This is a genomic window from Leisingera sp. ANG59 (assembly GCF_013317235.1).
In the GTDB taxonomy this organism is placed as follows: Bacteria; Pseudomonadota; Alphaproteobacteria; order Rhodobacterales; family Rhodobacteraceae; genus Leisingera.
Genome location: NZ_WLCM01000033.1, coordinates 1 through 50,458 on the forward strand (window position 1 = coordinate 1; position 50,458 = coordinate 50,458).

Below are 50,458 nucleotides of genomic sequence, written 5' to 3' on the forward strand. Positions count from 1 at the left end.
CCCTTAACGGCGGCGGCAGAATGCCCCGCCCCCCTCCCCCTCCAGACGATTTTCACCCGATGCCCGGAGGAGCAGGCGCCTGTGCGCGGGCGCCTGCGTTCCCCGCAGGAGGCGCATCTGAACTTCGGCCCGCGCTGGCATGTGCTGGACCGCGCAGCGCTGGGGGATGGCGAGGGTATTGCTGCCCTGTCCCTGCCAGCCGCTGCCGCTGCGGACGGCTGCCTGCTGCACCCGGGCCTGCTGGACCTGGCCACCGGCTGGGCGATGCAGCTTATCCCGGGTTACGAGGGCACCGCGCTGTGGGTGCCGGTGTCCTACGGGACCATTCGGGTCTTTGCGCCGCTGACACGGCAAGTCTTCAGCCACATGCGCCTCTCCGGCGGCGATTCCAGCGGGTCGGCAGCCTTTGACGTGACCCTGACCGGCCCGGACGGCACCGTGCTGGTGGAAATCGAAGGTTTCCGGATGCAGCGTCTGGCGGGCGATTTCGACGCGGCAGCAGAACAGGGCAAGGCGGATGCGACAGCCGCCCAGCTGGGGCTGGAGCCCGCCAGCAGCCCGCAGCCGCTGTCCCCCGAGGAACGCCGCCTGCAGCTGAACATCTCAAACGGCATCAAGGCGGAGGAAGGCGGCGCGGCCCTGGCCCGCGCCGTGGCCTCCGGGCTGCCGCAGGTGGTGGTCTCCTCGCTCGACCTGCCAGCCCTGATTGCCCAGGCGGACCAAAGCACGCCGGCCGAGGCAGAGGCACAGACTTTCGACCGCCCCCAGTTCGACACCGACTATATCGCGCCGCGCAACCCGGTGGAGGAGCAACTGGCCGCGCTGTTTGCCTCACTCCTGGGGATCAGCCAGGTCGGGATCGAAGACAGTTTCTTTGACCTTGGCGGCCATTCCCTGATTGCAGTGCGGCTGTTTGCCCAGGTGAAACGCGCCTTTGATGTGGAATTTCCGCTGTCGGTGCTGTTCGAGGCGCCCAGCGTCGCCGCCCTGGCGGAGCGGATCATCGAACGCACCGGCGGCGGAGTTGCCGAGGAACCGGGCGGCAGCCCCCAAACTGCAGAAGAGAAACCGCAGTTCACCCATCTGGTGCAGCTGCACCCGGGCGACGGAACCGGGCGGCGCCCCTTCTTCCTGGTCGCGGGCATGTTTGGAAATGTTCTGAACCTACGGCATCTGGCACTCCTGGTGGGCAAGGACCGCCCGGTCTACGGGCTGCAGGCCAAGGGGCTGGTCGGTGGCGATGCACCGCACGACCGCATAAGCGACGCCGCCCGCAGCTGCCTGGGCGAGATCCGCCGGATCCAGCCCGAAGGTCCCTATCTGCTGGGTGGTTTCTCCGGCGGCGGCATCACCGCCTATGAGATGGCGCAGCAGCTGAAAGACCAGGGCCAGGACACCGCCGCGCTGATCCTTCTCGACACGCCGCTGCCGGTGCGCCCGGCCCTGTCGCGTCAGGACAAGGCGCTGATCAAGCTGGCAGAGCTGCGCAGCAAGGGCCTGGGCTACCTTGGTGAATGGGCCAGAAACCGCATCGCGTGGGAGTTCGAGAAACGCCGTGCCAAACCGGCAGAAAGCGGCGTCCGGCCGGAATTCAACAACCGCAAGATCGAACTGGCATTCCGCGCCGCCGTCGCAGCCTATGACCTGAAACCGTGGCCCGGCCCGCTGACCCTGTTCCGCCCGCCGCTGGACCGCAAATGGCAGGTCGCAGGCGGCAATTGGGTCAGCAGTGAACGCGAGTATGTGTTCCCCGACAACGACTGGACCCGCTGGGCGCCCGCAGTCGAGGTGGCCGAGGTTCCGGGCGACCATGACAGCATGGTGCTGGTGCCGAACGTCAGCGTGCTGGCCGCAGGCGTCAAGGCCCGGCTGGACGCAACAGACCGGGCGGCGGCCTCCAGCCCGCCCCGCTCCATCCGGGCAGCGGAGTGACCGGCATGGATCAGCAGCGCATCCTCGTCATCCTGTTGAATTTCCGCACCCCGGAGATGACCCTGCAATCCGCCGAGGCGGCGCTGCGCGAGCTGCAAGGCCTGCCGGGCGAACTGCTGATCATCGACAATGGCTCAGGCGACGGATCCTTTGATAAGATTCATGCCGCAGCTCAGGCCCGCGGCTGGCTGGACAGCAACCGGGTGCGGGTGATCGCCTCGCCGGTGAACGGCGGCTTTGGCGCGGGCATGAATATCGGCCTCAGCACCGGCCTCGCGGACGGCAGCGCGCCTGAATTCTACTATCTCCTGAACTCCGACGCCTTTGTGCAGGGCGACACCATCCGCACCCTGCGCGACTTTCTGCTGGAGCGCCCGGGTGCAGGACTTGCGGGCTCTTTCGTGCGCGGCACAGACGGGGAACCGCACCGCACCGCCTTCCGCTTCCCCTCCATCGCCGGCGAGTTTGAGGCCAGCGCCCGCACCGGCATCTTCACCCGGCTGCTGAAGCCCTGGGTCGTCGCCATGGAGATGCCGCAGGCCGAGGTACAGGTCGACTGGACCGCCGGCGCCAGCCTGATGATCCGCCGCGAGGCGATTGAAGCCGCTGGCGGTTTTGACGAGACTTTCTTCCTCTATTTCGAGGAAACCGACCTCTGCCGCCGCGCCGCCCGCGCGGGCTGGCGCACCCACTATGTGCCCGCCAGCGAGGTGGCGCATATCGGCTCTGCCTCCACCGGCAAGAAAGGCTGGCAGCGCACGCCGCAGTACTGGTTCGACTCGCGCCTGCACTACTTCGTCAAGAACCACGGCCGCGCCTATGCCGCCGCGGCCACATTGGCCCGCATCAGCGGCGGCCTGATCTATGGCGTGCGCCGTCTGATCCAGAACAAGCCGCAGGCTGATCCGCCGCATTTCCTGCGCGATCTCTGCCTGCACAGCCTGCGCGCTGTGTTGGCGCCGCGCCGCTTGCCGCCTTCGGAAACGCGCCTCCCTTCTCCGTTCGCAAAGGAGCAGAAATGACCGCCTTCACCTGTGCCCTGATCGGCAATGAATCCCTTCTGATCGGTTGTGCCGATGCGCTGCTGGCCCGCGGCCACCAGATCCGGGCGGTGGTGTCCCGGGACGCAGACATCCGCGCCTGGGCCGCAGACAAGGGGCTGGTCGTTCTGAACACACCCGCTGAGCTCAGCGGCGGTTTTGACTGGCTGCTGTCCATTGCCAACCTCACGGTTATTCCCGATGCGGTGCTGGCGCAGGCGGCAAAGGGCGCCGTCAATTTTCACGACGGCCCGCTGCCCCGCTACGCGGGCCTCAACACCCCGAACTGGGCGCTGATCAATGGCGAGGCGCAGCACGGTATCACCTGGCACCTGATTGAGGGCGGCGTGGATGAAGGCGATATCCTGGCCCAGCGGCTGTTTGATGTGGCGCCGGATGAAACCGCCTTCAGCCTCAACTCAAAATGCTATGCCGCCGCAATGGACAGTTTCGGCGAGATCGTCTCGCAGCTGGAAACCGGTGAACTGAACCGGCGGCCGCAGAACTTGAGCCAGCGCCGCTTGTTCAAAAAGTCAGACAGGCCTGCAGTCGGCGGGATGCTGGATTTCTCCCGCCCGGCAGCCGAGCTGGCCCGGCTGGTGCGGGCGCTGGACACCGGCGGCTACTGGAACCCGATGTGCGCCGCCAAGCTGCGGATCGGCGGGACCGTCCTGCTGGTCGGCGCCGCAGAGGTTGCCGAGGGCAGCAGCGCCCCCGGCACCGTACTGGAGAGTGCAAAGGACAGCCTGACCGTCGCCGCAGGTGACGGCGCCCTCACGCTCTCCCGTCTGACCACTCCCGCCGGACAGCCGCTGGACATCTCCAAACTGGCCGGACCCGGCGACACGTTTCCCTCCCTGACCGCAGCAGAGACCGGGGCACTCACCGCCCGTCTTGCTGCGGTCCAAGGGGGCGAAGACCACTGGCGCCGGCGGCTTGCCGCGATGCAGCCGGTGCAGGTGCCACTGGTTTCAGGCACCTGCAGCAGTGAATACAACCGCCGGGACATCACCCTGCCTGGCGGTCTCAGCGAAGAACAGGCTGCTGCCGGCACCCTTGCCTTCGCTCTGCTCAGCAGCGGCGCGGAAACCGGCGATGTTGCGCTTTCCGTCGAAGGCGTGGAGGGCCTGCCCGGCCTGATCTCCTCCTGGGTACCACTGCAGGCCCAGCGGCAAGATAGTGTTGCGTCCCTGGTGGAGCGCACCGCGCAAGACATTGCAATGGCCCGGAAATCCGGCGGCTTTGCCGAGGATCTGGTGGCCCGCGCACCGGAGATTGCAGCGAAGGCGCAGCCGGGCATCGGCCTGATGCTGGGGGAAGATGCGGCGATTGAGGGCTGCGTTGCAACGGTTTCTCTGAATGGTGGTGTCCTAGCGATGCATTTCGACGCGGCCGCCCTTTCGGCCAAAGCCGCGGATCTGCTGGCCGCGCGGCTGGAACTAGTTCTGAACACCATCGCAGAAGACAGCAGCCGAACCGTTGCGGAGCTACCCGCCCTGCCCGAGGCGGAACGCAAAATGCTGATGGAGGACTGGAACCGGACCGCAACGGAATTCCGCGCGGACCTCACCATCCACGCGGCAATTGAGGCCCAGGCCGCAAAGGCCCCGGGCGCCACGGCGCTGGTGTTCGAGGACCGGAGTTTCACTTACGCCGAGGTAAACGCCCGCGCCAATGCGGTCGCCGCGCGGCTGCGTGAAATGGGCGTGAAACCGGGTGTGCATGTCGGGATCCACATCCGCCGCGCCCCGGAACTGGTGATTGCAGCGCTTGGGGTCATGAAAGCCGGCGGTGCCTATGTGCCGCTGGATCCCGCCTATCCCGCTGACCGGATCGCGCATTACATCATCGATTCCCAAGCGCAGGTGATCATCACGCAAAGGGAGCTCGCCGCCAGCCTGCCTGCGTCGGATGCGCAGGTGCTGGCGATCGAAACAGTTCCTGCGGCAACAGAGGCTGGAAGCATTGACGGCGGTGCCACCGGCAGCGATCTGGCCTATCTGATCTACACCTCCGGCTCAACCGGGCTGCCCAAGGGGGTAATGGTCACCCACGCCAATGTGTCGAACTTCTTTGCCGGCATGGATCAGCGCATCCCGCACCAGCCCGGCGATACATGGCTGGCAGTGACCAGCCTCAGCTTTGACATCTCGGTGCTGGAGCTGTTCTGGACCCTCTCGCGCGGGTTCAAACTGGTGCTGTCGAGCGATGAAAGCAGGCTTGAGCTGTCCAAGGGACCGGTGGCGCGCAGCACCCGCAAGATAGACTTCAACCTGTTCTACTGGGGCAACGACGACGGGCCAGGGCCGCAGAAATACCGCCTGCTGCTGGAGGGCGCCAAGTTCGCCGACCAGCACGGGTTCAACGCCGTCTGGACGCCGGAGCGGCACTTCCATGCCTTTGGCGGCCCCTATCCGAACCCGTCCGTCACCGGAGCCGCGGTTGCGGCAGTGACGCAGAACATCGGCGTGCGCTCCGGCTCCTGCGTGGCGCCCTTGCACCACCCGGCGCGGATCGCGGAGGAATGGGCAGTGATCGACAACCTGACCGCGGGGCGCGCCGGGATCGGATTTGCCTCTGGCTGGCAGCCAGATGACTTCATCCTGCGGCCCGAGAACACGCCGCCCGCCAACAAACCCGCGCTGTTTGAAACCATCGAGACCGTGCGCAGGCTGTGGCGCGGCGAGGAAGCGGCCTTTCCCCGCAAGGACGGCGGTGAGCATCACGTCCTTACCCAGCCCCGCCCGGTATCCAAGGAGCTGCCGGTCTGGGTCACCACCGCGGGCAATCCGGAGACCTGGCGCGAGGCCGGATCGATCGGGGCAAACGTGCTGACCCACCTGCTGGGCCAGAGCATTGATGAGGTCGCGGGCAAAATCCGCATCTACCATGACGCCCTGCGCGAGGCCGGCCATGATCCGGCGGACTTTAAGGTCACGCTGATGCTGCACAGCTATCTGGCCGGCACCCGCGAGGAGGCCCGCCGCATCGCGCGGGAGCCGATGAAGGACTACTTGCGCTCCGCTGCCGGGCTGATCAAGCAATACGCCTGGGCCTTCCCCGCCTTCAAAAAGCCCGAAGGCGTGAAGAACCCGTTTGAAATGGATCTGGAGATGCTGTCGGAGGAGGAGCTGGAAGCAATTCTCGACTTTGCCTTCGAGCGCTATTTCGAGGATTCCGGCCTGTTCGGCACCATCCAGGACGCCTGCCAGCGGGTGGAGCAGCTGAAGCGGATCGGCGTGGATGAAATCGCCTGCCTGATCGATTACGGCATCGCGCCGGAGGTGGTGCTGGAAGGGCTGAAGCCGCTGGCACAGGTGCTGCGGCTGTCGAACGCGCCGCAGGAGCTGGCGGCGGATGACTTCTCGCTGGCGGCACAGATCTTGCGCCACGGCGTCAGCCACATGCAATGCACCCCATCGATGGCGCGGATAATTGCGGCGGATGCAGACGCCAGCGCCTGCCTGGGCCAGCTGCAGCATCTGCTGGTGGGCGGCGAGGCGCTGCCCGGTGATCTGGTGCAGGCGCTGCGCGAGACCACACGGGCGGAGATCCACAACATGTACGGGCCGACCGAGACGACGATCTGGTCGACGATTGAGAAAATCAGCGCCGTGCCTGCGGGGACAGCCGGAATCGGCACGCCGGTTGCCAATACGCATGTTTACGTACTGGACGAGAAACATTCGCCTGTCCCGGCCGGAGTTCCCGGTGAATTGTATATCGGCGGCACGGGCGTCACTGCCGGTTACTGGCAGCGGCCGGAGCTGACCTCTGAACGCTTCATAGAGACACCGTTCGCTGCAACATCCCTCTACCGCACCGGCGATCTGGTGCGCTGGACCGAAGCGGGCAGCCTCGCCTTCCTGGGCCGAACCGATCATCAGGTGAAGATCCGCGGCCAGCGGATTGAGCTGGGTGAGATCGAGGCCGCGCTGACCACGCAGCCGGGCGTGACCGGCGCCGTGGTGGCGCCGCGCGGTGAAGCTGGCGCAGAGCAGCTGATTGCCTACATCACCGCCTCCGCGCCGGTGTCCGGAGAAGCCCTGAAACAGGCGCTGGCGGCCCGGCTGGCTGAGGTCATGGTGCCGGCGCATGTCGTCACCCTGGACGCTTTCCCACTGACTCCGAACAAGAAAATCGACCGACAAGCACTGCCGGACCCGCAGCCGGTACGGGCTGAACCCACCCCGGCGGTGGCGCTGGACGCGGGTGCGCAGGCCCGGATTGCCACGGTCTGGAGCCGCATTCTGGGGGTCAGCGGCATCGGCGCGCAGGACAATTTCTTTGCCCTTGGCGGCCATTCGCTGTTGGCGGTGCAGGCGCACCGGGAACTGCGCGAGGAACTGGGCACCACCGCCCTGTCGATCACCGACATCTTCCGCTTTCCCACCCTGGCCGGGCTGGCCGCCCACATCGAAGGGCTTGCAGGCACCCCTGCAAATACGGAACAACAGCCTGAAGCAACCGCAGCCCCGGACCGCAGCGACATGATGTCGAAACGGCGGGCGATGCGGGCAAACCGCAGGGCAAGGACCGGATGACGGAAAGAAACAGCAGACTGGCGGAGCGGCTGGCCCTGGTCCGGCCGCTTTTTGCCGCCGATGTGGCGCTGGCCGGGGCGGACCCTCTGGCCGCGCCGCCGGCACCGTTGGCAGAGGAAGCTGCGGGGCTGTCGCCGAATGCGGTCGCGAAGCGGCGCAACGAGTTTGCTGCCGGCCGCGACGCCGTGCACCAGGCGATGCGGCAGCTCGGCATGCCTCCTGTTCCGGTGCAGGTTGGCAGCGACCGGGCTCCGGTCTGGCCTGCCCGGGTGGTCGGTTCGATCACCCACACCAAAAGCTGCGCCATGGCGGTGCTGGCCCGTAAGGGTGCAGTGCAGGCGTTGGGGATCGACGTGGAGGAAGATGAGCCCCTGAAAGACGAGCTGCTTCCCGCGATCTGCTCGGACAGGGAACAGGCCTGGCTGAAACGGCAGGACAACCCGGGGCAGATGGCCAAGGTGATCTTTTCCGCCAAGGAGGCGGCCTATAAGGCCCAGTATACCCTGAGCCGGGCGTTTTACGGATTTGACGGGATGGAGCTGGAGTTTGATCTGGCCGAGAGGGCCTATCAGGCATTTTTCACTGCCGACCGGCCGCCGTTTTCGCGCGGCGAGGCGGTCGGCGGGCGCTTTGCCATCGGCGCCGGGCTTATTATAACCACGGCGGAAATCCGGGGGCGCGGATGATGGGGCGCCGGGGGGTTCTGGCAGCCGGAGCGGCGGCCGCGACGTTGGGTCTGATGGTGTTTGCGACCCGCAGCCGCAGCGTGCCCGTGCCGCCGCCGCTGGCCCCGCTTGTAGAGCCGTTGAAGGTGTTTCATCTCGGCCATTCGCTGGTTGGGCCGGACATGCCGCATATGCTGACGCAATTGGCGCCCGAAGGGCACAGCTACAACAGCCAGCTTGGATCGGGCACCTCGCTCAGAGCGCATTGGGAGCCTGATGAAGACATCCTCGATTTTGAGACTGCCAACCAGCCCCCCGCTTACCGGGATGCGAGAGAGGCAATCGGTTCGGGTGAATACAGCGCGGTGGTGCTGACCGAGATGGTCGAGCTGCGCGATGCGCTGAAGTATTTCGATGCGGCCAGGTATCTGGGGAAGTGGGCGGATCTGGTGCGGCAGTCCTCGCCGGAGACGCGCCTGTATCTTTATGAAACCTGGCACAGGCTGGATGACCCGGATGGCTGGCTGCAGCGGGTTGAGCGGGACCTGGAGGCGCTGTGGACACGCCAGCTGCTGGGGGCCGACAACCGCTGCAATCCGCAGCGGCCGGTCTATCTGATCCCTGGCGGGCAGGCACTGGCAGCCGTTGCGCGCGCGGCAGAAGCCGGGGAAATCCCGGGGCTGGCTTCCCGAGAAGCGCTGTTTGCCCGCACGCCAGAGGGCGGTCTGGACACGATCCACATCAATGATCTGGGCGCCTATGTTGTGGCCCTGACCCATTACGCCGTGCTGTATCAGCGCGCGCCCGCGGGTCTGCCGCATCAGCTGGCCCGGGCAGACGGCACCCCGGCGGAGGCGTTCAGCCCGGAAGCCGCGGCAAGGGTACAGCAGATCGTCTGGAAGACCGTGCGCGCCTTGCCCCGAACCGGCCTGGCCGCGGCGGGAGCGCCGGCATGAAGCTGGCGGCGCTGATCACCTCGGCTGTGATGATCGGCCAATCGCTGTTCGGGCAGGGCGGTCCGCACCTGCCGGACGCCCGGTTGCAGGGTATTGCCCGGCCCGCCGTGCAAGCGGCGGCTGTGCACGGCGCTGACCTGCCTGAGGAACCCGGGGCGCTGCCGCAGGATCCCCCCCTGCCCGCGCTCAATGCGGCGGTGCCGCCAGCCCGCCAGCCCATCGCCATCAATCTGGCTGGCATTGCCGACTGGAGCACCCAAGCGCCGTTCCTGGATCATTTCAAGACCGCACGGCCCTGGATAGGCCATCTGCCCGGGCAATGGGGCGGCGTGGAACATGATGAACTGCAGGAGGCGGGTTATCTGGACGCCGCCGGCTGGCCAACGGCGATCCCGCCGGAGCTGAGCTCCATCGGCACGGTGATCCTGACCGACCTGCCGGAAGAGGCGGTTTCGCTCAGAGGCCGCTACGTGCTGCGCTTCGAGGGTGAGGGCATCGTCGAGGTTCTGGGGCGGGCAGAAGACGTCCGTTATGGCAAGGGCGAGGTGCGGTTCGATTTCACCCCCGGTCCCGGCCCGGTTGAGATCCGCATTCAGCGGATGAGCCGGGGCGGCCAATACGTGCGCAATATCACCGTCGTAAAAGAAGCGCATCTGGCGGCCTATGACGGCGGCGCCCTTTTCAACCCGCTGTGGCTGGACCGGCTGGACGGCTTTGCCGCGCTGCGGTTTATGGACTGGATGGCCACCAACGGCTCTGCCCAGACGGGATGGGAGGACCGGCCGCTGCTCTCTGACTACACCTGGGCGCTGAAGGGGGTTCCGGCGGAGGTGATGCTGGCGCTGGCCGGCAGGCTGGGAGCCGACCCCTGGTTCAACATGCCGCATATGGCCGACGACACCTATGTCCGGCATTTCGCGCGTCTGGTGCATCAGATGCTGGACGAAGACCTGCGCGCCTATGTGGAATATTCGAACGAAGTCTGGAACTGGCAGTTCCAGCAAGCCGCTTGGGCCGACGCGCAGGCACAGGCACGCTGGGGCGATGACGGGTTGTGGATGCAGTTCTACGGCGGCCGTGCGGCAGAGGTGTCGCAGATTTGGACCGAAGTGTTCGGCGAAGACAGCGAGCGGCTGGTGCGGGTGGTCTCCTCCCAGACCGGCTGGCTGGGACTGGAGGAGCAGGTGCTGACGGCCCCCCTGTGGAAGGCGGAACGCGCAAACCGCCAAGCGCCTGCCGCCTACTTCGACGCCTATGCGGTGACAGGCTATTTCGGCGGTATTCTGGGGCTGGAGGAACGGGCCGGGCAGGTCCGCGCCTGGATCGACGGCAGCCGTGAGCGGGCACTGGCGGAGGCTGCAGAACGCGGGCTGGCCGGCTCAGCAGCGGCTGCGTTTGCAACGCGGCATCGATATGACGCCGCCAGCGCCCGCGCCGGGGCTGAGTTACGCGACGGTCTGATCTCCGGCAATCCTGCAGACACACTGGCGGATCTGCTTGGCCGTGTGCTGCCTTATCACGCTGGGGTTGCGCAAAAACACGGGCTGGATCTGATTATGTATGAAGGCGGCAGCCATGTGGTTGGTATTGGCCCTACGGTAGAAGACGAAGTGCTGACCGGCTTCTTTACACATTTCAACTACACGGGTGAGATGGGCAGCCTGTACCGCGACCTGCTGGCCGGCTGGCAGGCGCTTGGCGGCAGCCTGTTCACCGCCTATGCCGATGTCGGCGCGCCCGGAAAATGGGGCAGCTGGGGCACATTGCGCACCCTGAGCGACCAGAACCCGCGCTGGGACGCGCTGGAGAGGGTAAAATGACCCCGCAGGTGTCTGTGCTGATCCCGGCCCACAACGAGGCGGAGTATATCGGGGCCTGCCTGCGCGCGGTTTTTGCTTCGGGCCCGCTGCCGACAGGCATGGCAGCGGAAGTGCTCGTGCTGGCCAACGGCTGCACCGACGGGACCGCGGCGCTGGCCCGGGCTGCCGTGACGGCCGAGGGCTGGCAATTGCAGGTGCTGGAATTGCCGGAGGGAGACAAGCTCGCAGCGCTGAACGCCGGTGATGCCGCCGCGCGCGGGGACATCCTGATCTATTTGGATGCCGATGTGCTGATCGCGCCGGATCTGATCGCGCAGGTCGCAGAGGCCTTGGATCTCGACGCACCGCGCTATGCCAGCGGCCGGCCCGAAGTTGCCGCGGCCCAAAGCGCGGTGACCCGCGCCTATGCACGGTTCTGGATGCGGCTGCCGTTCTTCTCCAGCGGTGCGCCGGGCTTCGGGATCTTCACGATGAACCGCGCCGGGCGGCAGCGGTGGGGGGACTGGCCGAACATCATTGCCGATGACATCTTTGCCCGGCTGAACTTTGCCCCGCAGGAACGCATGCAGGTGGCGGCATCCTATAGCTGGCCGATGGTGGAGGGGTTCCGCAACCTGGTGAAAGTGCGGCGGCGGCAGAATGCCGGAGTGGCGGAAGTGGCGCAGAAGTACCCGCTTTTGATGCAGAACGAGGACACCCCGCGCGTCCGCCCCGGCAAGGTTCTGCGCCTGCTGCTGAGCGATCCGGCCGGGTTCCTGGCCTATGCTGCGGTTGCGCTGGCGGTGAAAACGCCGCTGTTTGCCTCCCGCAACCGCTGGACCCGCGGCCGCTGACAGCCCGCCGCTTTTCGCAGCGCTCCCGCGCCCGCAGGTTGCCCTGGCTGCGCCAGCCCATCCTTGGCGGCCTTGGGCGTGGCCCGGCGCCCCGCGCCGGGCCACGCCCAACGGGAGCGGTGCATCTGCAGATGCACCGGCGACGGGCGGGAGCGCGCCGCTGTTATTTTCCGATGGCTTTGCGGAAATGTGCTGCCAGGCGGGCAGCCTCCCTAGCGCTGTCATGCCGCTCCAGCACCCGGGCAAGCCCGGTCTGCCCCATTGCGGAAAGCTTATCCTGAGACGTCTGCGACAGCTCCAGGATTGCCTGAGCCAGCGCCGTTTCATCGCCGGCAGGCACCAGCCAGCCAGTCTTCCCCGGCAGCACCAGCTCCGGTGTGCCCGCGATACAAGTGGCGATAACCGGGCGGGCGGCGGCCATTGCCTCCATCACCACCATCGGCAACCCCTCGGCGAAGGAGGGCATTACAAGCGCATGGGCGCGGCCCAGCTCCTGACGCACGCCGTCCTCTGGCAGCCAGCCCGTGAGGGTGATGTTCCGCTGCAGCCCTAGCCCGGTAATCGCCGCTTCCAGCTCCGGGCGCATTTCCCCGTCGCCGATCAGCGCCAGATGCACATCCGGGATATTCTCCACCAGCTGCGCCATGGCACGGACCAGCACCATCTGGCCTTTCTGCTCGACGAACCGTCCGATCGCAGCCAGCCGCAGCGGTGCCTCGGGCAGCGGCGCAGGATCGTCAAAGCGTTCCGGCTCGATGCCGCAATGCACTACCTTCAGGCTGTCCCATTTTTCAAAAGGCGCCCAGCGGCTCAGCTGGCTCTTTCCGAAACTGCTGACCCCAACGGTAAAGGCGGCGCGGTTGATTTTCTCCCCCAAGGACAGCGCATGGGGGGCGTCGAATTCCTCCGGTCCGTGCACGGTGAAACTGTAGGCCTGGCCGCCCAGTTCATATGCCAGCATCGCGACCGCGGCAGAATTGGTGCCAAAATGCGCGTGAATATGCTGCACGCCCGCCACGGCGCAGCGCTGTTTCACATGGGCCGCTTCGCCGAGGTAGATCAGGTGCCGCATTATTCCCTTGTCCGAGGCGCGCGCCAGTTTCACCGCCAGCGCCAGTGCCTGCGCAAAACGGCGCGGGGCTGCCAGCACCTCTTTTGCCAAGGCGGCCAGCAGGCGGCCAGCGCCAGCATGAAGCACGTACTCGGTGCGCTCAGCCTCGGCCTGGTCGCCGGGATCGGCCAGAGCCGCGCCGGAGGGGCGCATCGCCAGGCGCAGGACCTCCACGCCCTGCTGCTCCAACGCCTGCAGCTCGCGGCGGATGAAGCTGTGTGAGGGCTGCGGATAGGTGTTCAGGACATAAGCAATCTTCAACGCAGCGGCTTCCCGGAATATGCATGTATCCGCGGCAGGTTAGCGGCGGTTTGGCAGCTTGCCCAGCGTTGCATGCCGCTTGTCCCGGGGGCGTGGAGAATGCAGCACATGGGCTGGGATTGTCGCCCCATTTCAGCCGCTTGCACACCTCGCAGCCGCCGTTGCCGCCGCAAGATTGACGCCCCTGCCCCGCCCGCCTAGCCTGCACCGCAGGAGTTTTGGGGATTTGCGCCGGAATGCAGCGGGTTGCTTCGTTTTTTGCCGGCCAGGGGATGATGGCGCGGGTGCTGCGCTCGGCCTCCTGGCTGATGATCGGGTATGGCGGCAGCCAGGCTTTGCGGCTGGCCTCCAACCTGATCCTGACCCGCATCCTGTTCCCTGAAGCCTTCGGCCTGATGGCACTGGTCACAGTGGTAACGGTGGGGCTGTCGCTGTTCTCGGACGTGGGCATCGGGCCATCGATTGCCCAGAACAAGCGGGGCGACGATCCGGCGTTTCTGGACACTGCCTGGACCATCCAGGTGATCCGCGGCTTTGCCCTGTGGGCGCTGACGGCGCTCTTGGCCTGGCCTGCAGCCGCGTTCTATGGCGCGGCGGAGCTGCTGATCTACCTGCCTATCGCGGGTGCGGGCCTGGCCATTGCCGGCTTCAACCCGACGAGGATCGAGACCGCACACCGGCACCTGCTGGCGGGACGGGTCACGGCGCTGGACCTGACGGGCCAGGCCATCGGGCTGGCGGCGATGGTTCTCTTGGCGCTGGCCACGCAATCGGTGCTCGCACTGGTGCTGGGCGGGGTCATTCAGGCCGCGGCCAAGCTGGCCCTGTGCCACTACGGCCTGCCGGGGGCCGCCAACCGCTTCCGCTGGGAGAAGGCGGCGGCGCGGGAACTGATCCATTTCGGCAAGTGGATTTTCCTTTCCACAGCCTTCTGGTTCCTGACCTCGCAGGGGGACCGGGCGATCCTGGGCAAGTTCGTGCCGCTGGAGGTGCTGGGGATCTACAATATCGGCTATTTCCTGGCGAGCTTTCCGATGCTTCTGGGCCATGCGGTGAACCAGCGTCTGATGATCCCGGTCTACCGCGGCAAGCCAGCGCAGGCCGCACCCGAGAACCTGCGGCGGCAGCGGCAGCTGCGCTACGGGCTGACGGGCGGAATCCTCTGCCTGTTGCTGCTGATGGCCTGGGCCGGGCCGTGGCTGGTCCAGTTTCTGTATGATGACCGCTACCTGCAGGCCGGGCCGATGATTGTGCTGATTGCCCTCGCGTTGGCGCCTGCGGTGATAACCATGACTTATGACCAGGCGGCGCTGGCAGCGGGCGACAGCCGCGGTTTCTTTGTGTTTTCGGCCGCCCGCGCCTGCCTGCAAACACTTCTTTTCCTATGCGGCGTAGCCTGGTTCGGGCTGGCTGGCGGTATCGCGGCGCTGGGACTGGCAATGCTGGCGGCATACCCCGTACTGGTGCGGCTGGCGCGCAGGCATCACGTCTGGGACCCGCTGCATGACACCGTCTTTGCGCTGCTGAGCGGCGCAGCAGGCGGCGCTGCACTGACCTGGCATTGGGCTGCAGTCACTGAAATGGCGGCGGCGCTGAGAGCGCCTTAGCCACGGCCCAAGGGACCGGGAACGGCTTATTCGCTGCAAGCGGAGGCCGGCCGCGAGCGGCAGCACCGAGCCCTCCGAGCCGGCCGCCGGGCAGATATTCAATGATGCCTATGACTTGCGCCGGAACAGCCCGCGGCGCGGCGGGCAGGTGTCCATCACGGGAATGGAAACCACGGGCACCAGTCCGGTTTCCCGCTCCATCTGCGCGGCCGTGCGCAGCACCGGGTGGCGCAGTTCCTGAAGGAAGGCGGCGAGCAAGGCGAGAATGACACTGGCCGCTGCGCCCATCAGTGCCTTGGTTTTCCGGGCGCCGGTCACCGGGTAATCCGGCAGCGGCGCGGGTTCGATCACCGTCAGGCGCTCTGACTGATGGCTGGTCTCCAGCCGGAAACCGACCTCCGCCTCGTTGCGGCGGGCGGTCATCTGTGCCAGTTCGCCCTGCAATTGCTCCAGCCGGCGGTCATATGCTCCAAGCTGACGCTCGACCTCCGGGGTGGTCTGCAAGGAAGCCTCGAGCCCGGCCTTGCGCTGGGTCAGCAGTGCCTCTTGCGCGTCCAGCGTCGCCAGCTGCTGTTCGGCCTCTTCCTGCAGGCGGCGGGCAGTTGCGGCACGTTCCGTCGCCCGGGCCCGGTCGGCGGCGCGGCGGATCTCGATTCGCTCGCGGGCGATTTCCAGAAGACCCTCGTTCATCGCCGCAATTTCAGCCCGGCGGAATTCGATAGTTCCGGGCAGGGTCACGTCATTTGCGTTGCGGTAGGCGGCGATTTCATCCTCCAGCGCAGCAACCTGTTCCGCCAGGGCAGCCTCTTTTTCCGCAAAGAAGCTTAGGGTCTCGCGGGCCTGGTCGATGCGGGTAGCGATGCTGAGCTCGATCGTGCGGCGGCCGAATTCACTGGCGACCTGCTGCGCCTGCTCCGCTGTGGGCATCCGGGCGGTGATAGTCAGCACCGATATGGTGCCGTCATCAGCAAAACCCTCGCGGGCGGCGGCAACACCAGTGATCTGCACAGCTGTCCGCAACTGCACCACCTTCTGCAAATCGGTCAGAGACTTCTGATCAGCGTAAAGGCCGAATTTCTCGATTATTTCCAGCAATGTCCCGCGGGCCATCAGGCGCTGTTCGATCAGCTGCATGCGCCGTGCCGATGAGCCCTCGACAGTGGATTTGGCCAGCTCGCCGGCAATTTGCGGCTGGGTGATCTGCAGCACCTCTGCCGTTTCATATTCATGCTGCTGGCTGGCGGCAAACCACAGCGATAGCAGACAGCCGAAGACAAACACGCAGGCAATGGTGAACAGCCTGCGCCGCACCATGTCGAGAAAATCGCCCAGTGTGTAGATCGGCCCCATCTGTCTGCTCTCATGCTGCCGGACACCCCGGCCGTTCAAATTCTTTCAAGCCGCGCCCAAGACCGCCGCCTCCGGTTATACACCATGGCAACCGGGCGAAACTATGGCGTTTCAGTGCTCAGTTCAGCGGGCTGTCCGACTTGCGCGCGCGGTTCAGAACCACCCCCAGCAGCTCCGTGTGGCCAGCAAGCATCTTCTCGCAGGCAGCCAATTGAGCCGCGGTGGTGCTGGTGCCGTCGGAAATCAGCAGCACCCCGTCAACCTGCGGCAGAAAAGCGGCAGTGTCGTCATGCTCCAGCACCGGCGGCAGGTCGAACAGCGCGGTCTCCGCACCGCTGCGCAGCATCAGATCGTCCACCGCCGCGCTGCAGCTCCGGCTGTGCAGGATCTCGGCAGCATCCTGATCCTGAGCGCTGTTCAACCCGACAGCCAGCGACGGCAGGGGGCGCAGCAGCTGGTCTTCCATTTGAACTGCACCTGACAGCAAGGCGCCCATATCAGCAGCGGCCTGGATCCCCATGGCCTGTGCGATCCCCGGCTGCCGGAAGTTCAGATCCATCAGCACGGTGCGGCTGCCGGGAACCCGCGCTAGGCTGAGCGCGAGATTGACCGCGGAGAAGGTGCTGCCGCAGCCCGTTGCAGGAGCTGTCACCGCAACCCGCTTCCAGCCGCGCGCCTTGAGAGTATGCGAAAGCCGGGTGCGAAGCAGATCAAACGATTTGGCGGCAGGTGCGGTGCGGAACTGACTGACCAGCGGCAGCCGCACCTTTCGCTCCGCTGCATCCTGGAATGGAACCTGCCGGATCCGCTCCCAAGGTTCCGGCAAAGTGGCAGGCAGCTGAGCAGAAACAGCTGAGGCAGGCGCTTCCAAAGGGCTCAGCCGCGACTCCTCGGAAGCCGCGGGCGCAGTCTCCGCCGGGGCACGGCGGCGGCGGAACCGCTTGAACCCTTGCTCGCTCATGCCGTCCTCTTCATCCTTTTCCAACTGCTGGGAGCCACGCACCGGGCTGGCGGTGACGGCCCCTGTTACAGCAAAATGCTTCACAACCACGCTCCCTGCAATGGCCGGAAAGTCTGATGCCGGCGCAGCGGGCGCCGCAACAGCAGACCAGAAAGGCGTTAATATCCCGTCCCCTTCAGCACAACTCCGGCTGTTCGCCAGATCAGCGCCAGGTCACAACCCAGAGACAGGCCGTGCCGGTAATCCGCGTCCGCCCGGGCGCGGCTGGAGAAACTGCCTTCATTGCGGACGGACACTTGCCAGACACCGGTGATTCCCGGCCGCAGTGCGAAGTAGGCGCGCGCATCGCCATAGAGCGGCAGCTGGTCCGGCATCATCGGGCGCGGCCCGACCAGGCTCATGTCCCCCTTTGCAACGTTCCACAGCTGCGGCAGCTCGTCCAGCGAGGTGGCGCGCAGGAAGCGGCCGACACGGGTGATCCGCGGATCGTTCTTAAGCTTCTGGGTCTCATCCCATTCCCGGCGCAGCACCGGATCCGTCTCCAGGTATAGCTGCAGCAGCTGATCCGCATCACGCACCATGGTGCGCAGCTTCAAAATGCGGAACCTCTGTCCGCCACGGCCCAGCCGGGCCTGAGTGTAAAAGGGCCGCCCGCCCTCCAGCCACAGCGCCGCTGCACACACGGCAACCAGCGGCAGGACGACCGGCAGGCTCAGCAGCACCAGCAGCAGATCAAGGACCCGCTTGCCGCTTGCCGCATAGGCACCGCCGCCTGTGCGCCGCTCCCTGCTCAAGTCTGCCTGACCCGCCCGCCCAAGACTGTTCAGGGCAGAGTTCACATTGGCCGGTTGCATATGCAGCGGGCGGAGAAAAGCAACGGCCTTGGATGCCAGCCTTCCCTCAACCTCAACCCGCGCAAATGACAGCCCCGCCCCTTCGGAAGCCGCATCTCTCATTCCACTTTCCCTCACTCCAGCCGGTTCCCACGCCTGGGCCGCCGCCTGAATCGGCGGGCTGTCACAATTCACCCGGACAGTCCGCAGACCTGCGGCCGCGGATTGCCGTTACTGATTTTCAGGTTCGAAACGGGGCGCGCCCCCACGCGCCCGCGCCATTTTCATTCGGCCGCCTCAAATAACCGGCGGCGGTGCAATCCAGCACTCCGCCCTAATTAGGACATATTTATACAATTGCGTGTAAAATTTACATTTCCCGGCAAAATGCAACGCAATCATGCAATTCACCCGGAATTCCGGTGAACGATGGCGGGGAAACCTCCGGATTGTTTCCCAAGGACGCAGGCGCATCCCGGAATCAAAGCGCTGACGCTGCAGATTTGGTTCACAAAACGGCTCCGGAAGGCCAGGCAAATGGCAACGCCTTGCAGCCGCAGGTTCGGAGAAATGCTTTTCCATCTCATAGACAATTGCCCGTGCGGCCCGCAGCTGCCGAAAGCTGGCACACAGCGGCCGGCCGTTCACCGGCGTAATAGCAGCACTTCGCGCTGGCGGAGCCGTTGGGGCAAAGGCAGCCCGCAGGCCTTTGCATGCCTGCAGCAGGTCTCTGCCAGGCGGCGCACTTGCCGGATCCCGGGATCGCGGCCATAAGCCACGGTACCGAAATGAAGGAGGACGTAAGGGCATGATGCAGGCTACTGGCAGCAGCTCCAGCTGGCTGGCCGCCAATCTGGAGGGAACAACACTGACCGCTTGGCCTGTAGCCAACGGAACCGCGGGTCCGGCCCAGGTCCAGAAACTGCAGGACAGCAGTCCTGCGGCGCTGGCCGCCGGACTACGGCAGCTGCTGTCCGGCGAGGCCCAGCCCCTGGTTCTCGGCGGCAGTCCACTGCTGCCGCCGCAGAACGTGCCGGCTGAACCTGCCGCAGCGCGCTTGGCAGCGGTAAAACTGGAAGAGCTGACTGTCCACGCCCTGCCGGGGCTGAGCCAGCCTGCGCCGAGCGGGCTGATCAAAGGGGCTGCAGCCCGGCTCCGCGGATTTTTGCAGCTCAATCCGGATTGGGACGGGGTGGTGTGCCTGCCTGGCAGCGCTGTCACCCATTGGGTTCAGGTCAGTGCCAGGGAGGCGGTCAGCTTCCAAAGCGCGCTGACCGGGCAGCTGGCGGCTGCGGTGATGCAGCCAGAGGTGCTGGGCGCCAACGCCGAATGCAACATGACGGCGCTCACCGCCGCGGCGGCGGATGGCATCGCCAAGCCGGAACTTCTGGCGGCGCGGCTGGCGGCACTCCAGACGGAGTCCACGCTGGGGCTTGTGCAGGCAGAGGAAGCATGCGGCAGGCTCTGGGGGCTGCTGCTGGGGGCGGAACTGGCTGCCTCCCGGCCCTATTGGCTGGGTCAGAATGTGGCGTTGCTTGCCGAGGCACCGCTGCAGCCCTTCTATCAAGCGGCGCTGGAAGCCCAAGGGCTGCCGGTTACAAAGGCTGACGCACAGCGTATGACGCTGGAAGGGCTGACCCGGGCCTGGGCCGCTGGCTAAGGTCAGCTTATCCGTTGCTGCAGCACATTGCGATCGGGACGCTCAGCGGCATTCTTCCGCGTCTCCTGGCACCCCGGCTGTGCCGGTCAGCCTCGGCAGCCTTGGGTGTGGCGCCTTCCATCAGGAAGGGCGAAGCCGGGCGGAAGCCCCCTGCCTGCGGGTCCGCTGCCCTTCCGGCCTATGACTTTGCCGGGCCGGCCCTGTATCGCGCTCCCTTCCGCGGCGGATGCTCTGGCGGGCCGGCAAAGCACTGGGCGATTTTCATCCAGATTTCGGCGGCGGTGCCGGAGACCCGTAAACCAGTGTCAGCAATGCTGCGCACCTGGGTGACAACCTGGGCAAACTCCACAGCAGAGCCTTTGACATAAACCGCATCCTGCGGGGTATTCCATTCCCAAACCGCGCCCGACGGCCCGGTCAGCTGCACAAAAGGCGCAGGCTCCGGCACGTCCAGCGCACGGTTGCGGAAGCTCCAGCCATAAGTTGCCACCCCCAGATGCGCGATGTTGCGGATGCGGTCGTGCTCCTGCCGCTCCAGCCCTAGGAGGTCGAACACCTCCTGCCCATGCGCCCAGGTTTCCATCTGCCGGGCTGTGACGGAACTGAGCGCGCTCATCTCAGGCCCGATCCATTTTAGCCGCGCCTTAGGGTCTGCCGCGGCGAAAGCATCGGCGCAACGCTCCGCCCCCTCCTGCCAGGCCGCAAACAGCGCCCGGCCGCTGAGGCCATCCAGCCAGGGGAACTGGCACTCGAGGATCGAACGGCCTGCCTGCATATCCTGCAGCACCGGCGCGATGAAGGCTGCAAAGGCGTCCTCGCCCTGCAGCGAGGCCTCTGCCGCTGCGTTGAACAGGTGCAGGTGCCCCAGCACGTGATCGATGGTCCAGGCCTTGAACTGGGTTTCGCGATGAAACTCCGTTTCCGGCAAATTCTCAAGGATGGCCGCCAGGGCGCGGCTTTCAGCGCGGAAATCTTCGGCCTGCTGCATGACCTCTCCCCTTTTCGTTTCGCGCGGCAGAATAGCCGGGCGGGATGCGGGACCGAAACAGGGACCATGCGTCACACTAGGGGGTGCTGAAGCGGCGGCGGCCTCAGGGCAGCGGATCAGTCTTGAAGAGCCGGATCTTGAGACCGCCGTGAGCCACAGGCGCGCCGAAGGGCAGAAACGGCAGGTTAGTGGCCTTGGCCAGGGAGGTTTCCGAGGTGACGATACCCACCCGCCAGCCGGAGAAGCGCTCCTTCATCACCTGCCCCAAGGCGCCGTATAGGGCATAGAGCAATTTCTTGTTTCCGATCCGGGCGCCATAGGGCGGGTTGACGATGACCAGGCCCGGCGGGCCTTCAGGGCGCTGCAGGTCGCTGACCGCGGCCTGGGCAAAACGGGTGCAATCGGCCACGCCCGCCCGGTCCGCGTTGGCAGCGGCCATCTCCACGGCGCCCGCGTTGCGGTCGGAGCCGTGGAACTGCAAATCGGTCTCGCGCACCTCGCCCTGCTGCTTCATCTCTGCCCAGGCGTTCGCATCAAATGTTGCAAGCTGTTCAAAGGCAAAGCTGCGGCTGCGGCCGGGCAGCAGGCCCTTGGCGATCTCGGCCGCCTCGATCACAAAGGTGCCGGAGCCGCACATCGGATCCACCACCGGCTCGCTGCCGTCAAAACCGCATTCACGCAGGAACAGAGCGGCCAGGTTTTCCCGCATCGGCGCCTTGCCGACGGCCGATTTATGGCCGCGCTTGTGCAGCCCCTCGCCAGAGGTGTCGACGCTGAAGACGCAGAGGTTGTCCTCGATCCGCAGTTTCACGGTTAGTTCGGCGTCCTTGGTGACAGGGGCGCCGAGGGTCTCAGTAATCGCCTTTTCCACCCGCTGGGCGGCGGCGCCGGCGTGGTAGATCTTGGATTTCTTGTTGGTGGCGACCTCCACCTTCACCGGCACATCCGAACACAGTACCTCGCTCCAGGGAAACTTGCGCGCCCGTTTGTCGAGCTGCGCGAGGTGGAAGGCGCGGAATTCGCCGATCCTTGCCAGCACCCGTGCGGCGCCGCGCAAGGAAAGGTTGGCGCGCCAGACCTCACTCCAGTTGCCCTGCACGGTGACCCCGCCCGGCACGGCCTTGGGCGCGGCAAAACCCAACTCCTTGGCCTCAGCCAACAGCGCCTGTTCCAGCCCCGGCGCTGCGGTCAGAAAGATCTCGAAAGTTGTGTCTTGCGTCATGCTGACCTCCATAGACGCAAAGCCGATCCGCGGCGACAGTTTTTTCAGATCCCGCCATTGGGGAAACTGCCGTAGCGCTACAACCGCAAATGCTGCGCCGCGGCGTAGCGCAGTTGTGCAAAAGGAGCGATATTTATATAACAAATTCAACATGATATTCATTACTAAAAAATTAGTTTGACAACATAATCCAACCTATGAAAGCTCTATGCCAGTCAGGTGCAGCCAAAGCGCAGCTGGCCTCAAGAGACTTTCAGGGAGGAAGAGATGCGTAAGTATCTTCTCTCCGCAGCAGCCGTTTGTGCGGTGGTTGCGGGATCAATTGGCTATGCCGACGAAATGGCGGCCAAAAAATGGATTGATGAAGAGTTCCAACCTTCGGCTTTGTCCAAGGATGAACAGCTGTCAGAGATGCAGTGGTTCATCAAGGCCGCGGAACCTTACAAAGGCATGGAGATCAACGTGCTGTCGGAAGGCATTCCGACGCATAGCTATGAATCCGAAGTGCTGACCAAAGCGTTTGAGGAAATCACCGGCATCAAGGTGAACCACCAGATCCTGGGTGAAGGCGAGGTCGTTCAGGCCGTGCAGACCCAGATGCAGACCAAGCGGAACCTCTATGACGGCTACGTCAATGACTCCGACCTGATCGGCACCCACTCGCGCCTGCAGCTCGCCTACAACCTGACCGACATGATGGAAGGCGACTTCAAGGACGTGACCAACCCTGGCCTCGATCTGGATGACTTCATGGGCACCCAGTTCACCACCGGCCCGGATGGCGATCTGTACCAGCTGCCCGACCAGCAGTTCGCGAACCTGTACTGGTTCCGCAAAGACTGGTTCGACCGCGAAGACCTGCAGGCCGCGTTCAAGGAAAAATACGGCTACGACCTGGGCGTCCCGGTCAACTGGTCGGCCTATGAGGACATCGCCGAGTTCTTCAGCGAGCACGTCAAGGAAATCGACGGCACCGCGATCTATGGCCACATGGATTACGGCAAGCGCGCGCCCGACCTCGGCTGGCGCATGACCGATGCCTGGCTGTCGATGGCAGGCGCCGGCTCCAAGGGTGAGCCGAACGGTGTGCCGATCGACGAATGGGGCATCCGGATGGAGGAAGGCTCCTGTAACCCGGCTGGCGCCAGCGTCACCCGCGGCGGTGCCGCCAACGGCCCGGCGGCGGTCTACGCGATCCGCAAGTGGGACGAATGGCTGCGCAAGTATGCGCCTCCGGGCGCTGCGTCCTATGACTTCTACCAGTCGCTGCCGGCACTGGCACAGGGCAACGTGGCACAGCAGATCTTCTGGTACACCGCTTTCACCGCCGACATGGTGAAGCCGCAGTCCGAAGGTAACAACACCGTCGACGCCGAGGGCAACCCGCTGTGGCGGATGGCGCCCAGCCCGCACGGCCCCTACTGGGAAGAAGGCCAGAAGGTCGGTTATCAGGACGTGGGTTCCTGGACCTTCCTCAAGTCCACCCCGCTGGACCGCGCACAGGCTGCCTGGCTCTACGCCCAGTTCGTGGTGTCCAAGACCGTGGACGTGAAGAAATCGCACGTTGGCCTGACCTTCATCCGCGACTCTTCGGTGAACCACGAGAGCTTCACCGAGCGCGCACCGAAACTGGGCGGCCTGGTCGAGTTCTACCGCTCGCCTGACCGCGTGGCATGGTCGCCGACCGGCATCAACGTGCCGGACTATCCGAAGCTGGCCCAGATCTGGTGGCAGCAGATCGGTGACGTGAACTCCGGCGCCTTCACGCCGCAGGAAGCGATGGACCGCCTGGCCGAGGAAATGGACATCGTCATGGCCCGCATGCAGCGCGCAGACGAGCAGGCGAATGTCTATGGCGGCTGCGGCCCGCGCCTGAACGAAGAGAAAGACGCGGAGTGGTGGTACGCCAATGGCGGCGCCAAGCCGCCGCTGGAGAACGAGAAGCCGCAGGGCCAGACCGTCAACTATGACGAGCTGGTGGCCCGCTGGGCAACCAACTAAGGCCTCCTCCCGGCCCGGCCAGCGATCCCCATCATCTGGCCGGGCTATCCTGGCCCTGGAGACCCTCTTCCGTCATCCGGGGCCATCTTCCCCAAGATCAGAGCGCGCCCCTGCCCCGCGCGCGAACAGGCCGCCTGCCGGAAAGTCAAAGCAAGATGGCACTCGAACTCAAGGGTGTGACCAAGCGCGTCGGCGCCATTCAGCACATCAAGGAAACCTCCCTGCTGCTGGAGCCCGGTCACTTCAACGTCCTCCTCGGCGCCACTGGCTCCGGAAAGACCTCACTCATAAAACTGATGGCGGGCCTCGACCCGATGGCCAGCGGCCAAGTGCTGATGGATGGCGAGGATGTCAGCCGTCTCAGCACACAGAAGCGCAACATCAGCCTGGTGCATCAGTTCTTCATCAACTACCCGCACATGACGGTGTTTGAAAACATCGCCTCGCCGCTGAAAGTGGCTGGAATGGCGAAGTCGGAGATCGAAGGCCGCGTCGAAGAGGCCGCCGCGATCCTGCAGCTGAAGCCGATGCTGCACCGCCGCCCGCATGAGCTGTCCGGCGGCCAGCAGCAGCGCTGCGCACTGGCCCGCGCGATTGCCAAGGAAAGCCGCGCGGTGTTCCTGGATGAGCCGCTGGCCAACCTTGACTACAAGCTGCGCGAGGAGCTGCGCGACCAGCTGCCCGAACTGTTTGCAGGCCGCGGCGCGGTGGTGGTCTACGCGACCTCCGAACCCGAAGAGGCGCTGCTTCTGGGCGGCAAGACCGCGCTGATGCGTGACGGCCGGGTGACCCAGTTCGGCCCCACCGCCGAAATCTACCGCAACCCCGGCAATGTCGATGCGGCTCGGGTGTTCTCCGACCCGCCGATCAACACCGCCGAGATCACCAAGCAGGGCAGCATGGCCCGCCTGGGCGCCGGCGTCACCTGGGAGCTGAGCGGCGCTGCCGTTGGGCTGGCAGATGGCACCTACACCATCGCCATCCGCCCGCACCACGTGCTGCCTGTCGCGAAAAACGGCGCCCATGTGCAGCTGTCAGGCCAGGTGCAGGTGACGGAACTCTCCGGCTCCGAAAGCTCCGCCCATTTCGACATGGGTTCCGGCAGCTGGGTCTCGCTGGCCCACGGCGTCCACCCCTATCAGGTGGGCGAGCTGCACGACTTCTACATGGACCCCGCGCAGGCATATTTCTTTGCCCCCGACGGCAGCCGCGCGGCGTGAGGCATCAATGGCTAAAATAACTCTCTCCAAACTGCGCCACAGCTATCTTTCGACGCCGAAGTCCGACTCGGATTACGCGCTTAAGGAAATCGACCTCGACTGGACCGACGGCGGCGCTTATGCGCTGCTCGGCCCCTCGGGCTGCGGCAAATCCACCCTGCTCAACATCATCTCGGGACTACTGGTCCCGTCCGAGGGCCAGATCCTGTTCGACGGCAAGGACGTGACCGCCCTGCCCCCGGATCAGCGCAACATCGCTCAGGTGTTCCAGTTCCCGGTGATATACGATACCATGACGGTCTACGACAACCTGGCGTTTCCCCTGCGCAACCGCGGCCGGGACGAGGCCACCGTGCACGAGCGGGTGATGGCGATTGCCGAAATGCTCGAAGTCACCGAGATGCTGGAGCAGAAGGCGGCAGGCCTGTCACCGGACAATAAACAGAAGATCTCCATGGGCCGCGGCTTGGTGCGCGAGGACGTCAACGTGGTGATGTTCGACGAACCGCTGACCGTGATCGACCCGCACCTGAAGTGGAAACTGCGCTCCAAGCTGAAAGAGCTGCACCAGCGGGTCAAGGCGACGATGATCTACGTCACCCACGACCAGACCGAAGCGCTGACCTTTGCCGATCAGGTGGTGGTGATGCAGCTGGGCGAGGTTGTGCAAATCGGCACCCCGGTGGAGCTGTTCGAGCGCCCCGCGCACACTTTCGTCGGCCACTTCATCGGCTCGCCGGGGATGAACATCCTGCCTTGCGAACTGCACCAGGGGTCTTCTGTCTTTGCAGGCCAGTCCGTTGCCCTGGAAGGCCCCGTACAGGGCGCCGCAAACGGCCGGACCGAGATCGGTATCCGCCCGGAGTTCGTCTCGCTGGCGGATCACGGCCTGCCCGCGGCCGTCACCAAGGTCTCTGACATCGGCCGCCACACGGTGGTGGAATGCGAGGCCGGCGGCTGCCGCATCAACGCGATCACCGATGGCGCCGCCCCCGAAAAAGGCAGCGCCGTGCGCCTCGCCTTCCGCCAGGACATGACCCGGCTTTACGTGGATGGCTGGCTTGCCACCTCCCCCGCTGCAGACGAACAAGGAGCGGCCTGATGAAAACCGAAAACCAGAAAGCCTGGTTCTTTGTGCTGCCGGTGCTGGCGCTGGTCGCCTTCAACGCGCTGATCCCGATGATGACGGTGGTCAACTACTCGGTGCAGGAGACCTTTGGCGACAACGTGTTCTTCTGGCAGGGCCTGGACTGGTTCCAGCAGATCCTGCGCTCTGACCGCTTCCACGCGGCGCTTGGCCGCCAGTTCCTGTTCACTTTCCTGATCCTGATCATCGAGGTGCCGCTGGGCATCGCCATTGCGCTGTCGATGCCGCGCAAGGGGTTCTGGGTGCCGGTGTGCCTGGTGCTGATGGCGCTGCCGATGCTGATCCCGTGGAACGTGGTCGGCGCCATGTGGAACATCTTCACCCTGCCCGACATTGGCCTCTTGGGCTATTTCCTGAACCATGTGCTGGGCATCTCCTATGACATGACGCAGGATCCGGTTGCAGCCTGGGTGACCATCGTCACCATGGATGTCTGGCACTGGACCTCGCTGGTGGTGCTGCTGAGCTATGCGGGCCTGGTGTCGATCCCCGACGCCTATTACCAGGCGGCCAAGATCGACGGCGCCTCCAACTGGGCGGTGTTCCGGTTCATTCAGCTGCCGAAGATGAAGACGGTGCTGACCATCGCCATCCTGCTGCGCTTCATGGACAGCTTCAACATCTACACCGAACCGTTCGTTCTGACCGGCGGCGGTCCCGGCAACTCCACCACGCTGTTGTCGATCGACCTGGTAAAAATCGCGCTTGGCCAATTCGACCTCGGCCCCGCTGCCGCCATGTCGCTCATCTATTTCGCAATCACTCTTCTGGTCAGCTGGCTGTTCTACACGCTGATGACCAAAGACGACCTGAATTAAGGAGGCGGACCGGTGCAAAAACGATCCATCGTCCCCGTGGTCTATATCCTGTTCCTCATGCTGCCGATCTACTGGCTGGTGGCAATGAGCTTCAAGACGACCAATGAAATCCTCTCGGGCTTCTCGCTGTTCCCGCAGACTTTCACGCTCGACAACTACATCGCGATCTTCACCGATCCGACCTGGTACTGGGGCTACATCAACTCGATCCTCTACGTGACGATCAACACGCTGATCTCAGTTGCCGTGGCGCTGCCCGCCGCCTATGCCTTCAGCCGCTACCGCTTCCTTGGCGACAAGCAGCTGTTCTTCTGGCTGCTGACCAACCGGATGGCGCCGGCCGCCGTGTTTGCGCTGCCGTTCTTCCAGCTCTATTCTGCGTCCGGGCTGTTCGACACCCATATCGCGGTGGCGCTGGCGCACTGCCTGTTCAACATCCCGCTGGCGGTCTGGATCCTCGAAGGCTTCATGGGCGGCGTGCCGAAAGAGCTGGATGAAACCGCCTATGTCGACGGCTATTCCTTCCCGCGCTTCTTCGCCACGGTCTTCATCCCGTCGATCAAGGCAGGCGTCGGCGTGGCCGCCTTCTTCTGCTTCATGTTCTCCTGGGTGGAACTGCTGCTGGCCAAGACCCTGACTGCGGTCGAGGCAAAGCCGATCGCCGCTACCATGACCCGCACCGCGTCCAGCGCGGGCTATGAACTGGGCCTGCTGGCGGCAGCGGGAACTTTGACAATCATTCCGGGCGCCATCGTGATCTGGTTTGTCCGCAACTACATCGCGAAGGGTTTCGCGATGGGGAGGGTGTAATGCTTTCATGGATGGCCTGGACCTGGCCCACTGCCCTGTTGTTCATCGGTATCTTCAGCGCCATCGGCGTGCTGATCATCGCTGAAATCCGTCACCCCGGCGGCGATGCCCGCAAGGGCGTGCTCGGCCTCACCACCACCCGCGGCGACCGGCTGTTCATCAGCCTGCTGGGCACCTCCTACATCTTCCTGGCCTGGCTTGGCCTGGTGGGGATGCCGCTGTGGTGGCCGTTGGGGCTGTCGATCGCCTGGGGCATCTTCTGCTTCTGGAAGGTCTGAATGCGCTGCGGGTCAAGGGGGCCGAAGGTTCCACCGCAGGCGGCTTGCCCTTGACCCGCGAACCCCAAACGCAATCAGGGCAGGCCATGAAGGCAAACTTGCATTTCAAGGTCTTCACAGCCCAAACCTGCAACGGCTGCGCTGGATGCCGCCCCAACGTCCGGCCCGCCCCCTGCTGAAAAGAGCGCGCGGCAGCGCAGATTTTGACAATAGAACCCCGCCCGCCGCGCATCTTCTAAAAAAATAGTTTTCACGGAAGCCTGCTTCCCCTAGCATGACTGGAACGACCATATGAGCCGGACTGCCGAGGCGATGCGCAAGAAACACGACACTTCCCTGCTGACCGAGGTTGAGCTGGAATTCATGACCGTGGTCTGGGACATGGGCGGCGGCACCGTGCGCGATATCCTTGCCGAGCTGAACAAGATGCAGGAACGCGCCTACACCTCGGTGGCCACGGTTCTCAAGATAATGGAGCAGAAGGGCTTCCTCACCAGCGAGCGCAAGGACCGCTCCCTGGTCTACCGCCCCGCCGTTCCCAAGGCAGAGTATCAGAAAACATCTCTGAAAAACCTTTCGAGCAAGCTTTTCAACGGCGCGCCCGCCGCATTGGTGGCGCGGCTGGTCGATGATGAGGATGTGACCGATGAGATGCTCGAGGAGATGCGGGCGCTCTTGGAGGAAAGGCTGGGGGATAATGAACGCTGATGTTCTGCTGAATGCCTATATTGACCTGAATATCCTGCTGCTCGCGGGCACCTTGTTGTGGTTCGCAGCCCGCAAGGCGCTGGCGCGCAGCCCGCTGGGGCGCGCCTACCGGCCGCAGCTGCGGCTTTTGAATAGCATGACGGTGCTGCTGGCGGCCTCCCCCCTGCTGATCCTGGCCTTCACCCGGTTCGTCATCGCCCATCCGCCGAATTTCTCCGACATGCTGGTTTCGCAGTACCTGCAGGGCAACGTCAGTATGAGCGCCGGCACGTTCGAGGCCACCCTCGGCCTGCGCGAGGACGCGGTGCGCGGCCTCACCAGCCTGCAGCCGGCTTGGGCGCAAGCCATTGCCGCAGCCTTTGCCGCCGGGGCGCTGATCTGCCTGGCGCATGTGGCGGTTTCCGTATTCCGGCTGCGCCAAAATCTGCGCGGCGCCTTTACCTGGAAACGCATCGGCCGGATACAGCTGATGGTGTCCGATGATATCCGCGTGGCCTATTCCACCCGCGGGCCGTTTTGCCGCTATGTGGTGCTGCCTTCATCGCTGCTGAACGACCCGCGCGATCTGCGCCTGACTGTCGCGCATGAGCTGCAGCACTTCCGCCAGCGCGATATCGAATGCGAATTCCTGCTGGAGCTGCTGCGCCCCGCCCTGTTCTGGAACCCCGCCTTTTATATGTGGCGGCGCGAAGTGCGGCTGCTGCGGGAGTTTGCCTGCGACCAGGCGCTAATGGCGCGGCCCGGTTTCGATGTGCGCGCCTATTGCGAATGCCTGATCCGCGCCTGCGCCCATGCCGCCCGCGGCCCCGCCCTGTTCACCCGCCGCAGCCCGGCGGTGGCGCTGGTCGACCGCCGCGAAACCCGCCGCGGGGCGTCCCTGCAGCGCCGCATTATCGCGGTGACGGCGGTTCAGCCGCAAGGCCCGAACTCGCTGGGCTGGGGGCTGGTGTCCTTGGCAATGGCCGGGGTGGTGCTGGCAACCGCGATGCTGCTGCAGCGGCCCAGCGACTGGAGCCATGACCGGATCATGCTTTCGACCATCGTCAATCTGGAACGCATGGCAACCCGCAACAGCGCACCCGAGCTGGCTGTCAGCGCCTTGAACGGTGGCTTTGCCGTCCCGTCTCAATAAACCAGCCGCCTTGTTGATTCTGCCGTGCCGCTGGTCCACGGCGCCAGGCCCGCTCAGCATGTGGCCACTTTCAATTCTGCCCGTTCTCTGGGCTGCTGCCAGTCAGCCGCCGCCGGCCCGCCGCTTCAGCCGCTCGATATGGCGGGCAAAGGCATACGTTGCAGGCACCCCCAGCAGCAGCCCCCAGGCTACTGATTCATAAGGGCTCAGCACCCGCCAGCCGATCCAGCTGGCAATCAGCGAGGCAAAGAAGATGTTGACCGCTGCGGCCCCGGCTCCGAACGGGTATAGCGCCACCAGCAACCGCCAGGAAGGCTGCGCTGTCATCGCCGGCTCACCAGGAATTGGACGAACCCCAAGCTGACGATCAGGGCGATGGAACCCATCAGAAACCAGAACTCCGCAGTTTCAGTCTGCGGCTGCGGGATCGGCCGCTCGAAGGTGGCGGCAAAGGCGCTGGAGGGCACCAGCAGGGCCAGAGAAAAAATGCGTTTCATCTCAGTGCTCCATGGTCAGGGATTGATAGATTTCCGGCAGTGCGCGCGGCAGTCTGTCCGGGTCGGGCAAGAGGGTGAAACCCGCGCGCCCGAAGATGCGGGCAAACCAGTCCTGCCCGTCGGCGTCGATCACCACACCATGCACCGACTGGCCCAGGGCGCGCGCCTCGCGCACCGCCATGCGGCTGTCCTCGATTCCATGCACGCCTTCGTAGTGGTCCAAATCGTTGGGCTTGCCATCGGTCAGAACCAGCAGCAGGCGGCGTTCGGATCCTTCCTCGGCCAGCTGGGCGGAAGCATGGCGGATCGCGGCGCCCAGACGGGTATAGTGGCCGGGCTTGAAGCCGCCGATGCGGGCGGTGACCGCCTGGGACATCGGATCCTCGAACCCTTTGGCGCGGGTCAGAAACACCCGGTCGCGTCGCAGGGAGGAGAACCCCCAGATGCCCAGCCGGTCGCCCGCCGTGGCGATGCCGCCAGCCAAGGCCGCGAGTGACTCGCGGGCGGTCTCAATGACCGGGCGGTCGCCGACGGTGGCCTCGGTGGAGCGGGAGCAGTCCATCAGCACCGCCACGCTCAGGTCGCGGGCCATCGGGCGGCTGGCCTGCCAGACCCGGTCGCTGCCCTGCTGGCCGCAGGCCAGATCGACATGGGATTTCACCACCGCTTCCAGATCCAGCTCTTCGCCGTCCAGCTGCCGCGGCAGCATCACCCGGCGCGGGTGCAGCGGCGCAAACTGCCGGCGCACCCGGGCGACCAGCCGCGGGTCGGGCTGGAAGCTGTCGGAGGGTTTGCCTTCGGCCTCCAGCACGCGGGCGTGCGCGGGCATGTGCTTGCCCAGCCGGTGGTTCCATTCCGGATAGGTGAACTGCCCCGCCAGGTGTTCATGCTCAGCATCCTGCGGCGACAGGTCCAGCGAGATCCGCAGCCGCGACGCCGCGCGTTTCATATGCTGCGAGAGGGTGAGGTTGTCCTGATCCTCTGCCGCTTTCTGGGCGTTCTCGTTGTCGTCGTCATCGACCATACGGTTGATGTTCAGGCTTTCGGCCCAGGACAGGATGGATTCGAACCGGTGAACGATGAAACTGTCCTTGCGGGTGGTCTGGTCCTGATCCTGGCGCTTGGCCGTCTTGCGGGTGGAGACGGCAAGGCCTGGGGTTTTCATTTCCTCTTCCGCTGCGGGGGCCGCGCCCCTGCCCGCCTGCGGCACAGGCAGGCGCAGCCAGAACGGCACCGGCTGATAGGTGCGGTAGCCGCGTGGCGCGGTGCAGGCGCAGGGTTCGGCAATGCGGCAATCAGAGCCGATTTGATCCAGCACCATCCGCTCGATCCGTGCCTCGAACCGCGGCAGGCCGTTGCGTTTGCGGGTCTCAGCAACATGAGCGCAGAAGGCACCGTAAGCAGACCGCAGCCCCGGACAGGCAGCGAACACCTTGTCCGCGGCACGGGCATTAGCGGCGATTTCCAGCTGGTCGGCCTGATAACAGTCCTCGTTGCGGTCCGGCAGGTCTATCACGGCGGCCATTGCGGCCAGCCACAGATAGGCCTTGCGGTTCAGCTCGGGGCTGGAAAAAACCGACATTTCCGGCGGCAAGCGCAAGCGCTCACCATCGAAACTGGCCATATGCACCATCTCGCGCGGGGTGCCGATGCGGCGCAGCCGGTCCGGACGGTGATCCGACAGCACCGCGGGCGCCACCTGGATTTCCACGCCCCCGGCCCCGCCCAGCGCCCGGAACAAGGCCGCCACGCTGGCGCGCATGTCCTCGAACCGGACGGTGTGTTCGGTCCCATCTTCTGCGGCGCCGATCCGTGTGGCCATGCCGTGCCACAGGTTGCCAACCGTTTCTTCGGGTTCCAGAAGGTCGAGAGCGTGGATCATGGCATCACCCGTAGACGCTGGCGGCAAGGTCGCGCAGCGCCTGCTGCACATCAGCCTCGTCGCTGAGGGGTTCGATGATAGCGGCCTCCACCGCGCGCTCCACACCCATGCCTTTGGCAATCAGCGTGGCGGCGTAGATCAGGAGACGGGTGGAGACACCTTCCTCCAGATCCATGCCCGAGAGCTTGCGGATATGGCCCGCCAGCCGCACCAGCGCGGCGGAGCGGTCCTTGTCCAGCCCGCTCTCGGAAGCGACGACCGCAGTTTCGGCGGAGGCTTCCGGGAAGTCAAAGCCGATCGACAGGAAGCGCTGACGGGTCGAGGGCTTCAGCTTCTTCAGGATATTCTGGTAGCCGGGGTTGTAGCTCGCAACCAGCATGAAGGGCTTGGGCGCGGCGAGCTCCTCGCCGGTGCGGTCGATGACCAGGCGGCGGCGGTCGTCGGTCAGCGGGTGCAGCACCACGGCCACATCCTTGCGAGCCTCAACCACTTCATCCAGGTAGCAGATGCCACCCTCGCGCACCGCGCGGGTCAGCGGACCGTCGACCCAGACCGTCTCGCCGCCTTTCAGCAGGTAGCGGCCGATCAGGTCGGCGGCCGACAGGTCGTCGTGGCAGGCAACGGTGTGGAGGGGCAGCCCGAGCCGGGCTGCCATATGTTCCACGAACCGCGTCTTGCCGCAGCCGGTGGGCCCCTTCAGAAGAAGGGGCAGACCGTTGGCTTGGGCCATCTCGAAGACGGTGCATTCATCGCCTGCGGGACGGTAGAAAGGAACGGAAGGCGTGTTCATCGCGTTCATGGCTTACTCTCCCGGTACGGCCGCGGGGCCAGGTTTGATAACCTCGCGGCGGATCACCACCATCGAGTAGATGAAAAGCAGCGCACCGATCACAACCGCCACACCAGAGCCGAGGCGCATCAGGTAGAAGACACCCAGCTGGTCCTGAACATCCATGTAGTAGTCGCCGACAATGCGCTGCATGTGGGTCTGGATGGTGCCGGCAAAGGTCAGTACGAAGGTCATGAAGGCCATGCCGCCGGTCATCAGCCAGAAGGACGCCATGTTCAGCACCTGGTTATAGGGGTCGCGGTTCCTGAGCTGCGGCATCGCATAGGTGAACATGGCCAGGTTCAGGGCCACATAGGCGCCAAAGAACGCGAGGTGGCCGTGGGCAGCGGTGATCTGGGTGCCGTGGGTGTAGAAGTTCACCCCATGCAGCGTGTGCAGGAAGCCCCAGACGCCGGCCCCGAAGAAGGCCACGGTGGAGGAGCCGAGCGACCACAAGAGCGCCGCCTTGTTCGGGTGGTTCTTGCGGCCCTTCCAGACCATGATGAAGGCAAAGCTCATCATCGCGAAGAAGGGGATCACTTCCAGGGTTGAGAAAATCGAGCCGATCCACTGCCAGTAACCGGGGGTGCCGATCCAGAAGAAGTGGTGGCCGGTGCCGAGGATGCCGGAGAACAGCGCCAGCGCCACGATGACATAGAGCCATTTCTCCACCACCTCGCGGTCAACGCCGGTCAGCTTCAGCATCAGGTAGCCGAGGATCGCGGCCATCACCAATTCCCAGGTGGCTTCCACCCACAGGTGGACAACGAACCACCAGTACATCTTGTCGAGCGACAGGTTGTCCGGGTTGATGAAGGCGAAGATCCACAAGAGCGACAGCAGCCAAAGGCCCATCAAGAGGATGTTGGTGATCGCGGTCTTGCGGCCTGCCAGCACGGTCAGCGAGATATTCACGAGGAAGATCACCGCCGCAACCAGGATGCCGAACTTGACCCACAGGGGCTGTTCCAGGAACTCCCGCCCGCCGTGGATGCCGGCGAGGTAGGAGACCACTGCGCCCAGTGTTCCGACCACCAGAATCGCCAGCTGGATATAGGCCAGCTTGACCGAGAAAATCTCGCGCTCGGATTCCTCGGGGATCAGGTAATAGGCAGCGCCGAAGAAGCCCAGCAACAGCCAGACCACCAGTGCGTTGGTGTGCAGCATCCGCACGATGTTGAACGGCAGCAGCTCGCTCAGCGTGTTGGGCCAGACATAGATCCAGCCGGCCAGCAGGCCGCCCAGAACCTGGATGGCAAACAGGCCCATTGCCACCATGAAGTAGGCATAGGCCACTTTTTGAGATTGATATTTCATTGTTTCTCTCCCTCAGCCCGCGTCGTTCGGCGGCCAGTTCTGGGTATCGGTCTGATCCGCCCAGCGCAGGAATTCGGACAAGGCCTTGGTCTCTTCCTCCGTCAGGTCGAAGAACGGCATCTGGCGGCGCCCCTCAACGCCGGAGGGCTGCGATTTCATCCAGCCATCAAGCATTTCATAGGCGCCTTCCGGATCGTCCAGCACGCCCCAGCGGGTCATCACATTGCCCACTTCCGGTGCGAAATAGGCACCCTCGCCGTGCAGCGTGTGGCAGTTGATGCAGGAGTGGCGCTCCCACACATGCTTGCCCTGGCGCACCTCGTCGGTCAGCTCCATGCCAGCGGTGGACGTGTTTACGATGAAGCGGTGGCTGTGCGCGGTCATGGCCACGAACACGACGACGAAGAACAAGGAGCCCCCGTAGAACACGTTCCTGGCCCGCGACTTGGTAAGTATCTCTGACATATCGCGGTCCTGAGTACAGTTGCGGATGGGACCTGCCTAAACCCGCGCACCGCCGCGGATATTGTTGAAGCGCAAAGACCGGGCGCATTGCTGCACGCAAGATGCAGGAAAAGGAGGACACGCCATGCGCCGCCCCGATTTCGACAATCCAGACCTGCCGCTCTCGGACCTGTTCCACCACTGGCCCGCCTGCGCAGGCGAGTTCATGCGCCGCAAGATGCTCTGCCCCGGCTGCCCGATCGCGCCGTTCCACACAGTTATTGATGCCTGCGAGGAATACGGGCTGGAGGAGATGGCGTTCAGGGAACAGCTGAAGAGTGCCGCGATGGCTTGAAGCGGATCATGACTTGATTAGGGTCCGCGAAGTTTCCACCCGTCTCAGAATGTATCTTCAGCTTGACCCGGATTTTCAGTGACCCGTGATTGAGGCCGGTCCACTGCCCGGAATGACCCGGGGCAATCCCAATTCAGTCCGTGCTGACGGCGCCGAGGCGCGTTAACTCTTTTGCTTTAGTTTTACGGTACGACTCGTTGTCCAGAGGAGTGAGGCCCAGCAATCCTTGGAGTAAAGCTAGTGTTTTTTACCAGAGCAAAGCCGAAAACGGCTGAGGAAGATGATACCACTGCAATCATCGCAGGAATGGTCGACCGCACACAGGCAACCATTCAATTCCACCCGGATGGCACAATCATCACCGCAAACCAGAACTTTCTGAACGCATTGGGTTACGCCCTGGAGGAAATCCAGGGGAAACACCATTCCATGTTTGTCGCCCCGGAACTGGTCGCATCCAGTGACTACAAAACATTCTGGTCGGACCTTGCCAGCGGCAAAGTGTTCTCGGATCAGTTTCCACGTGTGACGAAGTCAGGCGAAACAATCTGGATCCAAGCGACCTATGCCCCGGTGGAGGGAGACGATGGAAAGGTTGTGAGGGTGGTGAAAGTGGCCTCTGACATCACTGAGCGCCGCCGCGCTTTGGATGAGATCGGAGCAGGGCTTCATGAACTCAGCGGCGGCAATCTGACTCATCGGGTTGCGGTTTCCAGTCTTCCGGACGTCGGTGCTCTTGGGAAGACATTCAATCATTCCCTTGAACAACTCAGTTCATCCGTGAAGACCGTCAAGCAAGTGTCATCCGCCGTTGGCCGCACCGCAGAGGAAATTTCGCAATCAGCCGGCGATCTTTCTCAGCGCACGGAAAGCCAGGCGGCGACCCTGGAGGAAACGGCTGCTGCAATCGAAGAATTGACCGCGACGGTCAAGGCCTCTGCCGAAGGCGCCCAGAAAGTCGAAGGAATCGTCGCTGAGGCCAAAACTTCGGCAGAACGCAGCGGCGAGGTCGTGAGCAGCGCAATCGACGCGATGGCACAAATCGAAAGCTCTTCTGAGCAGATCTCGAAAATCATTGGTGTGATTGACGACATTGCCTTCCAAACCAACCTCCTGGCACTGAACGCCGGCGTAGAGGCGGCCCGGGCCGGCGAGGCCGGACGCGGGTTCGCGGTTGTCGCTTCCGAGGTCAGGGCGCTGGCGCAGCGGTCCGCCGACGCGGCAGGGGAAATCAAGCAGTTGATCGGCGAGAGCAACCGGCAAGTCGCCACAGGCGTGGACCTCGTTGGAAAGTCCGGCGAAGAACTGCAGCAGATTATCAGAAGCGTGGCCACGATCTCCGAACATATCCAAGATATAGCGAAAGGCGCTTCCGAGCAGTCGACGGCATTGCTGGAGATCAATCAGGGTGTTTCGCAGCTTGACCGGGTCACTCAGCAGAATGCAGCCATGGTCGAACAGACCTCAGCGGCAAGCCAGATGCTGACCAATGACGCCGGCCACCTCACCCAGGAGGTTTCCAAGTTCAAAGAAGGCAGCGAAGGCGCCGAACCGGCGGCTACGGCAAGAAAGCCCGCTCCGCCTGCCTCCCAGCCGGACACAGTCATCGCAGAGGAAGATCTGCCTATGGCCCAGGGTTGGAACAACTTCTGACAACATCAGGCGCCGCTGCCGCGGCAAACGATGCGAAGGGCCAGCCCCTAGCCCTGTGCCCCGCTCAGGATCACCAGCCTGTGCGGGGCCGTAACCACAATGTGCTTGCGGGTCGAGTGCACGATGCCGTCCTTCTCCCAGGCCGACAACAAACGGCTGACAGTGTGCAGCGTGGTGCCGGTCATCTCGGAGATGTTGCGGCGGGTCACCGGGAAGGCGATCTCGATCCCCTCCTCCACCTTGCGGCCCGACTGATTCACCATCCGCAACAGCGCCGCCGCCACCCGTTGCTCCACCGCCTGCGTCGCCAGTTCTGTGATCCGCGTTTGCATCTCTCCCAGCCGCTGGCCGAGGGTGGTGTAGCTCTCGGTGGCGAAACCCGCGTACTTGGCGGTGAACTCCCCCCACAGCCGCACTGGCCAGGACAGCGCCAGCGATTCCGAGGCTGCCACTGCGGTCGCCGGATAGGTGTCGCGGTTCAGCGCCGGCGCGATGCCGAACAGCTGCCCGGGGGAAATGTGCAGCGCGATAATCTGTTCGCCGCCCTCGGTGGTCTTCACCACCCGGATATAGCCGTCCAGCAGCAGGTGGAACCGCTCGGCATCATGGCCTTCGCGAAAGATTTCCGCCCCTTCGTCATAACGCTTGGGCAGCGCCTGATCGAGGATTTCGCGGATCTGGCTGCGCTCCAGGAGGCTGAAGGGCGGCAGCCCGGTCAGGAGGCTTTCGTCGAGCTTGGACAAGAATGCACCGCAAGTTTGCTGAAGGACAAAGAGGTCACCCCGCCGTTATCGCATAGTGGCGGCAGAGGAAACAACCGTGCGGGAAAAAACGGGAATCCGGAATTTGGGGGAGCCTCCCTCCTCCCTGCCCGCCGGCGCTGATCCACGTGGTCCGGCAAAAGATTGCGTCCCTTGCGCCGGACCGGCGGGCGGCACCTGACCAGTGCCGCCCGTCCTTCTTTGACCGGGCGCAAGGAGGCCGTGATGGCTGCGCGAACCGAATATACCGGACCTGTCTTGTTTTCCTTCGGCTTCAGGCCGTTCTTTCTGGGCGCCTGCCTGTTTGCCTTGCTGGCCATCCCCGCCTGGCTGCTGATCTGGCGCGGCGATCTGGAGTACTCTGGCCCGTTCCTTCCAACCGGCTGGCACATCCACGAGATGATCTTTGGCTATGGCGCTGCAGTGGTGGCGGGCTTCCTGTTCACTGCGGTGCCGAACTGGACCGGGCGGATACCTGCGCGCGGGCTGCCGCTTGCGCTGCTGTCCGGCCTGTGGCTGTTGGGGCGGCTGGCGGCGGCGGGCTGGCTGGGGCTGCCCGCGCTGGGGGTGATGGCCGTGGACTGCGCCTTCCTGATCGCGGTAATCGCAATGATCGCACGGGAAATCATCGCGGGCGAGAACTGGCGTAATCTCAAGGTCCTGGTGCCTGTCACCCTGCTGGGCGTGGCCAACGCCTGTTTCCACATCGAGGCAATGGCCGGGGGAGCGGCAGATGTCTCGCGCCGCCTGGGCATTGCGGTTCTGATCTTCCTGATCATGCTGATCGGCGGCCGGATAATCCCCAGTTTCACCCGCAACTGGCTGGCCAAACACGGTGCGGAAGAGATGCCGGTGCCCTTTGGCAAGTTCGACACCGTGACGCTGGTTTGCGGCGCGGCTGCCCTGCTGGCCTGGACCGCCGCGCCCTGGGCCGGCGTCAGCGGTGGACTGTTGCTGGCGGCCGGTTTGCTGCACGCAGTGCGGCTGGCGCGTTGGCGCAGCCTGGCGGCCCTGCCGAATCCGCTGCTGCTGATGCTGCACCTGGCCTATGCGCTGGTGCCCGCGGGGCTGATCGCGGCAGGCGGCGTGCCCTATGGCCTGCTGGAACCGGCCGTACCAGCGCATATTCTGGGCATCGGTGCCATAGGCGGCATGACGCTGGCGGTGATGATGCGGGCCACTATGGGCCACAGCGGCCGCCCACTGGCTGCCGGCCCCGCGCTGACCATCGCCTTCATGCTGCTGCTCGGCGCTGCTGCGGCGCGCGTTGCCGGCAGCACGGAAGTGGCCGCGGGTCTGGATGGGATCGCGCTATCGGCCATCCTGTGGACCGCCGGGTTCGCGCTGATGGTGCTGAAAGCCGGCCCCTGGCTTGTTACCCGGCGGCTTGGCCCCAAGAAGATCTCCGGCAAGCCCGCGCCGGCTGCGTCATAGCAGCAGCACACGATTTCTTAACCGCCTTCCCTGATGATGGCTTTCCGGTTAACAAGTTTGCGGGATACGTAGAGGAGGTCCTGAATGCGGTGGAACGCTGCTGCCCTGGCGCCGCTGCTTTTGTGGACTTTCCAGAGCCTGGCCCAGGCCGCCGGGCTCGAAGCGTTCCAGCGCCCTCAGACGGTGCCGTTTCCCGAAGACGCCCCCTTCAACCGCGAGATTGCCACCCTCGGCAAAATGCTGTTCTTTGATCCGCGCCTGTCCGGAGGACAGAACATCAGCTGCTCCAGCTGCCACAACCCCTCCTTCGGCTGGGAAGTTCCTGTTCGCAAGGCAATGGGCGCAGCCGGCACACCGGTCCGCCGCCACGCGCCGACGATTCTCAATGCCGCGTGGATCACACCGCTGTTCTGGGACGGGCGCGCAGCAAGCCTGGAAGAGCAGGCCGCCGGGCCAATCACAGCGCCGGATGAAATGAACGCCACATTTGAAGGAATCACCGAACGGCTGTCCGCGGTGCAGGACTACAGAATCTGGTTCGAGCGTCTGTTCCCTGGCCAGGGCATCCGCAAGGAAAGCGTGCTGACGGCACTGGCCACATATGAGCGGACGATCGTCAGCGGTGTCGCCAGCTTCGACCGCTGGGTGGAAGGTGATGAAACGGCCGTATCCGACGCCGCCAAACGCGGCTTTGCGCTGTTCACCGGAAAGGCGAACTGTGCGTCATGCCACACTGGCTGGATGTTCACCGACAACCAAATGCATGACATCGGGCTGCAAACCAGTGATCTTGGCGGTGGCGGCCTGGTGCCGCCCGATCCTGACCTGAACTTCCGCTTCAAGACACCGGGCCTGCGCAATATTGTCCTGCGGGCGCCTTACATGCATGACGGCTCGAAGGGCTCACTGGAAGAGGTGATCCGCCACTATGCCGCTGGCGGCAGCGCAGACATTGAAAGAACGGCAGAAGTCGAGGGTTTCAGCCTCAATGAAGGCGACACTGAAGATCTCATCGCATTCCTGGCAACGCTGACGGACACCGGGACCAATACGCCAACCCCAATCCTGCCGGCCAATTGATGCGCGCGCCGGAGGGACACCACGCATGAACATCAAACGGTCCATCGTGCTGCCGGTACTGATTATCGCAGCAGCTGCCCTTTTTGCGGCGGTTCTGGTCGGTGGCATGGCCGTCTTTGCCTCCGCCCGCAAGGATGCCGCGCTGGAGGCATCGCTGGAAGTCACCCGGCGCATCAGCGGCGTCACGGCGGGCATTACCGCCGCCGAAGTTTATGCTCAGGATGTGCTGGCAATGACCCGGCTGATCCCGCAAGAGGAAGTGGCCCGGCAGTTTCACGGTTACCTGAACGCGATCAACCGAGAGCTGGCCGCGCTGGCAAAGCTGCCGCTGTCCGCGCCGCTGCGTGCGGAAGTCCGGGCGCTGGACACGGCCCTGTCGGTATGGTGCGTAAAGGCTGTTGTGCTCCTGGGCATCAAACCCGAACAGGAAATCCCCACACTCAGCGCACTGGTCATGAGCAGCGAGGCCGTAACCCGTCAGGCCGCAATCGTAACGTCGATGGCCGCGCAACATGCGGAACAGGCCGTAGCGGCAACCAACCAGATGCTGACCCGCATCCTGGTTCTGGGGCTGACCGGAACCACGTTGCTGATGGCCGCTGCCTTGATGATTTCTATGCGCAAGGCACGCAGCTTTTCGGCTTCGGTTCAGCTGGCCGCCCAGAAACTGCGGCGGCTCGCCAGCCGCGAACAGTCTGCGGCACCGGCCGGCGACAACGAGATTGCCGCCATGTTCACAGCACTCGACACCCTTGAAATCAGCCTGCAAGAAAAGAAACGGATCGCCGACAGGCTGATGCAGGAGAAAGCCCGGGCTGAAGCCGCCACTGAGACCAAGTCCCGCTTTCTGGCCACCATGAGCCATGAAATCCGCACCCCGATCAACGGAGTGCTTGGAATGGCAGAGGTGCTCAGCGAGACTAGCCTGACATCTGAACAACAGTCCTGCGCCAACACAATCCTGACCTCCTCCGAGGCTCTTCTGCGCATTGTCAATGACATCCTCGACTTCTCCAAGCTGGAGGCCGGCAAGACGCAGATGCTGGAGCAGCCCTTCAACCTGCGCGACGTGATCTATGATGTGGCCGCGCTGATGTCTCCCAGCGCCAACGCCAAGGGCATCGAAATCTGCATTGACATTCCGGAAGGCACCCCGGCGGAGTTCTGCGGTGACAGCGGCCGGGTTCGGCAGATCCTGATGAACCTGGTCGGCAACGCCATAAAGTTCACCATGAAGGGATTTGTCAGCATCACTCTCAATTACGATGCCTGCCACAGGATTCCCTTGTGCATAGACGTCCGGGATACCGGGGTCGGCATCCCTCAGGACAGCCTGGGCCAGATCTTTCACGCATTCGAGCAGGTTGAAAGCACCAACGCCCGGCGGTTCGAAGGAACCGGGCTCGGGCTGGCAATTTCCTCGCGGCTGACACAGGCAATGGGCGGCCGCATCGATGTCGTCTCGGAAGTCGGCAAAGGGTCCTGTTTTACCGTCTGCCTGACACTGCCTGTCGCAGTCCCGGCCACACCGCGGACGCAACCGCTGGCAGGAATCCGTGTAGCGGCGATTGCGGACCTGCCATTCTCCCGTGAAGTACGGAAGCGCCAGCTTGACTATTGGGGCGCGGAAACGCTTGCCTCCTCCAGCCTGCAAGACCTGCTGGCTGGGGTCACCGCGATGACGGCAGAGCAGCGGCGGCCGGATCTGGTGCTGGTGGAAACCAGCCTGACGCTAGAGCAGGCCAGAGCCTTCTGCCAGGAACTGCACGCGTTGCCGGACTGCCGGGAGCTGCCCATCGTGTATTGCACCGGCGGCCAGCTGCTGGCCGACTATCAGGAGCTCAGAAGCTGCAAGACCGTGCATGTGCTCTTGAAACCTGCCCGCGGCAAGCTTCTGCTAAGCACCCTGCTAAATGCCTTGAAAAGCCCGATCCTCCCCGCTGCCGATCAGCCGGCCGGCGCTGAGCGAACCGGGGACAGTTTCGGCCTTCTGCGGGTTCTTGCGGCAGAAGACAACCGGACCAATCAGCTGGTCCTGCAGAAGATGCTGGCTCCAACCGGCATCAGCCTGACCATCTGCAGCAACGGCCAGGAGGCGCTCAGCACCTTCGCCGCGCAAAGCTACGACCTGGTGCTGATGGATATGTCGATGCCGGTGATGGACGGGCTGGAGGCCACCCGCCGCCTGCGTGCCTGGGAGCAGGAAAACGGCCGCCCGCCCTGCCCTGTCCTGGCGCTCACGGCAAATGTGCTGAGCACGGACGAAGCGGCCTGCCGCGCCGCCGGAATGTCGGGTTTCCTGTCCAAGCCTGTGCGTAAAAGGGAGCTGCTGGAGCAGATCGCCCGCTGGACAAAGAACACATCGGAACTTCCAGCCAAACAAGCCTGAAGTTTCCGCTGCCACGGGCAGTGTTCAAACAATGCCCTCGCCGTCGCTCCGGCTCCGCACAGGCGCAGGACGCGGGCACCAGCCCGGAGTCGGATGTTCTGATCGCGATTCCGGGCTATCCAGGTTGTCCTGCGGAGGGCGTGTGCAAGTCTTTTTCCGCCCATTTCAGCCGGCGGCGGTATACATGCAGCCTCTGCCTGGAAACCACCGCCGCTAATCGGAAACTTCAGCGTCGCACCACCCCGCGCGATGTCGCAACTCCCCTGTCCGCTGACGCAATCAAAGGACAGCAGCGCTGCACCGCCCGCCTAACATGCCTGACCAGATTTCCGTGCGGCTGCAAAGCCCCCGCGGAGGGCAACCGGCATCGGGGAGGAAGCACCGCCATGAAAGACAAGACAACCACCACCGAACAGGCCATGGCGCTGATCCGTGACGGCGATGTCGTGACCACCACCGGCTTTGTGCAAAGCTGCATCCCGGAACTGCTGCACGCAGCGCTGGAAAAGCGGTTCCTGGCCGAAGGCGCCCCCCGCGACCTCACCCTGATCATGTGCGCAGGCGCCGGCGACAGCAAAGGCTTGGGCACCGGGCGGCTGCATCACGACGGCCTGCTGCGCCGGGTGATTGCCGGCAACTTCGGCCGCATGCCCAAGGTTGCCCAGGCCGCGCAAGAGAACAAGATCTGCGGCTACAACCTGCCCCAGGGGGTGATCTCGCAGCTCTACCGCGCCTGCGCTGCTGGCCAGCCGGGCCTGTTCTCCAAAGTCGGCCTGCACACCTATGTCGACCCGCGCCACGGCGGCGGCAAGGTCAACAAGGTGACCGAGGAGGACATCGTCCGCTACCACGAAGTCGACGGCGAGGAATGGCTGTTCTACAAAGCCACCAAGATTGACGTCGCCTTCATCCGCGGCACCAGCGCCGACCGCTCCGGCAACATCAGCATGGAGCGCGAGGCGCTGACGCTGGACTGCCTGGCCCAGGCGATGGCGGCCCACAACAACGGCGGCATCGTCATCGCCCAGGTGGAGCGCATCGTCGAGGACGGCTCGATCAAACCCAAGGACGTGAAAATCCCCGGCCTGCTGGTGGATTGCGTCTGCGTGGCAGAAGATCCTGAGATGCACAAGATGAACTACGGCGTGCAGCACAACCCGGCACTGTCTGGAGAAATCCGGGTGCCGGTGGAGGGCATCGCAAGGATGCCGCTTGACCAGCGCAAGATCATCGCCCGCCGCGCCGCCTTCGAACTGCCGCCCAACGGCGCCGTGAACCTGGGCGTCGGCGCGCCCGACGGTGTCGCGGCGGTGGCCAACGAGGAAAAGGCCACCCCCTACATCACCCTCACCACCGAGGCCGGCGCCGTCGGCGGGGTGCTGGCAGGCGGCTCCAGCTTCGGCTCTTCAGCCAATGCCGACGCCATCATCGACCAGAACCAGATGTTCGACTTCTATGACGGCGGCGGGCTGGACCTCACCTGTCTCGGCATGGCCGAATGCGATGCCGAGGGCAGCGTCAACGCCTCCCGCTTCGGCGGGCGCCTCAACGGTTGCGGCGGCTTCATCAACATCTCGCAGAACTCCCGCGCCGTGGTTTTTGCCGGCACCTTCACCGCGGGCGGCCTGAAGGTCGCGGTGGAAAACGGCGAGCTGCGCATCGTCCAGGAAGGCCGCAACAAGAAGTTCGTGCGCCTGATCGAACAGATCACCTTCTCAGGGCCTTACGCCTCTCAACGCTCGCAGCCGGTGCTGTATGTGACAGAGCGCTGCGTGCTGCAGCTGACCCCCAAGGGGCTGGAACTGATCGAAATCGCCCCCGGCATCGACCTGCAGCGCGACATCCTCGGCCAGATGGAGTTCAAGCCGATCATCGAAAACGTCGCCCTGATGGATGCGCGCATCTTCCGGGATGAGCCGATGGGGCTGATGAACGACCTGTTGAACCTCAACCTCTCCGAACGCGTCACCTACGACGCCGCCCGCCACATCATGTTCCTCAACCTAGAAGGCTGGAGCGTCCGCAAGAAGCAGGACGTCGAGGATCTGGACCGGGTGCTGCAGGACGCCTTCGCCAGAAGCGGCCGCGATGTGAACATGGTGATGAACCAGAACGGCTTCCGCATCGCTGAGGACCTGCAGGACGGCTACGCCGCGTCTGTGGGCCGGACGCTGGAGAAGCACTCGGCCTCGATCGCCCATTACACCACCAGCGCCTTCATGCGCCTGAAGATGCAGGGCGAACTCGCAAGCCGCGGTGTCCAGCCGCATATCTTCGAGAGCGGTGAGGAGGCGCACCAGCAGGCAATCTGGGGCTCCTGACCTTTGCTGCTGCAGGCGGTTTTCACATTTTGCCACCATGGCTGCCCCGCCCACAGGAGCAGCCAATTCCGTATCCCGGGCCTACTGTTTCCGGCTGGCGCTCCAAAGCCCGCGCAGCCGTAGGAACGGCCTGCCAGACCCCCGCAAATTCAGCCCTATACTGCTGAAAGAAATGCATTTTACGCTTCTGCAGCCAGCCGTTCCGGACACCCTGAAACCGGCTGCACGAGGATTTCCAAGCCGGCAGAAAAAAGAACTGCACTTTTTTTCAAAAACCCTCTTGCACCCCCCCCAAACAAACTTTAGACAGCGCCTCACCGATGGGGTGTAGCCAAGTGGTAAGGCAGCGGTTTTTGGTACCGTGTACCGTAGGTTCGAATCCTACCACCCCAGCCATCGGCCTTTCTCCCAACACTGCAAGCGGCTGACGAGCTCGAGAGAGCGGGATTGCACCCGTTTTCGGCCCCAGTGGTTCACGGATGAGTTGGCGTGTCGAGTTAGCTACCGGCAAAGCCCCAGCAACTGCGTCGGGTTTGATTGCGGGTCACCTTGACGAAGGATGCGTCAAGATCGGCAGCGGGGCTTGCCCTAGGATCTCGGAAAACGGGGCTCCAGACGGGCCATCTGCAAGCTGGTCAGACAGAAGAGTCCGCTCATATCACCGCTTGGAAATTTCGAACGGTGAACGGCGCAGCGCTCCGGAAATCAATGAAGCCTGATCCTAACGGGATCCGAATTCTATCAACCGTGTCGCCACGGTGTAATCGGATTCCACCAGCAGGATCACAAGCAGGCCGATCAGCGCCAGCGGCGGCAGCAGGATCGCATAGCTCAGGGCGAGGCGTTCCCAGGCAATATGCATGAATACGGCCACGATCAGGCCCGCCTTCAGCATCATGAAGGTGAGGATCAGCGTCCAGCGCAAGAGTCCCTGAAGCCCGGCATAGTCGACATAATACGATGCCGCGCTCAGCACGAACAGCAGCCCCCAGACCAGCAGATAGAGCCTGATCGGATGCTGCTGCCCGCCGTGCTCACCAACGGCAGCCTTGGCGTGCGTCCCGGCGGTCTGAGATGATTGTGCCATTCCGTCCCCCTACCACAAATAGAAGAATGCAAAGATGAAGACCCAGACCAAATCCACGAAGTGCCAGTACAGCCCCATGATCTCGACGCCTTCGTAGTCGCCGTTGCCGCGCGACATCCAGCTGCGCTCATCGCGGTCAAAATCGCCGCGCCAGACCTTTCTGGCGATAATCACCAGGAAAATGACCCCGATGGTGACATGGGTGCCGTGGAATCCGGTGATTATGAAGAAGCTGGCTCCGAACTGCTCGGCGCCCCAGGGGTTTTCCCAGGGCCGGACGCCTTCGGAAATCAGCTTGGTCCACTCGAAAGCCTGCATGCCCACAAAAGCCGCGCCAAGCGCCGCGGTTGCCAGCATCAGCAGCGCAGTGGGAACGCGGGCCTTGCGGTAGGCGTTGTTGACGGCCATCGCCATGGTGCCAGAAGAGGAGATCAGCACAAAGGTCATGATGGCGATCAGCAGCAGCGGAAAGTTGTGGCCGCCGATGTGCAGGGCGAACACTTCGCTTGCGTTCGGCCAGTCCACCGTCGTTGAACTGCGCGCGGTCATATAGGCGGCCAGGAAACAGGCAAAGACAAAGGTATCGCTGAGCAGCAGGATCCACATCATTGCCTTGCCCCAGGAGACCTTTTTGAACACCCGCTGATCGGACCCCCAGTCGGCGGCAAAGCCGCTGTGGCCCTGCTGCAGCAGCGTCTGGTCCTGGCCTTGGTACTTGCTTTCCATCTCTCCTCCCCCTTATCCCACGGCGGCGCGGCACAGCGCCAGAAAGGCGTTGCCCCAGCCTTGCAGCAGCGCAAACAGCATCAGCCAGAAGGCCAGCAGCCCGTGCCAGTAGAGCGCGCAGAGCCGCACCCCCGGCAGCAGCGCCTTCACATCCCCGGCCCCGGCGTGGCGCAGCGCGACTGCCGCCAGAGCGATGATGCCGCCCAGCACATGCAGCCCGTGCAGGCCGGTGATCAGATAGAAAAAGCTTGCCGCAGGGGTGCCGTCCAGCCGGTAGCCGCCCGCGGTCAGTTCCATCCAGACCTGCGCCTGCCCTGCCAAAAAGGCGAGCGTGGCGATGCTGGCGGCGATCAGGCTGGCATTCAGCCAGCGCGCAGTGCCGGCCCGCGCCGAAATCACCACAAACTGCAGAAAGAGGCTCGCCAGCAGCAAGAGCCCGGTGTTCAGCCAGACCCGGCCGGGCAGCGGCACCAGCTCCCACGGTGTTTCCTCGATCTGCATCACGAAGGCGCTGCCCAGCATGGCAAACAGCCCGCCGACCACGGCCAGAAAGACCGCGATGAAGATGAACCCCGGCGCCCGGCCCGGGCCATGGCCTGCCAGGGGCGCGATCCCGGTCTCCAGCCAGGGCTTGGAGGCCAGGCGCTGCTGCGACAGCCACAGGCCCGCAACCAGGGCGACCAGCGCCAGAAAGGCAAGAATGACCGTCACAGCCGCCTGTCCTCCCCGTCGGAGAACCAGGGATCGTTCTGGGCGAGGTAATCCTCAGGCGCCCCGGGCACGCTGTAGTCGTATGCCCAGCGGTAGACATCGGGCAGCTCGTCCCAATTGCCGTGCCTGGGCGGGGTCTCGGGTGTCTGCCATTCCAATGAGGCCGCCCGCCACGGGTTGCCGCCCGCTTCGCGGCCGCGGCGCAGGCTCCAGAAGATGTTGAACAGGAACAGCACCTGCACCGCCCCCACGATCAGCGCGGCGGAGGAGATGAAGGCATTGAGCCCGTCCACCGGCGCGGTCAGGAATTCAGGCTCGCCGATCTCGAAATACCGGCGCGGCACACCGACCAGGCCGACATAATGCATCGGGAAGAACACCGCATAGGCGCCGATGAAAGTGACCCAGAAATGGATCTGCCCCATCGCCTCGTTCAGCATCCGGCCGGTTATCTTGGGATACCAGTGGTAGATCGCGCCGAAGATCACCATGATTGGCGCCACCCCCATCACCATGTGGAAATGGGCCACGACGAACATGGTGTCGGACAGCGGCACATCAACCACCACATTGCCCAGGAACAGCCCGGTCAGCCCGCCGTTCACAAAGGTCACGATGAACCCCAGCGCAAACAGCATCGGGATGGTCAGATGGATGTCGCCCTTCCACAGGGTCAGAACCCAGTTGTAGACCTTGATCGCGGTCGGGATGGCGATGATCAGCGTTGTTGTGGCAAAGAAGAAGCCGAACCACGGGTGCATGCCGGACACATACATGTGGTGCGCCCAGACGATGAAGCTGAGCGCGCCGATGATGACAATGGCCCAGACCATCATCCGGTAGCCGAAGATGTTCTTGCGCGCGTGCACCGCGATCAGGTCGGAAACGATGCCGAAGGCGGGCAGCGCCACGATATAGACCTCGGGGTGGCCGAAGAACCAGAACAGGTGCTGGAAGGCGATGGGGCTGCCGCCGCCGTAGCTGAGCTTTTCGCCCAGTTCCACCAGCGTCGGCATGAAGAACGACGTGCCCAGCAGCCGGTCGAACAGCATCATCACGCAGGCGACGAACAGGGCCGGGAAGGCCAGCAGCGCCATCACCGTGGCGGTGAAGATGCCCCAGACCGTCAGCGGCAGCCGCATCATCGTCATGCCGCGGGTGCGGGCCTGCAGCACGGTCACAGCATAGTTCAGCCCGCCCATGGTGAAGCCGATGATGAACAGGATAAGCGAGACCAGCATCAGGATAATGCCGCTTTGCGCGCCGCCCGGGGTACCCGACAGAACCGCCTGCGGCGGGTACAGCGTCCAGCCCGCGCCGGTCGGCCCGCCGGGAACAAAAAAGCTGGCGACCAGCACCAGCACTGCCAGCAGATAGACCCAATAGCTGAGCATATTGACGAAGGGGAACACCATATCGCGGGCGCCAACCATCAGCGGGATCAGGTAATTGCCGAACCCGCCCAGAAAGATCGCGGTGAGCAGGTAAATCACCATGATCATCCCGTGCATGGTGACAAACTGGTAATAGGCCTCGGCGGTGATGAAGTCGAAGGTGCCGGGAAACCCCAGCTGCAGCCGCATCAACCAGGACATCACCAGCGCCACCAGGCCGATTGCCACGGCGGTGCCGGAATACTGGATGGCGATATACTTGGCATCCTGCGAGAAAACGTATTTGCCGATCCAGCTGTGCGCATGCGGCGGCATCACATCTGCAACTTCGCGCGGCGGCAGTTGCATCTGATCGTCAGAACCGCGGTCTACCATGCCTTCCTCCCTGCATGCTTCCTCCATACCCGGCGGCATTCAGCGCGCCGGACCATCAGGGCCGCAGAAGGGGGGCGGCCCGGTCAGGCCTTGCTTCCGGCATTGCGCCGGTCAGTTCTCCGCCAGTTGCACCGGCTGGGCAGCGCGGGCATTGCTGGCGTATTCTTCAAAAGTCAGCTGCTCCTGCAGCCACTCGTGGTATTCCTCTGCCTCCACAACGGTCACATAGCCGCGCATGAAGGGGTGCGCGGTGCCGCAGTATTCGGCGCACAGCACTTCGAAGTCGCCGGTGCGGGTCGGGGTGAACCAGATGTAGGTGACCATGCCCGGCACCATGTCCATCTTGGCGCGGAATTCGGGCACGTAGAAATTATGCAAGACGTCGATGGAGCGCAGCAGCAGCTTCACCGGCTGGTCCACCGGCAGATACACTTCACCGCCCTCGATGATGAGGTCATCCTTGCCGAACCGGTCATGCGGGTTGACGCCCAGGGGGTTTTCACCGTTCACCCATTCGGCATCCGCGGTGCCCAGCACGCCGTCGGCACCGGGCAGCCGGTAGGCCCAGCTCCATTGCTGGCCGAAGACCTCAAGCTCGGTTGCCTCCTCCGGCACGGTGACGAACTGCTTCCACACGAACAGCCCAGGCACCAGCATCGCCGCCACCCCGGCGGCGGTGACACCGGTCAGCCACCACTCCAGGCGCTTGTTCTCCGGGTCGAACTCCGCCTTGTGCCCCGGCCGGTGCCGGAACTTCAGCACGCAATATGCCATGAACAGAACAATGGCAGCAAACACTGCGCCGGTGATCCAGAAGGTGATGACCAGCGTGTTGTCGATATAGTCCCAGTTCGACGCGATCGGAGTCCACCACCATGGACTTAATAGATGGAACGCAATGGACCCCAGTACGATCAAGACGAGTGCGACCACGATTAGCATCCCGCCCCCTTTCCCTGCATGGCGGAACATCCGGAACGTCCGGCAAGCAGAATTATTGGTAAGCCGCACCACTATAGGGTATTTTTGCGAAACAATCCAGTGAACCGGTCTGAAGACAGATGGGGTATTCGGCTTGCGCCCCACTTCCAGCCTCGGTCTCCGGTAGGTGCTGCGTCTCGAGCTGATGATAATACGTGGTTTGTGTGAAGCAGCCACAAGCATCAGGGAAGGAGACGCAGCATGAAGCATTATGCCGGATTGGATGTATCAGTAAAAGAAACCGCCATTTGTGTTGTCGACGACGACGGCCAAGTCTGCTCAGAAATGAAGATTGCGAGCCACCCCGAGGAGCTCTCTCTGGCCT

The 50,458-nt window shown here is 64.1% G+C and carries 40 protein-coding genes, 1 tRNA gene and 2 pseudogenes; 25 read left to right on the forward strand and 18 right to left on the reverse strand.

Annotated elements, in window-relative coordinates; translation table 11 throughout:
* The 7 genes and pseudogenes from GKC28_RS20345 to GKC28_RS20375 all read left to right on the forward strand — a co-directional run.
* Positions 1-1,932: polyketide synthase dehydratase domain-containing protein (locus tag GKC28_RS20345; protein WP_174148831.1), on the forward strand; the 1,932-nt coding region annotated here is incomplete at its 5' end.
* A 5-nt stretch (positions 1,933-1,937) separates the two neighbouring features.
* On the forward strand, positions 1,938-2,954 hold the full coding sequence (locus GKC28_RS20350; protein ID WP_174148832.1) for a glycosyltransferase family 2 protein: 1,017 nt from the start codon (positions 1,938-1,940) through the stop codon (positions 2,952-2,954).
* Entirely contained in the window at positions 2,951-7,516 is a 4,566-nt protein-coding gene (locus GKC28_RS20355) for a MupA/Atu3671 family FMN-dependent luciferase-like monooxygenase (RefSeq protein ID WP_174148833.1), read from the forward strand. The genes GKC28_RS20350 and GKC28_RS20355 overlap by 4 nt, the downstream gene beginning before the upstream one ends.
* Positions 7,513-8,202 carry a 4'-phosphopantetheinyl transferase gene (locus tag GKC28_RS20360; protein WP_174148834.1) on the forward strand — a complete coding sequence of 230 codons (690 nt, stop codon included), beginning with the start codon at positions 7,513-7,515 and terminating at the stop codon, positions 8,200-8,202. The genes GKC28_RS20355 and GKC28_RS20360 overlap by 4 nt, the downstream gene beginning before the upstream one ends.
* Positions 8,202-9,137, forward strand: a complete 936-nt coding sequence (locus GKC28_RS20365) for a hypothetical protein (protein WP_174148865.1) — start codon at positions 8,202-8,204, stop codon at positions 9,135-9,137. Before GKC28_RS20360 ends, GKC28_RS20365 begins: the two co-directional genes overlap by 1 nt.
* A gap of 209 nt (positions 9,138-9,346) precedes the next feature.
* Positions 9,347-10,957, forward strand: a pseudogene (locus tag GKC28_RS20370) (hypothetical protein); the annotation flags it as partial.
* Positions 10,954-11,790: a glycosyltransferase family A protein gene (locus tag GKC28_RS20375; RefSeq protein WP_174148835.1), complete on the forward strand. Its 837-nt coding sequence runs from the start codon at positions 10,954-10,956 to the stop codon at positions 11,788-11,790. The pseudogene GKC28_RS20370 and the gene GKC28_RS20375, both read left to right, overlap by 4 nt.
* Positions 11,791-11,953: 163 nt before the next feature.
* Here GKC28_RS20375 and GKC28_RS20380 read toward each other — a convergent pair whose 3' ends face one another.
* The gene (locus GKC28_RS20380) at positions 11,954-13,162 is read right to left on the reverse strand and encodes a glycosyltransferase (protein WP_174148836.1); all 1,209 of its coding nucleotides are present in this window, start codon (positions 13,160-13,162) and stop codon (positions 11,954-11,956) included.
* 236 nt (positions 13,163-13,398) lie between these two features.
* On the opposite strand from GKC28_RS20380, the gene GKC28_RS20385 reads away from it, so the two are divergent.
* Complete coding sequence (locus tag GKC28_RS20385; RefSeq protein WP_174148837.1) at positions 13,399-14,769, forward strand: oligosaccharide flippase family protein; 1,371 nt, start codon at positions 13,399-13,401, stop codon at positions 14,767-14,769.
* Between the two features lie 108 nt (positions 14,770-14,877).
* Here GKC28_RS20385 and GKC28_RS20390 read toward each other — a convergent pair whose 3' ends face one another.
* The 3 genes from GKC28_RS20390 to GKC28_RS20400 form a co-directional block, all read right to left on the reverse strand.
* The gene (locus tag GKC28_RS20390) at positions 14,878-16,119 is read right to left on the reverse strand and encodes a DUF874 domain-containing protein (RefSeq protein ID WP_174148838.1); all 1,242 of its coding nucleotides are present in this window, start codon (positions 16,117-16,119) and stop codon (positions 14,878-14,880) included.
* A gap of 118 nt (positions 16,120-16,237) precedes the next feature.
* Complete coding sequence (locus GKC28_RS20395; RefSeq protein ID WP_174148839.1) at positions 16,238-17,164, reverse strand: CpsD/CapB family tyrosine-protein kinase; 927 nt, start codon at positions 17,162-17,164, stop codon at positions 16,238-16,240.
* Between the two features lie 74 nt (positions 17,165-17,238).
* Complete coding sequence (locus GKC28_RS20400; RefSeq protein ID WP_174148840.1) at positions 17,239-18,036, reverse strand: sugar transferase; 798 nt, start codon at positions 18,034-18,036, stop codon at positions 17,239-17,241.
* Between the two features lie 685 nt (positions 18,037-18,721).
* On the opposite strand from GKC28_RS20400, the gene GKC28_RS20405 reads away from it, so the two are divergent.
* Complete coding sequence (locus tag GKC28_RS20405) at positions 18,722-19,573, forward strand: 2-dehydro-3-deoxygalactonokinase (RefSeq protein WP_174148841.1); 852 nt, start codon at positions 18,722-18,724, stop codon at positions 19,571-19,573.
* Between the two features lie 178 nt (positions 19,574-19,751).
* Here GKC28_RS20405 and GKC28_RS20410 read toward each other — a convergent pair whose 3' ends face one another.
* Positions 19,752-20,561 carry a TIGR03084 family metal-binding protein gene (locus GKC28_RS20410; protein ID WP_174148842.1) on the reverse strand — a complete coding sequence of 270 codons (810 nt, stop codon included), beginning with the start codon at positions 20,559-20,561 and terminating at the stop codon, positions 19,752-19,754.
* A gap of 103 nt (positions 20,562-20,664) precedes the next feature.
* Positions 20,665-21,783, reverse strand: coding sequence for a class I SAM-dependent RNA methyltransferase (locus tag GKC28_RS20415; RefSeq protein WP_174148843.1), 1,119 nt, complete (start codon positions 21,781-21,783; stop codon positions 20,665-20,667).
* Between the two features lie 267 nt (positions 21,784-22,050).
* Here GKC28_RS20415 and GKC28_RS20420 point away from each other — a divergent pair, with 267 nt between their 5' ends.
* The 8 genes from GKC28_RS20420 to GKC28_RS20455 all read left to right on the forward strand — a co-directional run bounded on the left by GKC28_RS20420 (position 22,051) and on the right by GKC28_RS20455 (position 29,897).
* Positions 22,051-23,784: an ABC transporter substrate-binding protein gene (locus tag GKC28_RS20420; RefSeq protein ID WP_174148844.1), complete on the forward strand. Its 1,734-nt coding sequence runs from the start codon at positions 22,051-22,053 to the stop codon at positions 23,782-23,784.
* 155 nt (positions 23,785-23,939) lie between these two features.
* Positions 23,940-25,004, forward strand: a complete 1,065-nt coding sequence (locus GKC28_RS20425) for an ABC transporter ATP-binding protein (protein WP_174148845.1) — start codon at positions 23,940-23,942, stop codon at positions 25,002-25,004.
* 7 nt (positions 25,005-25,011) lie between these two features.
* Positions 25,012-26,106 carry an ABC transporter ATP-binding protein gene (locus GKC28_RS20430; RefSeq protein WP_174148846.1) on the forward strand — a complete coding sequence of 365 codons (1,095 nt, stop codon included), beginning with the start codon at positions 25,012-25,014 and terminating at the stop codon, positions 26,104-26,106.
* Complete coding sequence (locus GKC28_RS20435) at positions 26,106-26,969, forward strand: carbohydrate ABC transporter permease (RefSeq protein ID WP_019298162.1); 864 nt, start codon at positions 26,106-26,108, stop codon at positions 26,967-26,969. The genes GKC28_RS20430 and GKC28_RS20435 overlap by 1 nt, the downstream gene beginning before the upstream one ends.
* A 12-nt stretch (positions 26,970-26,981) precedes the next feature.
* The gene (locus GKC28_RS20440; RefSeq protein WP_174148847.1) at positions 26,982-27,779 is read left to right on the forward strand and encodes a carbohydrate ABC transporter permease; all 798 of its coding nucleotides are present in this window, start codon (positions 26,982-26,984) and stop codon (positions 27,777-27,779) included.
* Complete coding sequence (locus GKC28_RS20445; protein ID WP_174148848.1) at positions 27,779-28,057, forward strand: DUF2160 domain-containing protein; 279 nt, start codon at positions 27,779-27,781, stop codon at positions 28,055-28,057. The genes GKC28_RS20440 and GKC28_RS20445 overlap by 1 nt, the downstream gene beginning before the upstream one ends.
* Positions 28,058-28,369: 312 nt before the next feature.
* Positions 28,370-28,765: a BlaI/MecI/CopY family transcriptional regulator gene (locus GKC28_RS20450; RefSeq protein WP_029205028.1), complete on the forward strand. Its 396-nt coding sequence runs from the start codon at positions 28,370-28,372 to the stop codon at positions 28,763-28,765.
* Entirely contained in the window at positions 28,755-29,897 is a 1,143-nt protein-coding gene (locus GKC28_RS20455) for a M56 family metallopeptidase (RefSeq protein ID WP_174148849.1), read from the forward strand. The genes GKC28_RS20450 and GKC28_RS20455 overlap by 11 nt, the downstream gene beginning before the upstream one ends.
* Before the next feature lie 102 nt (positions 29,898-29,999).
* Here the strand turns inward: GKC28_RS20455 and GKC28_RS20460 are convergent, their stop codons facing one another.
* The 6 genes from GKC28_RS20460 to GKC28_RS20485 are packed head-to-tail and all read right to left on the reverse strand — an operon-like array spanning position 30,000 to position 34,887.
* Positions 30,000-30,224 carry an NnrT protein gene (locus GKC28_RS20460; RefSeq protein WP_174148850.1) on the reverse strand — a complete coding sequence of 75 codons (225 nt, stop codon included), beginning with the start codon at positions 30,222-30,224 and terminating at the stop codon, positions 30,000-30,002.
* Positions 30,221-30,394, reverse strand: coding sequence for a hypothetical protein (locus tag GKC28_RS20465; protein ID WP_174148851.1), 174 nt, complete (start codon positions 30,392-30,394; stop codon positions 30,221-30,223). Before GKC28_RS20465 ends, GKC28_RS20460 begins: the two co-directional genes overlap by 4 nt.
* Position 30,395: 1 nt before the next feature.
* On the reverse strand, positions 30,396-32,276 hold the full coding sequence (locus GKC28_RS20470; RefSeq protein WP_174148852.1) for a nitric oxide reductase activation protein NorD: 1,881 nt from the start codon (positions 32,274-32,276) through the stop codon (positions 30,396-30,398).
* A 4-nt stretch (positions 32,277-32,280) separates the two neighbouring features.
* Positions 32,281-33,075 (reverse strand): CbbQ/NirQ/NorQ/GpvN family protein, encoded by a 795-nt coding sequence (locus tag GKC28_RS20475; RefSeq protein ID WP_174148853.1) that lies wholly within the window; start codon positions 33,073-33,075, stop codon positions 32,281-32,283.
* A gap of 3 nt (positions 33,076-33,078) precedes the next feature.
* On the reverse strand, positions 33,079-34,422 hold the full coding sequence (locus GKC28_RS20480; protein ID WP_174148854.1) for a cbb3-type cytochrome c oxidase subunit I: 1,344 nt from the start codon (positions 34,420-34,422) through the stop codon (positions 33,079-33,081).
* A gap of 12 nt (positions 34,423-34,434) precedes the next feature.
* Positions 34,435-34,887 carry a cytochrome c gene (locus GKC28_RS20485; protein WP_039150931.1) on the reverse strand — a complete coding sequence of 151 codons (453 nt, stop codon included), beginning with the start codon at positions 34,885-34,887 and terminating at the stop codon, positions 34,435-34,437.
* Between the two features lie 124 nt (positions 34,888-35,011).
* Here GKC28_RS20485 and GKC28_RS20490 point away from each other — a divergent pair, with 124 nt between their 5' ends.
* Complete coding sequence (locus GKC28_RS20490) at positions 35,012-35,221, forward strand: hypothetical protein (protein ID WP_174148855.1); 210 nt, start codon at positions 35,012-35,014, stop codon at positions 35,219-35,221.
* 306 nt (positions 35,222-35,527) lie between these two features.
* Positions 35,528-36,874, forward strand: a complete 1,347-nt coding sequence (locus GKC28_RS20495) for a PAS domain-containing methyl-accepting chemotaxis protein (RefSeq protein ID WP_174148866.1) — start codon at positions 35,528-35,530, stop codon at positions 36,872-36,874.
* A 47-nt stretch (positions 36,875-36,921) separates the two neighbouring features.
* Here the strand turns inward: GKC28_RS20495 and GKC28_RS20500 are convergent, their stop codons facing one another.
* Entirely contained in the window at positions 36,922-37,617 is a 696-nt protein-coding gene (locus GKC28_RS20500) for a Crp/Fnr family transcriptional regulator (protein WP_174148856.1), read from the reverse strand.
* A gap of 243 nt (positions 37,618-37,860) precedes the next feature.
* Here GKC28_RS20500 and GKC28_RS20505 point away from each other — a divergent pair, with 243 nt between their 5' ends.
* The 5 genes from GKC28_RS20505 to GKC28_RS20525 all read left to right on the forward strand — a co-directional run bounded on the left by GKC28_RS20505 (position 37,861) and on the right by GKC28_RS20525 (position 45,255).
* Positions 37,861-39,069, forward strand: coding sequence for an NnrS family protein (locus GKC28_RS20505; RefSeq protein ID WP_174148857.1), 1,209 nt, complete (start codon positions 37,861-37,863; stop codon positions 39,067-39,069).
* An 84-nt stretch (positions 39,070-39,153) separates the two neighbouring features.
* On the forward strand, positions 39,154-40,149 hold the full coding sequence (locus GKC28_RS20510; protein WP_174148858.1) for a cytochrome-c peroxidase: 996 nt from the start codon (positions 39,154-39,156) through the stop codon (positions 40,147-40,149).
* Between the two features lie 25 nt (positions 40,150-40,174).
* A complete protein-coding gene (locus tag GKC28_RS20515; protein WP_174148859.1) occupies positions 40,175-42,538 on the forward strand; it encodes a response regulator in 2,364 nt (787 codons plus the stop codon).
* Positions 42,539-42,924: 386 nt separating this feature from the next.
* Entirely contained in the window at positions 42,925-44,859 is a 1,935-nt protein-coding gene (locus GKC28_RS20520; protein WP_174148860.1) for an acyl CoA:acetate/3-ketoacid CoA transferase, read from the forward strand.
* 321 nt (positions 44,860-45,180) lie between these two features.
* Positions 45,181-45,255 (forward strand) — tRNA-Gln (locus GKC28_RS20525).
* A 325-nt stretch (positions 45,256-45,580) separates the two neighbouring features.
* Here GKC28_RS20525 and GKC28_RS20530 read toward each other — a convergent pair.
* The 5 genes from GKC28_RS20530 to GKC28_RS20550 form a co-directional block, all read right to left on the reverse strand.
* Complete coding sequence (locus tag GKC28_RS20530) at positions 45,581-45,946, reverse strand: cytochrome C oxidase subunit IV family protein (protein ID WP_174148861.1); 366 nt, start codon at positions 45,944-45,946, stop codon at positions 45,581-45,583.
* Between the two features lie 9 nt (positions 45,947-45,955).
* Entirely contained in the window at positions 45,956-46,672 is a 717-nt protein-coding gene (locus tag GKC28_RS20535; protein ID WP_174148862.1) for a heme-copper oxidase subunit III family protein, read from the reverse strand.
* A 12-nt stretch (positions 46,673-46,684) separates the two neighbouring features.
* Positions 46,685-47,383 carry a cytochrome c oxidase subunit 3 gene (locus GKC28_RS20540; protein WP_174148863.1) on the reverse strand — a complete coding sequence of 233 codons (699 nt, stop codon included), beginning with the start codon at positions 47,381-47,383 and terminating at the stop codon, positions 46,685-46,687.
* Positions 47,380-49,152 (reverse strand): cbb3-type cytochrome c oxidase subunit I, encoded by a 1,773-nt coding sequence (locus GKC28_RS20545; protein ID WP_174148864.1) that lies wholly within the window; start codon positions 49,150-49,152, stop codon positions 47,380-47,382. The genes GKC28_RS20540 and GKC28_RS20545 overlap by 4 nt, the downstream gene beginning before the upstream one ends.
* Before the next feature lie 111 nt (positions 49,153-49,263).
* Positions 49,264-50,094, reverse strand: coding sequence for a cytochrome c oxidase subunit II (locus GKC28_RS20550; RefSeq protein WP_174148867.1), 831 nt, complete (start codon positions 50,092-50,094; stop codon positions 49,264-49,266).
* Between the two features lie 240 nt (positions 50,095-50,334).
* Between GKC28_RS20550 and GKC28_RS26510 the strand changes: the two are divergent.
* Positions 50,335-50,458: pseudogene (locus tag GKC28_RS26510) on the forward strand (IS110 family transposase); the annotation flags it as partial.

Excerpts from the sequence above, each read along its gene's own strand:
- GKC28_RS20545 (WP_174148864.1), bottom strand. The coding sequence starts at position 49,152 with ATGGTAGACCGCGGTTCTGACGATCAGATGCAACTGCCGCCGCGCGAA.
- GKC28_RS20450 (WP_029205028.1), top strand. The coding sequence starts at position 28,370 with ATGCGCAAGAAACACGACACTTCCCTGCTGACCGAGGTTGAGCTGGAA.
- GKC28_RS20365 (WP_174148865.1), top strand. The coding sequence starts at position 8,202 with ATGGGGCGCCGGGGGGTTCTGGCAGCCGGAGCGGCGGCCGCGACGTTG.
- GKC28_RS20550 (WP_174148867.1), bottom strand. The coding sequence starts at position 50,094 with ATGCTAATCGTGGTCGCACTCGTCTTGATCGTACTGGGGTCCATTGCG.
- GKC28_RS20505 (WP_174148857.1), top strand. The coding sequence starts at position 37,861 with ATGGCTGCGCGAACCGAATATACCGGACCTGTCTTGTTTTCCTTCGGC.
- GKC28_RS20530 (WP_174148861.1), bottom strand. The coding sequence starts at position 45,946 with ATGGCACAATCATCTCAGACCGCCGGGACGCACGCCAAGGCTGCCGTT.
- GKC28_RS20495 (WP_174148866.1), top strand. The coding sequence starts at position 35,528 with ATGGTCGACCGCACACAGGCAACCATTCAATTCCACCCGGATGGCACA.
- GKC28_RS20375 (WP_174148835.1), top strand. The coding sequence starts at position 10,954 with ATGACCCCGCAGGTGTCTGTGCTGATCCCGGCCCACAACGAGGCGGAG.
- GKC28_RS20390 (WP_174148838.1), bottom strand. The coding sequence starts at position 16,119 with ATGGGGCCGATCTACACACTGGGCGATTTTCTCGACATGGTGCGGCGC.
- GKC28_RS20400 (WP_174148840.1), bottom strand. The coding sequence starts at position 18,036 with ATGAGAGATGCGGCTTCCGAAGGGGCGGGGCTGTCATTTGCGCGGGTT.
- GKC28_RS20485 (WP_039150931.1), bottom strand. The coding sequence starts at position 34,887 with ATGTCAGAGATACTTACCAAGTCGCGGGCCAGGAACGTGTTCTACGGG.
- GKC28_RS20475 (WP_174148853.1), bottom strand. The coding sequence starts at position 33,075 with ATGAACGCGATGAACACGCCTTCCGTTCCTTTCTACCGTCCCGCAGGC.
- GKC28_RS20420 (WP_174148844.1), top strand. The coding sequence starts at position 22,051 with ATGCGTAAGTATCTTCTCTCCGCAGCAGCCGTTTGTGCGGTGGTTGCG.
- GKC28_RS20385 (WP_174148837.1), top strand. The coding sequence starts at position 13,399 with ATGCAGCGGGTTGCTTCGTTTTTTGCCGGCCAGGGGATGATGGCGCGG.
- GKC28_RS20480 (WP_174148854.1), bottom strand. The coding sequence starts at position 34,422 with ATGAAATATCAATCTCAAAAAGTGGCCTATGCCTACTTCATGGTGGCA.
- GKC28_RS20535 (WP_174148862.1), bottom strand. The coding sequence starts at position 46,672 with ATGGAAAGCAAGTACCAAGGCCAGGACCAGACGCTGCTGCAGCAGGGC.
- GKC28_RS20515 (WP_174148859.1), top strand. The coding sequence starts at position 40,175 with ATGAACATCAAACGGTCCATCGTGCTGCCGGTACTGATTATCGCAGCA.
- GKC28_RS20355 (WP_174148833.1), top strand. The coding sequence starts at position 2,951 with ATGACCGCCTTCACCTGTGCCCTGATCGGCAATGAATCCCTTCTGATC.
- GKC28_RS20490 (WP_174148855.1), top strand. The coding sequence starts at position 35,012 with ATGCGCCGCCCCGATTTCGACAATCCAGACCTGCCGCTCTCGGACCTG.
- GKC28_RS20435 (WP_019298162.1), top strand. The coding sequence starts at position 26,106 with ATGAAAACCGAAAACCAGAAAGCCTGGTTCTTTGTGCTGCCGGTGCTG.
- GKC28_RS20350 (WP_174148832.1), top strand. The coding sequence starts at position 1,938 with ATGGATCAGCAGCGCATCCTCGTCATCCTGTTGAATTTCCGCACCCCG.
- GKC28_RS20460 (WP_174148850.1), bottom strand. The coding sequence starts at position 30,224 with ATGACAGCGCAGCCTTCCTGGCGGTTGCTGGTGGCGCTATACCCGTTC.
- GKC28_RS20510 (WP_174148858.1), top strand. The coding sequence starts at position 39,154 with ATGCGGTGGAACGCTGCTGCCCTGGCGCCGCTGCTTTTGTGGACTTTC.
- GKC28_RS20425 (WP_174148845.1), top strand. The coding sequence starts at position 23,940 with ATGGCACTCGAACTCAAGGGTGTGACCAAGCGCGTCGGCGCCATTCAG.
- GKC28_RS20405 (WP_174148841.1), top strand. The coding sequence starts at position 18,722 with ATGATGCAGGCTACTGGCAGCAGCTCCAGCTGGCTGGCCGCCAATCTG.
- GKC28_RS20520 (WP_174148860.1), top strand. The coding sequence starts at position 42,925 with ATGAAAGACAAGACAACCACCACCGAACAGGCCATGGCGCTGATCCGT.
- GKC28_RS20445 (WP_174148848.1), top strand. The coding sequence starts at position 27,779 with ATGCTTTCATGGATGGCCTGGACCTGGCCCACTGCCCTGTTGTTCATC.
- GKC28_RS20430 (WP_174148846.1), top strand. The coding sequence starts at position 25,012 with ATGGCTAAAATAACTCTCTCCAAACTGCGCCACAGCTATCTTTCGACG.
- GKC28_RS20415 (WP_174148843.1), bottom strand. The coding sequence starts at position 21,783 with ATGACGCAAGACACAACTTTCGAGATCTTTCTGACCGCAGCGCCGGGG.
- GKC28_RS20410 (WP_174148842.1), bottom strand. The coding sequence starts at position 20,561 with ATGCAGCAGGCCGAAGATTTCCGCGCTGAAAGCCGCGCCCTGGCGGCC.
- GKC28_RS20360 (WP_174148834.1), top strand. The coding sequence starts at position 7,513 with ATGACGGAAAGAAACAGCAGACTGGCGGAGCGGCTGGCCCTGGTCCGG.
- GKC28_RS20465 (WP_174148851.1), bottom strand. The coding sequence starts at position 30,394 with ATGAAACGCATTTTTTCTCTGGCCCTGCTGGTGCCCTCCAGCGCCTTT.
- GKC28_RS20455 (WP_174148849.1), top strand. The coding sequence starts at position 28,755 with ATGAACGCTGATGTTCTGCTGAATGCCTATATTGACCTGAATATCCTG.
- GKC28_RS20470 (WP_174148852.1), bottom strand. The coding sequence starts at position 32,276 with ATGATCCACGCTCTCGACCTTCTGGAACCCGAAGAAACGGTTGGCAAC.